The organism is Fodinicola feengrottensis (assembly GCF_039530045.1).
Lineage (GTDB): Bacteria > Actinomycetota > Actinomycetes > Mycobacteriales > HKI-0501 > Fodinicola > Fodinicola feengrottensis.
On the sequence record NZ_BAAANY010000018.1, the window covers coordinates 57672 to 114251 of the forward strand.

The following is a 56580-nucleotide window of genomic DNA, read 5'->3' on the forward strand; positions in this document are numbered from 1 at the left end:
GTACACGGCCTCCGCGAACTCCCCGTCCACCTCTAACGCTCTGTCACCCTGAGGTTGCCGCATCGACGCGATGCGTGCGCTGGACGCACGTATCGCGTCGATGAGGCAGACCGAGGGTTACAGAGCGTGGAGGGCGGCGAGTACGGGGGCAGCCGCGCTCAGGTGGGCGGCGAGATCGCCGGAGGGGACGAGTACGACGGAGTCGGCGCCGGCTTCGGAGAGCTCATCCAAGCGGCCCACGCAGTCGTCGACCGTCCCTACGACAGCGAGCGCGCGCAACCACTCGACCGGGAGCGCGGCGGTGAACTCCGCCGCTGAGCTCGTCGACCCGCGCAGGGAGCGGAGTTCGTCCGCGAACGGCTGGCCGGCGAGGTGGGCGTCCGCGGCGGGACCGGCCAGCGCGGAGCCGACCTTCGGTCGGACGGTTTCCAGCGCGACTGCCGGGTCGGCGTCGGTGGCGAACAGCGAGTAGGCCACCAGCTGGTGGGCGCCGACCGCGGCGATCTGCGACAGCGCGGTGCGTACGTACGCCGGTGGCGTCGGTTCGGCGAGGATCGTGCCGTCCGCGGCCCGCCCGGCCACCGCCAGCGACTTAGGCCCGCGAACGCCGGCCAGCACCGGCGGCGCGATCTCCGGCGGATGTACCAGTCGTACGTCCCGCACATTCACATAAGGACCCGAAGTGCTGACGCCCGAGCCGGCCAACACCTGCCGGACCGTGGTCAGATGCTCTTCCAGCAGCCCCAACGGCGACGCTGGCCACGCGCCCACCTGGCGCATCCAGTCCGGCACGCCGTGCCCGATCCCAGCGATCAGCCGGCCCGGATAAAGCTCGGCAAGGGTGCCCAGCTCCATCGCGGTGAAGGCGGCGTTTCGGGCCGCGGCCGGCAGGATACCGATGCCGACGGCGATCCGCTCAGTCGCGGCGAGAGCGGCGCCACCTGCGGCGATGCCACCGCCGAAGAAGCAGTCCTCGACCACCCACAGCTCGCCGAACCCGGCCCGCTCGGCGTCCTGCGCGTACGCCGGCAGCTCCCGCGGCGAGACGCCACAGGGAAACATTGTTCCTATGGTCACCATGGTTCCGGGATCCCTTCGGTACGTCCACCGGTCTGCACCGTACGCAGCACTCGCGGCCCGATCTGCACGTCCGAGCCGATGTGTACAGGTGCGCAGTCGATGATGAGAGCCTCGTTGTTGATAAAAGTCCGCGCGCCCACCCACAGCAGCGAGCCGTACTCGATCCGCAGCGGCGCCCGGATGAGGGTGTCCTCTTGCTCGCCCATGATCGGCCATCCTCGCACAGCGGTGATCGGTCACAACGGACTCGCGGAAAACCGTCGGTGGGTGAGAATGAGGCGCCGGTCACCACAGCTGAGGAGTCGCCGATGTCGGAGCAGCCCGAGATCCTCTGGTCGCCCGACCCGGAGCGGGCCGCGGGCAGCAAGCTCGCCGCGTTCACCGCCTGGGTGCGGGACAACCGTGGCGTCGAGCTGGCGGATCCGCTCGGCGGGTATGCCGCGCTGCACGACTGGTCGGTCACCGACCTGGAGGGATTTTGGGGCGCTGCCGCCCAATTCTTCGACGTACGGTTTCACCGTGCGGCCCAGCGGGTGCTGGCGGACGACTCGATGCCCGGTGCGCGCTGGTTTCCAGGTGCGCGGCTCAACTACGCCGAGCATGCGCTGCGTGCGCTGCCGGGGCGTACGGACACCGATGTCGCGGTCGTTTTTCGGCGCGAGGACGGCCTTTCCGCCGAACTGACGGTCGCCGAGCTGCGGTCGCAGGTGGCGTCCGCGCGGGCCGGTTTGCAAGGGCTCGGCGTGCGAAAAGGTGACCGAGTGGTCGCGCTCGCGCCGAACTGTCCGCAGACGCTGGTCGCTTTCCTGGCCGCGGCCAGCCTCGGCGCGATCTGGTCGTCGTGTTCACCGGATTTCGGGCCGCGGGCGATTTTCGACCGGTTCGCGCAAATCGAGCCGGTTGTCCTGGTAGCCGTGAACGGCTACTGCTATAACGGCAAAACCTTCGACGTCACGCCGACGGTTCAGCGCCTGCGGGACGAGATTCCGAGTCTACGGAACACTGTTCTCATCGACTACGTCGAAGGATCCGCCGAGCTGGCCGGAACCTTGGATTGGCAACGATTCCTCGACGAGAATGCGGGCGCGAACCCGGCGTACGAGCCGGTCGACTTCGACCACCCGCTGTGGGTGCTCTATTCCTCCGGCACCACCGGCCTGCCCAAGGGAATCGTCCAGGGCCAGGGCGGAATTCTGTTGGAGCACTTGAAGATTCTGGGCCTGCACGGCGATCTGGGCCCCAGTCAGCGGTTTTTCTGGTTCACCACGACCGGCTGGATGATGTGGAACTTCCTCATCTCCGGCTTGCTGGTGGGTGCCACGATTGTGTTGTACGACGGAAATCCGGCCTACCCCGATCTCGGCGTGTTGTGGCGCCTGGCCGCCGAGCAGAAGATCGACTATTTCGGTACGTCCGCGCCTTTCATCCAGGCCTGTCTGAAAAAGGGGCTGCGGCCACGCGACGAGGTGGATCTGACCGGCATCCGGGTGCTCGGGTCCACCGGATCACCGCTGTCCACCGAGGGTTTCCGCTGGATCGCGGAGGCCGTCGGCGAGCACGTACAGATCTCCAGCACGTCCGGTGGGACGGACCTGTGCACGGCCTTTGTCGGCTCCGCGCCGACGGTTCCGGTGTGGATGGGGGAGATGTCGTGCGCGGCGCTGGGTGCGGCGGCATACGCGTACGACGAATCCGGCCAGCCCGTCATCGGCGAGGTCGGCGAGCTGGTGGTCACCCGACCGATGCCGTCGATGCCGGTGTCCTTTTGGAACGATCCAGACGGTTCCCGCCTGCGCGCCGCGTATTTTGAGATGTACCCGGGAAAATGGCGGCACGGTGACTGGTTCATGCTGACCGAGCGCGGTTCGTGCGTGATCTTCGGTCGCAGCGACTCGACGCTCAACCGTGGTGGCGTACGCATGGGGACCGCCGAGTTCTACCGGGTGGTGGAGGGCTTCGATGAGGTTCTTGACTCGTTGGTGATCGACACCACCGCGCTGGGACCGTCCACATCAGACGGTGAGCTGTGGTGCTTTCTGGTGTTGGCGCCGCACTCGGATCTTGAAGCGTTGAAGCCGAAACTGAAGGCCGCGCTGCGTACTGAGCTGTCACCGCGGCATGTCCCGGACCGGTATTTCGTGGTCGCCGACATCCCGCGGACGCTGAGCGGGAAGAAGTGTGAGGTGCCGGTGAAGAGGATTCTCGCCGGAGTGGCGCCAGAAAAAGCGGTCAGCCGGGATGCGCTGGGCAACCCGGCCGCGCTGGACACTTTCGTCAGCCTGGCGGCCACCCTCTGAGACAGACCTTCGCGAACTCGACGTTCCGCTGGTCGCCGGTGCAGGCAACGTCGAGTTCGCGAAAGCGAGGTCCCGGTGATCAGGCGGATAGTTGCTTTTCCCGACGAGCTCCGCTCAGCACCAGCAGGGTGACTCCGGCGAAAATCAGTGCCAGCGCGCCGAAACCGGTCATCGGAACGCCGTCCACCGCCTCCGTACGCAGTGCCAGCAGTCCGGTCAGGCCGATCGGCGCCACCGCGAACATTCCGGCGGCGCTCAGCGCGGTGCCGCCAATCGCGGCCAGTTGCGCGGCTGTCCCTGGTCGGGAGGCCGGCGCGATCGCGATCCGTTCGAACCGGCGGAAAATCGCGACCAGACCGACCAGCGCGAGACCGCAGGCGACCAGCCACACCGGCAGCGCGAGCGTCCACCAGGCGAGGCCGCCGGCGGCCGGCACCACGATGTCGGTGAGCAGCCGAGCGCCCTCGGCCAGGAAGGTCGCGGTCAGGTGCCAGCAGAAAACCGTCATGATGACGCCATTTCCGATGATCACACCGGTCCATATGCGACGGTTGCGCAGTACCCGGTTAACCGCCGGCCGGAGCAGCATCGCCAACCCGACGAGCCAGCATCCGTGGGACAGCAGGGCCAGGTCGGCCGGGTTGGTGTTCGCCGCGCCGCTGCCGCCGAAACTCACCATCGTGACCGGGTACGCGTGAGTGACAAGCGTCAGGATGACCGTCACCGCGAGCGCCCCGAAAGTCATCGACGCCAGGAAGCGTTTTCCAGCCGCTACCAAGGAACCATCGGCGTAGCAGAAGCCGAGCTGGTGGATCGTCAACCAGACCAGCAACTCGGTCAGCAGTCCCATTTCGTTGACACCGCTGGAGATCCGGAGAATGTCGACAGCGGCCACCGCGACGGCGAGGAAAACGACCACTCGCGCGCCGAACCGCCGGTGCAGTCGGTCCATCACCGGAGCCAGCAGCGAAACCGCGAGGTAGACCCCGATGAACCAGAGCGGACCGGTGACCGTCTCGGCGGCCAGCGCGTACGGGCCGTCCGCCCACCCGACGATTTCCAGCACGATGGACAGCACCGCATAGCAGCCCACCATCAGCACCACCGGCGGCAGCAGCCGCAACACCCGCGACCGAAGGAAATCCGCGGTCGTACCGCCGCGCCGACGCATCGATCGCAGCGTCACCGCGTGCGAGAACCCGCCGACGAAGAAGAACAGCGGCATGACCTGCCAGAGCCATGTCACCAGCTGCGCCGGTAAGGTCTTCGCGATCGCGACTCCGTTGTGTGCCAACAAAAGTGCCATGAACCAGTGGCCGATCACCACCGCACCAATCGAGAACACCCGAAGAAAGTCGACGTACCTGTCGCGGTCGTTCCCGGTGGCGGCGGCCAGCGCGGCCGCGCTCGGAACAGTCGTTGTTGTCATGTCTTCAGGCTGCCGGCCGGGCCGTCGGATTCCATGAGCACAACCGCGATGATCGTCTAGGTACAACTACTCGATGCCCGTACGGGCGGAGATGGGGACAAGCCAACGGCCGCGGCGGCTGATTTTGGCGATCGCGAAATATCATCCCCTGATGAGAGTGGTCAGATGGCTGGTCCTGTTTTTTCTTGTTCAGGGCGCGGGTTGCTGCGCGCTGTATTGGTTTGCCTCGCCGGAATCGGGCATTCCCACCAAGGACACGGCCAACCTGACGACCGTGATCGGCGGCGCGATGATGGTCATTTTCGTACTCTTCGTTCCGGTGGCCATCCTTACCGCGCGGCGCGGCGGAGTGACCAAGTCTGGGCTGCGCAAGCTCGCCGGCAGGTGGGGGCTCGCCATTCGGCAGAGCGAGGATCTTCCCGGCATCGAACTGTGCGGCCAGATCGACGGGATGCGGGTGTCGATTGCACCGGCGCTCTCCGGCGTCGGTGGCACCTTTGGCCTGGTACGGATGACATCCTCGACGGAGTCGTCGTTCCGGCTGGACGTGCGCCGATACCGTCCTGTTGCCGGGCCGGATGAGCCACCGGACAACTGGACGATGATCAGTACCGGCGACCGGCGCTTCGACGGTCGTTTCCGGGTCAAGGCCGGATCGCTCGCGGACGGCAGCGTGCTCCTGACCGACCACAGCCAGGCGTTGATCTCGGCGGCCAGATTCGGTGTCATGCGATTCGAGTACGGCCACCTGGAGGTGGCGACCAGAGCTCATAGCCGGCATGTTGGCGCACTGGAATCAGCTCTGAAACTGGCGAAAACGATGGCACCGATGATCGCCGCCAACGCTCCGGCGGGCGTCCCCGGTTTCGCCCAACCACCGGCCGGGGTGGTCCGCTCGTCGCTCTGGAACACCGAGTATGTGCCGGACGTCCGGACACCCGTCGACACATTCCAGTCATCGCACAGCATTAACTATGTACGTCAAGGCACCAAAAACGGTAGCTAGTGTCGGTCAGCCCGCGAGACGGAGAGTGATCAGCAGGGCGATCAGGGCGGCCAGGCCGGCCAACAGCATCGCGGTCCTCGGATTGCCGAAGTTGAGTGTCCATCCGATGCCGAAGCGGCGCGGAACCATCAGCGCATGGTCGTCGCGATTGACGTACAACAGGCCGCCCCGCCAGTATTTGTCGTCGTCCCGATGGGTCAGGCCGGTGTCCGGTTCACCGTCGTCCCGCTGGCGGCTGTTTCTGGCCAGGACCACGATAGCCACCGTGACGCCGGCCAGGATCGGGATGACGACCACCAGCGAGGCCCACCGGGTGACCGTCCCGGTCCACATCAGCAGGGACGACCCCAGCATTCCCACGTCGATCATCGCGGCCAGCCCGAGCAGCGCCTTGGCTCCCAGCGACATGTAGTGGCGATGCCAGCGTGCCGAACCAACCGGGCGCGCCGGGTCGATGTCCGGCCTGCTGCGGAAAAAGATGGCAGCCGCTATCCCCACCAGCAGCGCGGTCACGCCGATTTGCACGAACACCAGCGAGAACGCGGTGGCCACCGACTTGGCGGCCAACCGGTTGGGAACGCCGTTCGCGCTGTAGTGCACGGCGAGTATGGCGGGCATCGATGGATAGCTGAGCACGCCGATTACCGCCGTCGCGACGATGACGATCACCGCCGGCGTCAGCCACAGCCAGGGAAACCGTGGTGGATCCGTACGCAGTCCGGTGTCCACCGCGATGCCTTGCCGCAGGTCGTCGTACCAGCCCCCGGCGGCTTTGGCGGCTCGAATCTCGTGGTGGGCCAGCGAAAAGCAGCCGTACCAGACGCCGACGAGCATCAGCACCGACAAGGGCAGCAGCAATGTTTCGCCAGTTAGGCCGTAGATAGCCGCGCTGACCGCGGCGACGACGATCCCGCCGCCGAGGACTCGCCAGCGGTAGAGACGAGTCTGCCCAGCCACCGCTGGATCGTCGGCCCGCTGGGCCGGCACCCGGACCCCGAACGGCACGGTGCGGCTGGCGGCCGACGGCAGCACCAGAGCCATGACGAGCACCAGTGCTGACAACCCGCAGCTCAGGGCGACGGCGGCAATGGTCATGGCGTGTCCTTTGGCTGGTTGGCACCGAATGAATCGAGCATGGACCGACAGGTCGCGAGAACCTCTTCGGGTGGCAGTCCCTTGGCGGCTGCCTCGGCCAGCAGGGTCCGTGCCCGTGCGGTCCAATCCGCCCGAAACGGCGGGTCCGCGACCGTGAGGGTCACCACCGCACCGGTGCCGCGGTTGAGCCGGATCAGGCCCTGTTGGCGGAGCAGGTCGTACGCCTTGTTGACGGTGTGGAAGTTGATCCCGAAGTCCGCGGCGAGCGCCCTGGTGGCCGGCAACAGACTGCCCTCGGTCAGCACCCCTTCCGCGATCGCTTCCACGATGCGGTCCCTGAGCTGCTGATAAATCGGCGTGTCGCTGGTCAGGTCGACGTTGAGGATCACCGGCCACCTCCTTCCTGCTCTATAAGTTATAGAACAAGCAAGCGGCGATGGCAAACGTCTCCCCAGTGGCCGAGCCTTCAAAACACGGTGTGGCGGTTAGTCGTGGCGGCCGGTGATGGCGAGGCTGACGCCGAGGCCGATCATGGTGACTCCGCCGGCGCCACCGAGCATCGTGAGTCGTTTTGGTGAGCCGGACAACCACGTCCGGGCCGCGCCGGCGGCGAGTGCCCACGCCGAGTCGGCGGCTAGGCCGATGATGGCCGCGATCAGGCCTAATACCAGCATCTGCAGCCACGCCTGGCCGGCCGTACGATCCACGAACTGCGGCAGGATGGCGCCGAAGAGGATGAACGTTTTCGGGTTCGAGAAGCCGACCCACACGCCGGCCCGGAACGCCTGCCGATCCGTACGCCTGACCTGCTCGGCAGGCATCGCCGCGGCGTTGGCCAAGGCCCGTCGGTCGCGGATCGCGCGGATGCCGAGGAACACCAGGTAACCGGCGCCGACCAGCTTCACGGCGGTGAACACCAGATCCGACGCCTGGATCAGCGCACCCAAACCGAGCGCGACCGCTCCCACCACGACATAGACGCCGACCGCGTTGCCCAGCACCGTGACCAACGCCGTCCGCCGTCCGTACGACACGGCCCGGCTCACCACGAACAGCACGCTCGGCCCGGGCACGACGATGATCAGGAACGCCGTCGCCGCGAACCCGAGAACGAGACTCAGACTGGTCACCCCGTCGACGCTACCCGACGTTGTTCGCGGGGCCCTGGCTCAGCCCGAATTGCGGGGAATGCCGTTTTCGGCGTTTGATGTTGGCGCGGTTCGGACCAGGCCTGGGGGATACGGATGACCAAACGTACGTGGCGGCGCAACCTGCTGGCGATGACGCCGTTGACCTTGTTGCTGGTGGCGGCCGCGCTGGTGCCGGTGACGGCGGTGATGTTCCGGGACATCGTGGCGGGGGAGCTGGCCGGCCGGTACGCGTCGATGGTGAACAGGGCGGATTTGCTGCCAGAGTCCGATACCAAGCCCGCGGACGTGACTGGTCCGATGACGATCCTGATGTTGGGATCGGACAACTACGACGGGACGCGCGGCTATCAGGGCGTCACCGGGCAGCGCTCGGACTCGGTCATCCTGGTGCACGCCGACCGCGACTTCCAGCACGTTTCGGCGGTGTCGATCCAACGGGACTCGTACGTCTACGTACCAGCGGCCGGGCCGTGGCACGGCGGCAACACCAAGATCAACGCGGCACTGGCGTACGGCGGCGCCACGCTGTCGGTGCAGGTGGTGGAGAAGCAGTTCGGCATCCACATCGACCACGTGATGGTGATGAGCTTTCGCGGTCTGCACACGGCCACCGACGCGGTTGGTGGGGTGGACGTGACCATCGACAAGGCGGTCTACGACACCGCGATGCGGGTGCATTGGCCGGCCGGCGTCAACCACCTCGATGGCAAGGCGGCCGAGATGTACGTCCGGGACCGCTACGGCCTGCCGCAGGGTGACTTCGACCGGATGAAGCGGCATCAGCAGTTCCTGCACGCACTTATGACCAAGGGCATCCAGCTCGGTATGGCCGGCGATCTGAAGCGGCTCGACCAGGCTGTGTCCGACGTGGCCAAGGCGACCACCGTCGATCCGGGGATGCCGGTGCAGGCGCTGGCCGAGGCGATGGTGAAGCTCAGCCCGTCGGCCGTCACGTACGGCTCGATGTTCAACGACGGTGGCATGACGATCGACGGGCACTCATTCCAGCGGGTGGATCCAAAGTGGTCGCAGGCGCTGGGCACGGCGATCAAGTCGGACGACTTCGGCCCGTACTGGAAGATCTATCCGCCCAATACACCCACTCACGGCGCTTAAGTCCGATTGTCGCAGCGCCACCGATTTCCGCAGGTCACGGGACACCAGTTGTGACAATCGGATTCCGATTGTGCAGGTCTACCTAGGGTGCGGCGTGAAACTGTCGTACCGTTGTGAAATTTTGAGCCCCCGCCCTTTCAGAAGGGTGGGGGGTGGGTGGCGGGTTTTTATTACGTAAGTTGTCGCGCGCGCGAGATAAGCGCGCGTTCAGGCGGTGAGGCGGCGGCCTTTCCCGTCCTCACGCGGGCGCCCCGCGGACCGCGGCGACACCTTGCCGGGTGACACAAAATGGGTGTTGTTCGGCGAGTGACACCACAATGGCGCCACTGGGCGCCGAACGACGCACTTTTGTGTCACTCGGCGAAAGTCGCGCTGCCACTGGACAGGCACCGGATCATCGACTGCAGTACAAAATCCCGCACTCGACATCGACTGCGGGACATTGTGCCGCACTCGGCAGCAGCGTCGCGAACTTTGCTACGTAAGTAGGCGCGCGCGAGACAAGCGCGCGTTCAAACCGGCCAGATTTGCACCATCGGAATGTGCACGCCAGCGGGAGCGGACTGTCGGTGGTGGTGGCACTATCGGCGGTGTGTACGCGGAACGTACGTCCCGGCTGCCCGGAGCGGCTATCTGGAAGCGGATCGATGCTGTTGACCAGACGGCTGAGCATCGGGTGCTGCCGGACGGTTGCCTGGACCTGATCTGGATCGACGGCGAGCTGGTGGTTGCTGGCCCGGACACCGTCGCGCACCTGAGTCCGGCGGCGCCCGGCCGGCAGTTCACCGGCATCCGGTTCCGGCCCGGGCTCGGCCCGGCGGTGCTTGGCCTACCGGCGTACGAGCTGCTGGACCGGCGAGTGCCGCTGGCCGACATCTGGCCGGCCGCTCGCGCCCGCAGACTCAGCGGGCTGGCGTTCGCCGACCGCGGCCAGCTGCTGGAACGGATCGCCGAGGAGTCGCTCGCCGGCCACGAGCCGGATCCGATAGCCCGCGCGATCGCCGCCCAGTTGCGTGCCGGCCGCCCGGTGGCGTCCATCGCCGCGGCCGCCGAGCTCAGCGAACGCCAGCTGCTGCGGCGCTGCCGGCACGCGTTCGGCTACGGCCCGAAGACGCTGACCCGCATCCTGCGCTTCGGCCGCGCGCTGGCCGCGGCTCGCGCCGGCACCCCCTTCGCCACGGTCGCCTTCGAAACCGGCTACTCCGACCAGCCCCACCTGGCCCGCGACGTCAAATCCCTCGCCGGCGTTCCGCTCGGCAGTCTCGTGTGACGCGAAGGGTTACGAGGTCTTCTTGGCGGAGGTGACCTGGAAGAGGATGCCCTGCATGCAGTGACTCATCAGGCCCTTCGGGCGATAGCCCTGAACGATCACCTTGGTGTTCGGCCGCAGGACTGCCTTGTCGCCGCCCAGCAGCTCGTACGAGCCGTCCGACGCCTTCAGGATCAGGCAGGACGGCTCCACGCCGTTGGTCACCGTGCCCTCGTGCGTCTCCAGCTGCTGGATCGGGGTCGGTGGCGTCGTACGCCCCGGCGGTCGGCGGCCCGGCTGGCCGGGCTGGTTGGACTGACTCGGTCCGGGGCTGGGCGTGCCGGTCGACGGTCCGCCGGACGGGCTGGTCACCGTGCCTGGGCTGACCGACGGGCTTGGATTGACCAGCGGGTGCGTCGGGCCGCAGCCCGCCACCAGTCCGGCGGCGAGCCCGCTCGCCAGCACAACCCCGGCGAGCCTGTACCTGTGGCGCTGTCCCATGTCCGTACTCATACCGCTTCGACGCGTCCGCGGGCCGAGCGGTTCCCGGCTCAGCCGGACAGGTTCGCGAAAAGGTCGATTCCGTAGCCGTCCGGGTCGAGCAGGCTCGCATAACGCATGCCCCAGAACGCGTCCCACGGCTTGCGCTCACCCACGGCTCCCGCCGCGACCAAGGTGTCGTACGAGTTGTCGACCTCGGCCGGCGAGTCGCACTCGAAGGCGAGCCCGATCCCGGACTCCTTCGGTCGGTGGTAGCCGGGTGTGAACGACTCGACGGTCGCCACGGTGTCCCAGGCGACCTTCAGGCCGCCAGCCAACTCGTACTCGACATGCGGTTCACCATCCGCCTTCGCCGGCAGGTCGAACCCGAGCCGCCGATAGAACGCCAGGCTCGTCGCCATGTCCTGGACGACGATCCCCACAACCCGAAACTTTGGTGTCATGCCGGCAACCGTACGAGCCGACCTGGCCGCCGGTCTTGAAGAAATCAGACGCCCTCAGATCGTGTAGTCGAGGTCCAGGGTGTGGCCGCCGTCGGCGGCGACGGTGATCTGCGCGGAACCGCTGATGCCGGTGAGGTCGCCGGTGCCGGAGTTCGCCAGCACGGTCAGGCTGAAGAAGCCCTTGTCCGGGTCGTCGCCGACCCTCGCCGCGTTGTGGTGCAGCATGAACGTCCCCTTCCGGCCCTGCAGGTCGGCGGTGACGATCTCGAACCCGGCATAGCCGGGGGAGTCCTCGGTGCCGGCACCGAACAGCAGTCGCGTCACGCTCGTACCGGTCAGCTCGCCGGAATACGTCTTCGTGACGGCGGCCTGGCCGATCGAGCCGCCGGCCTGCTCGACCACCGACTCCTGGTCCCAGCTGTCCAACGTGAAGGCGGCGGTCGCGTGCTTGCTCATGTGGGGCTCCCTCATTCGGTGAGACCCCAGCATGTCGTCCGTACCTGTCAGATCCTGTCAGGTACGCGGTGGAGATCAGTCAGCGATGGCCATCTGGACGGCGCTTCGGGTGGCGACGATCGGCTTGACCCGCGTTTCGACGACCCGTACATGCTCAGGGTGGTCCAAATACGCCCGAACGCCCTCTTCGTCGGCCAGCACCGCGACCACCGCGAAGTCCGCGTTGCCGTCTCGCAGCCGCAGGTCCGCGCCGAAATGGTACGAGCGCAGCGCCGGGATCAGCGACGGCAGCGTGCCGAGCTCCTTCGCGAGCGCCCGGACCTGCTCTGGAGTCGTGTCCGGCCGGAACGTGAAGGTCACCGCGTGCATGATCATGGGCGCTCCGGTCTCGACAGATGTGGCTGATTCCACAGCAGGCTAGTGCACGGAACGCGCTTTGTAGCGTATCCGGCTGGTAAGACAAGTAGGTGAGTGCAGACACAGTGGTGGTCGTCATGGGCGTCTCGTCGTCCGGCAAGTCGACCGTGGGCCGGCCGCTGGCCGAACGGCTGGGAGTGCCGTTCGCCGAGGCGGACGACTTCCATCCGGCCGCGAACATCACCAAGATGTCGCGCGGCGAACCACTCACCGACCACGACCGCTGGCCGTGGCTGGAGGCGATCGCCGGCTGGATTCACCAGCACCAGGTCGGCGGCGGGGTCGTCACCTGCTCGGCGCTGAAGCGGGCTTACCGAGATGTGTTGCGGGCCAACAATCCGGCGACCTGGTTTCTGCATTTGAGCGGCCGGCAGGAGCTGGTCACGGATCGTTCGGAGCACCGGCGGAACCATTTCATGCCGGCTTCCCTGGTGGCGTCCCAGTTCGCCGACCTCGAACCACTCGGGGCGGACGAGCCGGGGCTGGTGGTGTCGGTCGAGCTCCCGCTCGGGGAGATCGTCGATCGGGCCGTACAACGGGCCCGGGAGCAGGGAGAGGTGGTCCGGTGAGCGCGCTGACCGTACGCGAGGAGGGGGCCGAGTCCGACTGGACGCGGCCCGGGGTTTTTCGAGTGGCCGACGGGGTTTTCCGGATTCCGCTGCCGCTGCCCAACGACGGCCTGCGGGCGGTGAACGTCTATGCGATCGTCGACGACGGCGGGCTGACGATGATCGACTCGGGCTGGGCGTTGGCCGAATCGCAGGAGCTGCTAGGTCGGGCGATCGCCGCACTTGACTGCGGGTTCCCTGATATTCGCCGGTTTCTGGTCACTCACGTGCACCGCGACCACTACACGCAGGCGATCGCCATCCGGCAGACCTATGGAAATCAGGTCGCGCTGTCGATTGACGAGCGTACGTCCATCGACAACGCGAATGACCGCCAAGGTTTTCGCCGTCACCTCAATCAGCTCGTACGCTGCGACGCTGGCCCGGTCCTGGAGATGTTCCGGAAAATGGACCGGCCGCCACCGGAGCCGAACCTGTGGGAATATCCGGACGAGTGGATCGACGGCCGTACGGACATCAAGCTCGCCGAGCGGGCGCTGGTCGCGATCCCGACGCCCGGGCACACCCGCGGCCACCTGATTTTCCGTGATGACAGCAATGTCCTGACCTTCACTGGCGACCACGTGCTGCCACACATCACACCGTCCATCGGTTTCGAGGCCGCGCCGAGCGACATGCCGCTCGCTGACTACCTCGACTCACTCAAGCTCGTCCGGGAAATGCCGGACACGGCGATGCTGCCAGCCCACGGTCCCGCCGCCGCCAGCGTCCACGCCCGCGTCGACGAACTCCTGGACCACCATGACCGCCGACTCGGTTTGTCTTTCGAGGCCATAAAGTCCGGCGCCACCACCGCGTACCAGGCCGCCGGTATCCTCAAATGGACCCGCCGCGAACGCTCCCTCGTCGACATGGACCCTTTCAACCAAATGCTCGCTGTGCTGGAAACCGCCGCCCATCTGGACGTACTCGTCGCCCAGAGGCGGTTGACGTCTGTTGATACCGACGGGGTGCGGCACTACCAAATGGCTTGACGATCTTTTGTTCGTACGAGCGACAACCGTGCGGCGATGGGGCCTGGTCATTGAGGTGCGCCTGACTGATTGCTCGGCCTGCGGGTGGGTGGATGGATGGGGTTGTGAAACGGCCCGCAGGGTGTGGGTTTGGGGCTTGTGAAACGGCCCCGCAGGCCGTGGCGTCGGGTTGGTGCTACTTGAGTCTCGGTAAGAATTGATTGGCCGTCGCTCGTACCAACGTGTGGTCTTTGCGGAAGCGGCTGTCTTGGTTGAAGGCGGTGTGCGCTTGGGGAGTGATGGCCGTGGTTTGAGAGCGGTGTTACTGCGGAGATGAGCGCCCTGGTTGAAAGCGGTGTTTGCTGCGGAGATGGGCGCCCTGGTTAAGGGCGGTGGGCGGAACGGGACGGGTGCCCTGGTTAAGGGCGGTGTGTGCTGGGGAGATGAGCGCCCTGGTTAAGGGCGGTGTCTGTGAGGGTGCGGCGTCTCGTCTACCAGCCATCGGAAAATCCCGCCCCCGCCACCAAAGACCGGTGGCGGGGGCGGGATTTTCCGATGGTTACTGCCGATGCGCCCTGTGTTTCTGGCGCCTTCGGCGCGGGCGCCGTCGACTACGGCTACGAGAGTCGGTCTCTCAAGGCCCCGCAAAGACCGCGGGGCCTTGAGAGACCGACGCCCCTGCCGGAGGGGCGACAACATCGGCCTGGCGGCCGATGGCGCCGAACGGGGCTGGGTCCCGTCTAAGTTGACCAACTTGATGGTGAAGGTGACGGTCCCGCACGGGGTGGGGACGGCGGGGTTGGGTCCCGTACAAAGCCGAAGATCAACTTACCTAGGAAACTCAGGCTAGGTGTGGTAGATCTCGAATTCTGAGGTTTGGCCGGCGGGCCAGCCGGTGTTGGCTGTGAAGGTTAGGCGCAGGTATCGGATCGTTCTGGGGGTGAAGGTGATGGTCGCGGTGTTGCCGGCTGCCGGGTTGAAGGTGTAGCCGGCGGATCCGACGACTGTCCCAAAGTTTGAGCCGTCCGTGGATGAAGTGACGGTGATCGTCTGCGTACGAGTGCCCCAGGCGCTTGCTGGTGGGAGTTTCAGGACGATCCGGCCCACGCTGGTGGAGGTGCCAAGGTCGGACTGCAACCACTGCGGGAAGGCGTTGTTCTGGCTTTCCCAGTAGGTGTTGGCATTTCCGTCATTCGCGTTGCCGGAGGGATAAACGTCAGTGAAGCTGCTCGCGGTCATCGGGTGTCCGAGGGCCAGGTTCGCGTTTGGGTCCTGGGTGGGCGGCGGACTGGTCGGCGGGGCACTGGTAGGTGGCGCGCTGGTCGGGGGTGGCGGGGTGGTGCCGCCGCCCGGATAGGTGTAGACCGGCGCGGGCCACGGGCCGCAGTACGGGGTCGCGGTGTACCAGCCGGAGTTTCCGCTGCCCTGGTTGATCGTGAAGCCGTTCCCAAGGCAGCTGTAAATCGGGTTTGCATAGCCGATGTGCGCCGCGGTGACATTGGTGAAGGTCGCCGAGCCGTTGGTTTGCAGCTGCAGGGCGAAAGTCCCGGCACCGTCGATGGTGACGTTGGTGAACGACACGTTCGTGACCGAGCTGCCTTCGACCCACTGGATGCCCTCGTACGAGCTGTCCAGCAAATCGGTGTCAGTGACGTTGATGGTGCTGTTCATCGCGCCGTTGAGCGGGTCGAACCAGAGCGCGCCAACACCGAACTGCCAGTTCGGGTCGAGCACCCCGGCCCGCAAAGTGGTGTTCCGAGCCAAAGTCGTGGTGCCAGCCAACAGCACCGAGTTGAACCGGTTGGCTACGTGCAGTCCGCCGCCCTGCGTTTGGGTGTCGGACACGACATTGTCGGTGACGCTGTTGTCGTGGCCGCCGTAGATGGCGATGTTGTTCGCCAGAATCGGCAGCTCCACGGTGTTGAAGGAGAAGGTGTTGTTGTGGTCGGCGTTCTGGTCGGACCACATGGCCAGCCCGTCATCGCCGGTGTTGCGGAGGAAGTTCTGCGTGACGGTCGTGTTGGAGATGCCGTCATGCAGGTTCAGGCCGTCCGCGGTCATGTCCAGGATCCGGTTGTTCCGTACGGTAAGGCCGTCGAAGGGTCCGTCCAGCCAGAGCCCGACCTTGGTGTGCTGCATCCAGATGTCCTGCACGACCGAGCCGCCGCCCAGCGAGCCGCCGATCGCGTTCACCTGCGCGCCATCGTTGCGGTCAGTGGTCTCGCCGATAATCGCGAAATCCTGCAGATGGACGTTCGAGCTGGGATTGGGTGCGTAGTTTCCGTAGACCCCAACGCCATTGCCATGCAGCGTCGAATACCACGGTCCGGCACCCTGCAGTGTCACGTTGTTGACGATCACATGCTGGTTGATCGTGTACGTGCCCTGCGGGATATAGAGAACCTTTCCCTGCGAGGAGGCGGCGTTCACCGCATTGGTGAAGGCCTGACCGGAATCGGCCGCGCCACTGGGATCCGCGCCGTAAGAGGTGACCGACAATGCGCCGGCCGGCTGTCCGATCGCCGCCGCCACCTGTTCGAAGTCGGTGGTGTCCACGGTGATCGCCACCGAGCTCGCGTCCCGCTGGAACTTCACGTGGGTGCCGGCTGGCAAGGTGGACGAGAACATTGTCCTTACGTCATCGTACAAATGATGCTGCTTGCCGTCGCCGGGGTTGTTCGTGAACGGGTACGAGCCGTAATACCAGCTGTAGCGGTTCGTCAGCGTCAGGTCACGGTTTTTGCTGCCGTTGACGTAAACCGCGATTGGCGTGGTGTAGTCCGAGCCATTGCCCGAGTCCGGGACGCTGTATGTCAGGTCGACGGCGTTCGCGGCCGCGGTCAAGGTGAAATCGACATACTGCCCGTTGTTGTTCAGGGTGACGGCGGAGCGCCCGGATCCCTCCGAGGCCAGCGTTCCGGCGGTCCGACTGGAGGTCAGCACCGACCCGTTCGTCGACGCGTTTTCCGCTTCGTACTCGGTAAAGGGAACGGTCGCACCCCGGCCGGGGATGGCCAGTGCGGACTTGCCGGTGATCTTCGCCGACCGCGTCACCGCGGCCGCGCCGCTGGTGACCGCGGTCAGGCCGAGCGCGACCAATGCGACCGCGAGGCCGGCTGCCAGCAAAGTGACCATCAGGCTGGTACGGGACGCCGATCCCGGCGCTGGCCCGGATCTCTGGGACGTAGCTTGCTGGGATGCGTACTGCTCGGACACGGTGCTCCCCTTTCGACTGCGAGGCGCGATGCCTCGGACACGCCCGAGAGGTGGATCCCGGGGCTGTGCGATTTAGGCCGTGTTTCCCAAGTTCGCAAACACGGCCTAGCCGAGCCGGAGCCAGACGGTGGTGTCTGGCGGCAGCAAGGTGCCGGTCAGCGGGCCGCTGGCCAGCAGGAGGTGCCGGTGATCGGGAAGTGCGATGGGCTGGTCGCAAAGGTTGACTACACAGGCGAAATTCGGGTCACGGGTGAACGCCACCACGTCGGTGGGAAGGCCGTCCAACCACCGCAAATCGCCGTCGCCGAGCGCCTTTTCGGTGTGGCGCAAGCGAAGGGCTTGGCGATAGAGGTTGAGGATCGAATCCGGATCGGCGGCTTGGGCGGTCATCGTGTGATTCGCCCAGTCGGCCGGCTGGGGGAGCCAGCACGCGTCCGCGCCGGCGGGGCTGAATCCGTACGGTGGCGCCGATCCGCTCCACGGGATCGGCACCCGGCAGCCGTCCCGGCCGTGGTCAGTGTGCCCGGAGCGCTCCCAGACCGGGTCCTGGCGCAGCTCGTCGGGCAGGTTCTCGATCTCCCACAGCCCGAGTTCCTCGCCCTGGTAAACGTAAACACTGCCGGGCAGCGCCATTGTCAGCATGGCCGCCGCGCGAGCGCGCCGAGTCCCGAGCGCGCGATCGGTGGGTGCGCCGTGCTGGCGATCGGCGAAGTCGAAGCCGGTCTTTTCCCTGCCATAGCGGGTGACATGTCGCGTCACGTCGTGGTTGGACAGCACCCAGGTCGGCGCCGCGCTGACTGGTGCGTGGGTGCCGAGCGTGTTGTCGATGACCTGACGCAAGGCGCTCGCATCCCATTGGCAGGACAGAAAGTCGAAGTTGAAAGCTGAGTGCAGCTCATCGGGTCGCAGGTAACGGGCGAACCTTTCCGGGTCCGGGAGCCACATTTCCCCGACAAAGGCACGACTTCCGTCGTACGTGTCGGCGATCTTGCGCCACGACCGGTAAATCTCGTGGACGCCGTCCTGGTCGAAGTAGGGTGTGACCGCGCCGTACGGGTCTGCCGCGTCTGGCAGGCCTTCGGCCTTGACCAGTCCGTCCGCCACATCGATGCGGAGCCCGTCGACGCCGCGTTCCAGCCAGAACCGCAGAATATCCTCGAATTCCTTGCGTACCCGCTGATTGTCCCAGTTGAGGTCGGGCTGTTCGGGGCTGAAGATGTGCAGAAACCACTGGCCGGGCTGGCCGTCCGGCTCAGTGACCCGGGTCCACGCTGGGCCGCCGAATCGGGACGCCCAGTTGTTCGGCGGCAGCTCGCCGCTCTTGCCGCGCCCGTTCCGGAACCAGAACAACTCGCGGGCCGGCGCCCCAGGTCCGCCGGCGAGCGCGTCGACGAACCAGGGGTGGGCGTCCGAGCAGTGGTTGGGGACGAGGTCCAGGATGACTCGGATGTTTTTCTCATGCGCCTCGGCGATAACCGTCTCGGCCTCCGCCAGCGTCCCGAAAACCGGCTCTATTGAACGATAGTCTGAGACGTCGTAACCCGCGTCCGCCATCGGCGACGGATACCACGGACTGATCCAGATCGCGTCGATGCCCAGGTCGGCCAGATAGGGCAGCCGTTGCCGCAGCCCGGTGAGATCACCGGTGCCGTCGCCGTCGCTGTCCGCGAAACTTCGCAGATAGACCTGGTAGATTGCGGCGCTTCGCCACCAGTGCATGGTGGATCGCCGGTCGTCCTGAGCCATCGGGACGCCTTTCTTTGGGGTTATATGCCAACCCGCGAGTCAGCCCTTGATGCTGCCGGCAGTCAGACCGGCGAGGATGTGGCGTTGGAAAACCAGGAAAAGCGCGATAGTCGGCACGCAGGTCAGCACCAGACCGGCCAGCAGCAGGTTGATGGGGGTGTCGGAGGCGACCCTTTGCAAGGCTACGCTGAGCGTTTGGCTGTTCGGGTCGGGGAAGACCAGCAACGGCCAGATGAAGTCCTTCCAGGCCGCCACCACCGAGAAGATCGAGACCACCGCGAGGATGGGCCTGGCCAGCGGCAGGACGATCCGGACGAGCGTGGTGACCGGCCCGGCGCCGTCAATCTTGGCCGCGTCGATCAGCTCATCGGGGATCTGATCGAAAAACCTCTTCAGCAAATAGATGTTGAAGGCGTTGGCGGCCGCTGGCAGCCAAATGGCGGCGGGCGTGTTCACCAGATTCAGATGCAGCAGCGGCACGTCCGTGACGACGAGGTACGTCGGCACCAGCACCGCCGAGGCGGGCAGCATCAACGTAGCCAACATCAGTCCCAGCACCACGTTGCCGAGTTTTGGCCGCAGCTTGGACAACGCGTAGGAAGCCGGCACCGCGACCGCCAGCTGTACGAGCCAAGCGCCCACTGTGACGACGATGGTGTTGACGAAATATCGGCCCAGCTCCAGGAAATCCCAGGCCTGCGGGTAGGTCTGCGGTTGCCACGAGTGCGGCAGGATGGTCGGCGGCACCTGAGCCAGCTCCGGAGCCGGCTTCATGGCGCCGATCAACATCCACACCATGGGCAGCAGGAAAGCGACTGTGAAGACCACGAAAACCAGGACGAGGACGAGCCAGTACGCGGCTCGGCCGCGGCGGCTGCGCAGGACTCCCGGCGACAAGAGCGTCCGGCCGGGCCGGTTGGTGGCGGTGACAGTCATGGTCCCTCAGCTCGCGTTCCGGGTCAGCCGCAGGTAGAGGCCGGAGAAACCGGCCAGCACCACGAAAAGCACCAGGCTGAGCGCGCTCGCGGTGCCGAAATCGTTGTAGACGAAGGCATAGCGATAGAGCAGCAGCAGGACCGTCACGGTGGAGTCCTGCGGACCGCCGCCGGTGAGAATGTACGGCTCGGTGAAAACCTGCATGGTGGCCACGATTTGGAGCAGCAGCAGGATCAACAGCACGAATCTGGTCTGCGGGATCGTCACGTGCCGCAGCCGCTGCCAGAGGCTCGCGCCGTCCAGCTCGGCGGCCTCGTACAGGTCACTGGGGATGGTTTGCAGCGCAGCCAGGTAAATCAGCGTCGCCGAGCCCATGTTGGCCCACGTCGAGACCAGCACCAGCGACAGCATCGAGGTGGTAGTCGAGTCCAACCAGCTCAGCGTCGGTAGCCCGAGCAGCCGCAGCGCGCTGTTGAAAAGGCCCGGACCTGGGTCATAGAGCCATTTCCACAGCAGCGCCGCGACCACCGGCGGCAGCATCACCGGAAGGTAGACGACCAGCCGAAAGTACGCTTTCAGATGCCGCAGCTCGTTGAGAACAACCGCGGTGACGAACGGGACCGCGAAGCCCAGGACCAGTGCCATCACGGTGAAAAGCAGGGTGTTGCGCCAGGCCGTGAGAAACAGTGGATCGCCGAAGAGCCGGCGGAAGTTGTCGAATCCCACCCAGGCCGGCGGGTTGACGAAGTCGACCTGCTGGAAGCTGAGCAGCACGCCACGGACGATCGGATACCACGAGAAAGTCGCGAAGACGAGCAGCGCCGCGCACAGGAATCCGTAGGCGGTCAGGTTGTCGGTGACGACCCGACGTACCTTTGCAGGGCGGCGGGACGCGGGTTTCGGGGCTCTCACGGGCTGTTCGGTCGTGGCGGGCTTGCTCAGCAACGTCATCTCAGGGTCACCGGTCCTGCGCGAAGATCGCGTCGACCTTGGTTTCGGCGTCCGCCAACAACTTGTTCGGGTCCGCGTTCCTGTCAGTCAGTACGGCCTGCATGACGTTGTCCAACACGGCATAGACCTGCTGCGCGTCCGGCGGCTCGACGTTCTGTTTCAGCGCGGCCGCGCCGTCGATGTACGGCTGGTAGTTCTGCACCGGAATGGTCGCGTACTGCTTTTTGAGCTGTTCCTGCTTGTCCCGTACGGATCCCGTCCAGATGTCCGCCACTGGGGAAGCAGGGAGTCCGACCGGTTGCTTGTCCGCCACGTACCGTTTGAGGTTCGTCTCGATGCGGTCCGGGTTTAGGAATTTCCACTGCAGCCACTGGAGTCCGGCCTTGATCTTGGCGGGAGTGGCCTTCGGGTTGAGCATGTAGCCCTCGCCGCCGACCAGGGTGCCCTGCGCACCGGGCATCGGCGCGAGGCCGTAGTCCTGGTATTGGCCCTTGAACTGGTTGACCAGCGTTGGCACGTTGTCCGGCGCCGACAGGTACATGCCGAGCTGGCCGGCGCCCATCATCCGTTGCACGTCCTCGATTTGCAGCAGTTGCCGGCTGCCCATCGAATTGTCGTCCCAACGCATCTGGTGCAGGTAGTTCAGCGCCGCGCGGCCCTTGTCGTTGTTGAAGTCGGCCTTCCAGGCGTCGCCGGCCTTGCTAGCGATATCACCACCCATCGAGTACATCCAGGCGGTGAAGTGCCAGCCGCCCTGGTTGTTCTTGCTGTAGTCGGCATATCCAACGGTGTTGTTGCCCAGCGCGCTGATCTTCTTGGCGGCGGCCCGTACGTCATCCCAGGTTTTGGGTGGATTGTTGGGATCCAGCCCGGCCTTGGTGAACAGCGTTCGGTTGTAGAGCAGGCCCATCGTGTAGTTGGCGGTTGGTACGCCGTAATACTTCCCTTTCCCGTCACTGAAAACGTCCCGCAGCTGTGGCTGGATGTCCTGGTAGTGCGGCACTGACGGCAAGTAGCTGGTGATGTCGGCGGCCTGGTGCCGGGCGATCAGCTGAGCCGGATCGGTGAGATAGACGTAGAAAACGTCCTCGAGCTTCCCGCTCGCGAGTTTCGCGCTGAAGGTCTTCGGATCCATGAAGCCTTCGTGCGGCTGGATGTCGATGTTCGGATGCGAGGCCTCGAAAGTGGCCACGTCCTGGTCGAAGATCTTCCGATCGAAAGGCTGCGTTTTCGGTGGTTGGCCGTTGATGCTGATGACGATCTTGCCGCCGGCCTGATCGCCGGACGCACCGCAGGCAGCGGCACCAAGGCACAGCGCGGCGACGCTCAACAACGCCGCTGTTTTGCCGAATCTGAACGGTTTCATCGGTGGAGCGCCTTTCCTGCGCGGGCGAGCAGACCGTCGGCGCGCAGCGTCGGATCGCTGGTGCCGGCGGGCGGTGAAGGGGTCGGTGGGTGTTCGGCGTCACCGAGGGTTCGGCGGGCCGTCGTGTGACAGGCACCATAATCAGCAAGGACACCCGAGCGCAATATCACGACGAAAATTCGCAAAATCAAGACAGTCGCAAGAACAGGCAATTCTTGCAACGGTCAAACATCGATTAAGCGGTCATAAAACGGCGATTGGGAGAAACCATCCAGACCTGGACGGTCAGGCAGTCGTACGAGTGACTGGTGCAGTGGAGCCACGGACGACCAACTCCGGTTCGTACAACAGTTCTTCGGTCGGTACGTGCCCGCCGGCCAGTTGGGTGGCGAGCAGTTCGACGGCCGCGTAGCCCATCGCTTCGATGGGCTGCCGGATGGTGGTCAGCGGCGGGTCGACGCAGGTCATCAGCGACGAATCGTCATAGCCGATCACCGAAACCCCGGTCGGGCAGCGCATGCCGGCCCGCCGGACGGCCCGGATCGCGCCGAGCGCGAGCGGGTCGCTGGCGCAGATCACCGCGGTGACCCCCGACCGCAGCAGCCGGGTGGCCGCGGCCTGGCCGCCTTCCAGCGAGAACATCGCGTGTTCGACCAGCGCCGGGATGCCGGCCTCGGCCGTACGCTCCCGGAACGCGGCGAGTTTTCGTTGCGACGGCACGTGATCGGGCGGTCCGAGGAGCAGACCCACCCGGCGGTGACCGAGCGCGAGCAAATGCCCGAGGGCCTGCTCCGCGGCGACCGCGTCATCACACGACACGCGCGGGAAGTCGAGCCCGTCAACGGCCGCGTTGACCAGCACCGTGGGCAGCCGCCGGTCCAGCAATGTGCGGTAGTGCTGGTGCGGGGCGCAGGCCTGGGTGTAGAGGCCACCAGCGAAAACCACCCCGGAAACGTGCTGTTGGAGCAGCAGGTCGACATGGTCGGCCTCGGACACGCCGCCGGCCGTACCGGTGCACAGGACCGGGGTGAAACCGCGCTGGGCCAGCGCGTTTCCCATCACGTCGGCGAAAGCCGGGAAGATCGGGTTCTGCAGCTCCGGCACGACCAGGCCGACCAGCTTGGCTCGCTCGCCGCGCAATTGCGTCGGTCGCTCGTATCCGAGCACGTCCAGCGCTGTCAGCACCGCGACCCGAGTGGCCTCGGCGACCCCCGGCCGTCCATTGAGGACACGGCTGACCGTCGCCTCGCTGACCCCCACCTTGTCGGCGACCTCGGCCAGCCTCTTACCTGCCATGGTGGAATCTTACGACAGATCGACGGAAGTTCTTGCGGAAACTTGCGACGGCTTTCAGGCTACCTGCGGGCACGATCGTGGGCTGGCGTGGCGGCGACGTACCAAGGGGCGAGAAGGGCGGCGGTCTCGGCGAGCCGCGGGGTGAGGGCGAGCAGATCCTGCGAGGTCACCAGGAAAGTCACCGTGGAGATGCTGAGCCCACCGATGGGCCGGCCCTGCCGGTCCAACAGGGCCGCCGCGACACACCGGATCGTCGGCTCGTTCTCCTCGTCGTCGACGGCATAGCCGCGGTCGCGGACCTCGGCCAGGTTGGCCTCCAACTTGTCCAGGTCGGTGAGTGTCGCGGGCGTACGGGCCGGCATCCCCACCTCGGCCAGCAGCTGCGCACGCTCGCTCGCCGGCAGGTACGCGAGGATCGCCTTCCCGATCGCGGTGCTGTGCAACGGCAGTTGCATGCCGACGTGCGAGGCCATCCGATATGGCTGGTTGCCCTCGATCTTGTTGACGTAAACGGCCTGATTTCCGCTGCGCAGCCCCACGTGCACGGTGTTGTCCACATCGGACTGGAACTGCCGCAGGATGGACTCCGCGCCGACGCCGTGGGCACCGGAAAGGCGGGCGGCCAGCGCGTACGACCGCGGTCCCGGCGCGTACCGGCCGAAGCCGTCCGCGCTGACGAAGCCGGCTTCGCCGAGCTGCGCGAGGATCCTGTGCACACTCGGTTTGCTGACGCCGGTCTCGGCGGCGATGTGGCCGAGCCGGTGCGGGCCGACGCCGGTCGCCACCGCCTCCAGGATCCGTAGCGCTCGGAGCGCGGCGCCGTCCGCCGAAGCGCTCGCCGCGGGTTCGGTTGGGGTCGCGTTTTCGATGGTCACATTGACACCTCACCGGCTGCGTCCATAGGCTCGCGTTCGTGTTAATGGAACCACGTTCCGCCCACCAAAACCGATAATCGACTGCACAAGGTGGGCGAAAAGCCGGTTTTAATGGTTTTTGTCGAGTTAATGCGGGCAGTCTGTGCCTGATGAGGCGATATTTTGCCAGCGGTTGGCGGAAGGAAAGCGTGGATGAGTGCCGAGATCGTCGAGCGGATCGGGGCGGCGAGGGTGCTGCCGGTGGTGCGCGCTCCTGACCGGCAAACCGCTCGTACGTACGCCAAAGCCGTCCTCGACGCCGGCCTCGGCGCGATCGAGCTGACCACCACGATTCCGGGCTGGGCCGACCTGCTGCCCGAGGTGGTGGCCAACGCCGGCGACACGCTGATCGGCATGGGAACGGTGACCTCCGCGGCGGACGCGGCCTTGGCCGTCGCACTCGGCGCACATTTCCTGGTCAGCCCGTATCCCGTCGAGGATGTCCGCACTTTCGCACGAGAGCACGGAATCCTGTTCATCGAAGGCGGCATGACGCCAGCTGAGCTGGCGGTGACCGTACCAGCCGGAATCGGCAAGCTGTTCCCAGCACACGTCGGCGGGTTGGCCTATCTGAAGTCGGTGAGCGCGATCCTGCCCGGCCTCAAAATCATCCCGACCGGTGGGATCCCGGTCGCGGACGTACCGGATTGGTTGGCCGGCGGGGCTTTCGCGGTCGGGGTGGGCAGTGATCTCTATGCTGGCGGGGATATTTCGGCGAAGCTTGCGACCCTGAAGGTGGATGATTGACAGAGGTAGTCACGTATGTGGAAATGACCGCACGCGACCAGTTGCTGCCTTCGGCGGCCGTTGAAGGTGTCGGGCTTTCGCTGGAACCACCAGGCGATCCCGTTATCCGGCCGCTGCTGGCGCGAGTCGCCGCACCGCATGCCTGGCCGAGTCTCATGTGGACGGACGAGCAATGGACAGCGTGGTTTGCCGAGCCGCGCCGGCGGCTGTGGAGCGTACGGGTCGACGGCGCGCCGGTCGGCGTGGCCGAATTGGAGGCCCAGCAGGGGCCAGCGGTAGAGATCGCCAGTTTTGGCTTGGTGCCGGAGTTTGTCGGCCGGGGGATCGGTGGATACGCGCTGACACTGGCGATCGAGCAGGCCTGGCGTTTCGATCCGACCGGGGACGGGCCAGCCAACCGGGTGTGGCTGCACACCTCCACGTTGGATCATCCGCACGCGCTCCAGAACTACCAGCGACGTGGATTTCGCCCGTACCACACCGAAACCCGCTGACTTCTACGGCCACTCGGACAGTGCGTGACGAGATTGCTGGGCTGCGGCAGCAGGTCGTCCAACTGACCCAGCAGCTGGGGGCGACCAAGGACGCGGGCGTACAGGCGAAAAAAAAGTCACGGCAGTCACAGCTGGATGCTCGAGAGCGGAACAAAGTCCCACACTCGACACCCAGAGCGGGACAAAGTCCGACAGTCAACACCCCGACCCCCCACCGGGCCCAGGTACCTACAAATCTGACGCATACCCTCGGCTGGTCCTTCCAGCAGTTCGGCTGTCGGCCGATGGTGGTTATCTGAGCTGGCGGCTGGCGCCGGAGAAGGCGCGTCTGGTCGTTTCGTCGGCGGGGAAAAACGACTCGATGGCGAGTTCGGTGAGGGTGATGTCCATTGGCGTACCGAAAGTGGCGATAGTGCTGAAGAAAGACAGCTCAACCTCGCCCAGCCGGATCCGCAGCGGGATCACCAAATCGGCGGCGGTCGGCTGTTCCGGATGCGTGACGGGGGAGCCGTAAGCGACCACCTCGTCGTAGAGCTCCTGCAGTTCCGCGCTGCCGCCGGCGGTGATCTGCCGATAAAGCCGAGCGAGCAGGTGTTCGCGCCATTGCGCGAGATTGGAGATCCGCGAAGAAGCGCCGTCCGGGTGCAGCGCGAGCCGCATGACGTTGATAGGCGGCGCCAGCAGCTCGGGGGAGATGCCGTCCAGCAGCGCGGTCATGCCGGTGTTGCTGGCCACCAGGTTCCAGGCGTCGTCTATCACCAGCGCCGGGTACGGCTCGTGGCCGGCCAGGATGGTGTCGATGGCGGCGCGTACGTCCTGCATCTGCGGAGCGTTCAACGGAGTTTCCGTGTAGGCGGGCGCGTGGCCGGCCGCGACCAGCAGCGTGTTGCGCGCTCGTACGGGCACCTCGAGGTGCTCGGCGAGGCGCAGCACCATCTCACGGCTGGGCTGGGCCCGGCCGGTTTCGATGAAGCTGACGTGCCGGGCCGAGGAGTTCGCGGCCAACGCCAGCTCCAGCTGGCTGAGCCGGCGACGCTGGCGCCAGTCGCGAAGCAGCGGGCCGATGCGCAGTTCCTGCCGAGGTGCTACCACGTTCGGCACTCTACGGCGGAGCCCGTGTGCAAGCCCATTACCTCCGAGGTAATCGACACCGTCCCGGCCCGCCACTGACGATGTATTCATGCACATTGGCATCATGCTTCCCAGCCGCGAGACCGCGATGACGGGTCACCACGACGCGGCCGCACTCATAAGTTTCGCCCAGGCGGCCGAGCAGGCCGGCTTCGACTCGGTGTGGGCCGGCGACTCGCTCCTTGCTCGTACGCGCGTCGAACCTCTTTCCCTGCTTTCCGCGGTCGCCGCCGTGACGTCTCGCGTACGGCTCGGGACCGCTGCACTTATAGCCCCGCTTCGCCATCCACGACTGCTGGCGTACCAAGCCGCGTCCCTCGACCAGCTGTCCGCCGGCCGGCTCGTTCTCGGGCTCGGGTCCGGTGCGCCGGGGCCGACCAGTGAGAGCGAGTTCGCCGCTGTCGACATCCCGTTCGCCAAAAGGGCCACGCGGCTGGACGACGCGGTCGACATTCTCCGTCGTACGTGGCAGACCGAGGGCCCGTTGCCGCCGGTCCAACCGGGTGGGCCGGCGCTGTGGCTGGCCAGTGGCGACAGTCCGCGGGTGATCGCCCGGGTCGCCGATCACTACGACGGGTGGCTGCCCTACCTGCCAGACGTCGACGCTTACGCGCGCGCTTGGGAACAGATCGTCGGCCGGACGGATCGGACCATCGCCGCGGGTCTCTACGCGACGCTGGTCGTCGACGCGGACGAGAATCGCGCCCAGCGGACTCTCGACAGCTATGCGCAGTCTTACTATCGCCAGCCGCTGGACGTTATGAGCACGATCCAGGCGTACAAAGGCGGCTCCGCGGAGGCGTGTGTGGACTGGCTCGGCCGGTACGTGGAGGCCGGCGCCCAGCATCTGATCCTGCGGATCGGGTCGCTCGCAGCCCGTGAGCAGCTCGACGTACTCGCCGAGCGCGTCCTCCCGAAGATCCGGTAAAAGGTGACCTTATGGACGCAAACGAAATAATCGCGCTGATCCCGTTCGCCGCTGGGCTGGGCATCCAGCTCGACGAGGCGACGGCGGCCCGGGTCGTGGGCCGGATGAGCTGGTCGGAGCAGGTGTGTACGACCGGCGGCATCGTCCACGGCGGTGCACTTATGGCATTCGCTGACACGATCGGTGCGCTGTGTGCCGCAGTCAATCTGCCGCCCGGAGCCGGCACCGCGACGATCGAGTCGAAGACGAACTTCTTCCGAGCCGTACGCGCCGGTGAGGTGACCGCGACCTGCGTACCGCTGCATGTCGGCCGCAGCACCATCGTCGCCCAGACGAACCTGACCGACGACCAGGGTCGGCTGGTCGCCCAGACCACCCAAACCCAGGCCGTCCTGCCCGCTGGCGACTGATCAGACGCTGTTTTGCGGACCTCGGTAGGGCAGCGTCTGGCTGTAGACGACGTTCGTCGTGGTGCTGCCGAAGGAGGCGAGTTCGTTGACGATCTGCTCCAGATGCGGCATGGAGGTCGCGGCCACTTTCAGCGCATAGCAGTCATCCCCGGTGGTACGCAGGCATTCCAGGATTTCCAGCCGTTCCTTGAGCAGCTGGTGCAGCGGCTCGTGGTGGCTGCCGGGATATTTGAGGCGTACGACGGCAAGAACGGGAAAACCGGCCTTCTCGAGATCGATCTCGGCGCGATAGCCGGTGATCACTCCGGTTGCCTCCAGCCGCTTCAGTCGCTCGGTGGTCGCCGAGGCGCTGAGGTTCACCCGGCGGCCCAGCTCGGTCAGTGGGATGCGGCCGTCCCGCTGCACCTCGGCGAGGATGTTCCAGTCGGTCGCATCAAGACTCTCGGTCATCGCCTCAGAATACCGGGAGATCCACGGCCGATGAAGTTGTACGCCGGGAGAAGTCTCTTTCGGTCGGCGATCCACCTTGGATAGCCTTGACCTGTGCGAATGGGCGTGAACGTGCCGAACTTCGGCCCCGGAACCGATCCTGGCGTGCTGCGTGACTGGGCGCGGACGGTCGAGGGTCTCGGTTTTGACCTTCTGATGCTGTCCGACCATCTGGCGGTGACTCCTGATGTCGCCGAGCAATACCCGGCGCCTTTCTACGAGCCCTTCACCGCCCTTTCCTGGCTGGCTGGCGTGACCCAGCGGGTACGGCTCGGGACCTCGGTTCTCATTGTCCCGTACAGGCATCCGCTGCAGATGGCGCGAATGGTCGCCAACCTGAACCAGTTGAGCGGTGGACGGCTGGTGTTGGGCGTTGGCGTCGGGTGGGCGAAACAGGAGTTCGCGGCGCTGGGCGTGTCGTACGAACGGCGTGGGGCACTGACCGACGCACATCTGGCTGCCATGAAAGCGGCCTGGGACAACAAAGACGACTATCGCGGTGGCCAGATTCCGATCTGGGTGGGCGGTGGCAGTGATGCCGCGATGCGCCGGGCCGTCCGCCTCGGCGACGCCTGGCATCCGTTGCGATTCTCGGCAGGCTGGCTGGACGAGCGGCTTCCCAGATTGAGATCTCTTGCGTACGAGCAAAAACGCCCGGTGCCGGCGCTGGCGCCGCGGATTGTCTTGCGGTTGACCGAAAAACCTGTCACCGTCGCCGGCCGGCTGGTCGGTGAAGGGACCATTGATCAGGTCATGGAAGACCTGGACCGCTTGCGGATTCTCGGCGCGGACACGGTCATTCTGGATCCGGTTGGCGACGATCCCGAGGAAACCCGTCATCCACAACAAGCTTGGCAGGCGATCGCCACCGTGGCGGCCCGCTGGAACTGGGAGAAGAAATGAAGCCAGAAGAGGAAAACTTCCTTCGCCGCGCGGTGGACCAGGCCGCCAAGGCTCGGGCCACCGGCGACGCGCCGTTCGGATCGCTTTTGGTGGGACCCAACGGTGACGTGCTCGCCGAGGACCGCAACACCGTACTGACCGACAACGACATCAGCGCGCATCCCGAGCTCAAGCTGGCCCGCTGGGCGGCTCGCGAGCTGGATGCCGAGACCGCGGCCGGGACGACCCTCTACACCAGCTGCGAGCCCTGCGGCATGTGCGCCGGCGCGCTCGCCCGCTCCGGTGTCGGGCGAGTCGTTTTCGCGCTGTCCAACGCGCAGCTGGCCGAGCTGAAACCCGGTGGCGGTTTTCCGGCGGTGCCCTCGGAAGGGCCGTCGTCGCTGGAGGAGGCACGTGCGGTGATCGCCGGCTACTACAGCTGATCTCGGGCGCCATGAGTGAAATTGGCGCGCTTTTGAGCGCCGGATCGGGAATGATCGGCGATCGTGCTACTGACCATCGCCACCACTCACCAGCCGGCCACCGATCTCGGGTTCCTGCTGCACAAGCATCCCGACCGGGTGCAGACCTTCGACGTCACCGCCGGGCACGCGCATGTCTTCTACCCGGCGGCGTCTGAGCATCAGTGCACCGCGGCGCTGATGCTGGAAATCGACCCGATCGCGCTGGTTCGTGGTCGCGGTCGAAAAGACGAGGGTTTCGCGCTGGGGCAGTATGTCAATGATCGGCCGTACGCGGCGTCCAGCATGCTCGCGGTCGCGCTCGGCAAGGTCTTTCGCACGGCGATGGCCGGCCGCTGCGACCACCGCCCGGAGCTCGTCGACGTGGCGATGCCGTTGGTGATCCAGGTGCCGACGCTGCCCTGCAAGGGCGGCGCGGACCTCGCGGCCCGGCTGTTCGAACCGCTGGGCTGGCAGGTCGAGGCGACCGAGGTCCCGTTGGACGAAACGATTCCGGAGTGGGGATCCTCGCGCTATGTCGCCTTGACCTTGACCGGCACGATGCGGCTCGCCGACGCGCTAAACCATTTGTACGTGCTGATGCCAGTTCTGGACGACGCCAAGCACTACTGGGTGAGCCCGGACGAGGTGGACAAGCTGGTCCGGGCCGGCGATGGCTGGTTGTCCAGTCACCCGGCCAAAGAGCTGATCAGCCGGCGCTATCTCGCGCACCGCGGCCGGTTCGTACGATCGGCGCTGGCGCGGCTCGCCGAGGTCGACGACACCGAGCCCGAAGAAATGGACAACGCGGTCACCGAAACGCAGGACGAGCGACCGATTCCGCTGGTCCAGCACCGCCATGGCGCGGTGCTCGCGGCGCTGCGCTCCAGTGGCGCCCGCCGGGTCGCCGATCTGGGCTGCGGTGAAGGTGCGCTGGTGGGGGAGTTGCTGGCCGAGCCGGCCTTCACCGAGGTGCTGGCCACGGACGTGTCCGTACGAGCGCTGGAAATCGCGGCCCGCCGGTTGCACCTGGAGACCATGCCGGAGCGCAAGAAGGCGCGCCTGCGGCTTTTCCAGTCCTCGTTGAACTACCGCGACGAGCGACTGTCCAATCTGGACGCTGCTGTCTTGATGGAGGTCATCGAGCATGTCGACCCGCCTCGGCTGTCCGCGTTGGAGCGAACCGTCTTCGGTGAGGCGAAGCCGAAAACCGTGCTGGTGACCACGCCGAACGGGGAATACAACGTGCGTTACGAGACGCTGCCGGCCGGCCGGTTCCGGCATCGCGACCACCGGTTTGAGTGGAGCCGCGGCGAATTCCAGTCCTGGGCCGGTGAAACTGCCCGAACCTGGGGTTACCAGGTCCGTTATCTACCGGTGGGAACCGACGATCCCGAGGTTGGTTCGCCCACTCAAATGGCTGTTTTCACCCGTGTGGAGGTGACCGCATGACCAAGGAACTCACCGTTCCGGAGCTGAGCCTGGTGGTGCTGATCGGCGTCACCGGTTCCGGCAAGTCAACCTTTGGGCGCGCTCACTTTCTTCCCACCGAAGTGATTTCCAGCGACTTTTGTCGGGCATTGGTGGCGGACGACGAAAACGACCAGGCGGCGACCCCGGATGCGTTCGCGGTGCTGGACTTCATCGCTGGCAAGCGGCTGGCCGCTGGACGGCTGACCGTCGTCGACGCGACGAATGTGCAGCCCGAAGCACGCAAGAAGCTGGTCGCGCTGGCCCGCGAGCACGACGTGCTGCCGGTGGCGATCGTGCTCGACCTGCCCGAGCGGCTCTGTGCGGATCGCAACGCGTCCCGGCCGGACCGCCAGTTCGGGCCGCACGTGCTGCGCCGGCAGCGAGACCAGTTGCGGCGCAGCCTGCGAGGCCTGGGCAAGGAAGGTTTCCGCAATGTCCACCTGCTGCGCAGCGAGGAGGAGATCGCGGACGTTCAGATCGTCCGTACGAAGCTCTTCAACGACCTTCGCGACCAGACCGGTCCTTTCGATGTCATCGGTGACGTGCACGGCTGCCGCGCCGAATTGGAGTCGTTGCTGGAAAAACTCGGATACACGCTCGCGTACGACGACGGCCGCGCGGTGGGCGCGCACCACCCGGCCGGCCGCCGCGCCGTCTTCGTCGGTGACCTCGTCGACCGCGGACCGGACACCCCGGGCGTGTTGCGGCTGGTGATGGGCATGGTGGCGGCCGGCGACGCGTACTGCGTCAGCGGCAACCACGAGGCCAAGCTGGTGCGCGCGTTGCGCGGGAAGAACGTACGAGTGACGCATGGGCTCGCCGAGTCGCTCGAACAGTTGGCCGCCGAGCCCGAGGATTTCCGTGCCGCGGTGGAGAAGTTCACCGACGGCCTGATCTCGCACTATGTCCTTGACGACGGCCGGTTGGTCGTCTCGCACGCCGGACTTGTCGAGCGCTACCAGGGCCGGGCATCCGGCCGGGTCCGTTCTTTCTGCCTGTACGGGGAAACCACCGGCGAGACGGACGAGTTCGGGCTGCCGGTGCGGTATCCGTGGGCGAACGACTACCGCGGCAGGGCCATGGTGTTGTACGGGCACACCCCGGTGCCGAACGCGGAGTGGGTCAACAACACCATGTGCCTGGACACCGGCTGCGTTTTCGGCGGCCGGTTGACAGCTTTGCGTTACCCGGAAAAGGAAGTCGTCTCGGTGCCGGCCGACAAGGTCCACTACGAGCCGGCCAGGCCGTTCCCGAAGGACCCGGCTGCCGCACCGGCCGAGCCCGGCCGGCGGGACCCGGGTGTGCTGGATATCAAGGATGTCCTGACAAACGGTGGCATCGAGACCCGGCTGCAGGGCCGGGTGACCGTGCGGGAAGGCCACGCGGCCGCCGCGCTGGAGGTGATGAGCCGGTTCGCGGTCGATCCGCGCTGGCTGCTCTACCTCCCACCGACGATGTCGCCGGTGGCCACCTCGTCGCTGCCGGACCTGTTGGAACACCCGCGACAGGCGTTCGACGCGTACCGTACCGAAGGCGTGGATGCGGTGGTCTGCGAGGAAAAGCACATGGGCTCGCGGGCGGTTGCCTTGGTGTGCCGCGATCTCGCCACGGCCGAAGGCCGGTTCGGGATGACCGAAGGCAGCGCCGGCGCGGTGTGGACGCGGACCGGGCGGCCGTTCTTCGAGCCGCCGATGATGGCGCCGTTCGTCGACCGGTTGCGAGAAGCCGTGACCGCGGCCGGACTTTTCGAGGAGCTGAACACTTCCTGGGTGCTGCTGGACACCGAACTGTTGCCGTGGAGCGCGAAAGCCGAAGGGCTGCTGCGGAATCAGTACGCGGCAGTGGGCGCGGCGGCGCGCAGGGCGCTGCCAGCGGTGGCCGACGTGCTCGGCCAGGCTGCCGGTCGTGGCCTGGAAGTCGACGAGTTGCTGAGCCGCACCCAAACGCGGGCCGCCAACGCGATCGCCTTCACCGAGGCGTATAGGCGCTATTGTTGGCCGACCCGCGATTTGGACGGCATCCGGATCGCGCCTTTCCAGTTGCTGGCAACCGAAGGCGTGACCTACCACGATCGCCCGCACGTCGACCACCTGGCGTGGGCGGACCGGCTGGTCGCGGCGAACCCTGACCTGGTCACCAAAACTCGACGGTCTTATGTGGACACTACGGACCCGCAGGCGGTGGAAGCTGGAATCGCGTGGTGGCAGGAGCTGACCGCGGCCGGCGGGGAGGGCATGGTCGTCAAACCAGCGGCCAATCTCGTACGCGGAAGTCGTGGTTTGGTGCAGCCAGGGCTGAAGGTGCGTGGCCGGGAATACCTGCGCATCATTTACGGCCCGGACTACACCGAGCACCTCCCGCAGCTGCGTTCGCGCGGCCTCGGGCACAAGCGGTCGATGGCTGCCCGCGAGTACGCGTTGGGCTTGGAGGCACTGGAAAGGGTGGCTCGCGGCGAACCGCTCTGGCGCGTACACGAGTGTGTTTTCGCAGTGCTGGCACTGGAATCCGAGCCCGTCGACCCCCGCCTGTAAGGGTCAGCTGGCGGCCAGCCAGCGGGCGATGCCGGCGATGACCACCGGATCCACGTGTTGCGGCGATTCGTAACTGGCCGGTGTTGACGGGCCTTTCCCAGGGAAAAACAGGTGATCGTCGGCGTCATAGACGCGGATCGTGACGTTTGGTCGGCCGGCGAGTCCGGCTCGCCAGCGTACGAGATCATCGGCGACGGTCACCTGGTAGTCGCGGCCGCCCTGCAGAATGAGCAGTGGTTTGTCCAGTGCGGCGGCGGTCCCGACCCGGTCGTATCCGCGCAGGTCCAGCCAGTACGAGGCGGGCCAACCAAAAGGCAGGTCCGCGGCCGGAGTCGCGGGGGACAGGTCAGGGCTCTCGACGAGTGCGGCCTGCCGGGTGATGGTGTCGATCACCGCTTGCATCTCGGGGCCTGGAGTCAGCTCGGCGATATAGCGGGCGACCCGTACGACAGCCTGACTGAGCGGCAGGGCATCGGCGGCGAGGGTCACCAGACCGGCGACCGACGGCTCGGCGGTCGCGACCCGGGGTGCGGCGCTGCCGCCCATGCTGTGGCCGAGGACGAAAACCCGTTCGGGATCGACCGTTGGCTGCGACTGGAGCAAGCGGACCGCGGCGACCGCGTGCGGCACGTACTCATCCGCCATGGTGAAACCCGGCTCGGACCCGACCTCACTGTGGACGTGCGTCACCTTGTCGAACCGGGCCACCGCCACGCCGCGGCTGGCGAGCCCCCAAGCCAGGTCCTTGAACGGCTTGTTCGCGCCACTGGTCTCGTCTCGGTCGAAGGTTCCGCCGCCGCTGAGCATGACCACGCCAGGAAACTTGCCGCGCCCGCGGGGCACGGTCAGGGTGCCTGGCACGGCGAAGGGGCCGTCGCCGATGGTGACCTCGTGCTCGGCGAACCGCTTCGGGTTGGCATAACCCGGCGGCTCCCAAGCGCCCCCGGCCGGCGGCGCGAGCCGCATGCCTTGCACCATGCCGTCGTCATCGACACCCAGGACCACCGTCAGCCCGCCACGCTCACAGGTCACCGGGATGCTCACGCGTACGAGCCCTGGTTTGGCTGGCTCCGATAGTGGCTCCCCGACGGCCAAAACCGGCCCGATTCGGGCGAGTTCACCTTCCCAACCGATCCGCAGGGTGTCGGCGGACGCAGCCGCTCGCAGTCGTGGCCCGAACAGCTCCTCGACCTCGGCGAAGCGCCCGTTCCGGGTCATCTCGACGACCGCCGTACCGACCGCCGCCGCATCTCTATCCACCATGGGACAACCTTTCTCGCGTTTTGCGAACGGTATCACCGCGTGAGATTGTTGGGTAGTGGACACCTTGGAACTGCTGGCGCACCCGGCCCGGCTGCGGATCGTGCACGCCATGCGCGGCGGTCGTACGCTCACCACCGCCCAGCTCAGCGAGCGGCTGCCGGACGTGTCGAAGGCGATGGTCTACCGGCACGTCGACCTGCTCGCGGCCGGCGGCATCCTGGAAGTGGTCGAGGAACGGCGCGTACGCGGTGCGGTCGAGCGCCACTATCGGTTGCGCCAGGACCGGGCGTCCGTCGACGCCGACGCGGTCGCGGCACTGTCGCCCGAGGATCATCGGCGTGCATTCGCGGCGGTGGTGGCCGTGTTGGTCGCCGAGTTCAACGCGTACCTCGACCGCCAGAACGCCAACCCGGCGGCCGATCCGGTCGGCTACCAACAACACGGGATTTGGCTCAATCACGAGGAACTCGTCGCCATGGTTGAAGAACTCCGGGCCGCGATCCTGCCGCGGCTGGCCAACCCGGCCACCCCCGACCGCGCCCGGTATCTGCTCACTCCGATCCTGTTTCCGAGCGAGGAACCCGCCGCCGGCTGAGGCCACTGTCGGCCCACCTCCTTGACCGTCGTCTGGGTCGTCGTTACGTTCATCGGAAATCGATTTCACATCCTTTATGTCGCCTTATGTGGGAGCGCCGATGACTGATGACACTGCGAGAAAGCTGTGCGGCGGCGGGGTCAATCGGCGAGTCTTCCTGAGCCCCGGGGCCATCGGGATCGGAGCGATGTCGCTGCCCGAGCGGGCTGCCGCGTCCATGGGCATCAGCTCGCAGAACCTTGTCGAGGTGCCGGCGGACAAGCACCTGTCCGCCGAGTTCGTGGCGGAGCTGACCGCTCGCGGGATGCCCACCGAGGTCACCGGCGCCGCGCTGGGAACGGTGGGAATGCCGGTCGGCGGAGCCTGTGCGGGGCAGGTCTATCTGTCTGGTGACGGTCGGTTGTGGCTCTGGGATGTGGACAACCCGCGGAATTTCCGGCAGGGCGGCGCGATTTGCAACGGGCCGCATTACGTGGACCCGCTGCAGGTCAGTTCGCCATTTCGAAACGGCTTCGCCGTACGGGTCGGCGGCGATGGCCCGGCTCGGACGAAATCGTTGGACAGCAAGGGTTTTGAGAAGGTGTCGTTCGTCGGGCGATATCCGGTAGGGCGGGTCGAGTACGCCGACCACCATGGTTCACTGGCGGTCTCACTGGAAGCCAGCTCGACATTCGTACCGACCTCGGTGGCTGACTCCACCCTTCCCGCGGTGTGCCTGTCCTACACCATGCGCAACACCGGAAACCACCCGATCACCGCGACCATCGCCGGGTGGACGGACTCGCCGATCAACCTGGACAGCCGTGGGACCCAGCCGATCATCTTGCGCAGCAAGACATTCCAGACCGGTGAAGCGCGCGGCGTGGAGTTTTCCGGCGCGCCCGGCCAACTCGGAGCGCCGCGCGAGGACATTCTGTTCGAGGACTGGGAACGCGGCACGTACGCGCCGTGGACGGTAGAGGGGACCGCGTTCGGGCCTGGGCCGCTCACCAGGGCCGAGATGTCGGCGTACATGAAAGGCTCAGGTGACATGCACATCACCGGCGACCGATTCGTCACGTCGCAGAACTTTCGGGGCCCGGCCGGTGATACTCAGAAAGCCGACGACGAGACCGGCAAACTCACCAGCCCACCCTTCATCGTTTCCCGCCGGTACGTCGCGGCCGCGGTCGGCGGCGGCGCGTGGATCGGTGAAGCCTGCCTCAACGTGATTGTCAGCGGTCAGGTGGTCGCGAGTTTCACCGGCGCGAATGCTGAGCCGATGCTCACTCAGTGGTACGACGTCAGCGCGTACGAAGGAAAGACGGCCACTATCGAGATCGTGGACAGCCGGATTGGCGGCTGGGGTCATGTCAACTGCGACCGGATCTGGTTCACCGACAAGCCGGCCGAGGTGATCGCGTACGAAGATCTACCTGATCACGGCACTTTCGCGCTGGCGGCCTTGGAATCCGACGCGACCGTGAAGCCTTCCATCGCGAATGCCGACTCGCTGGATGCCATTTTCGACGGCATCGCTGGACCTACCGAAGTCGCGCCGGGCGATGGCACCATCACGGCCGCCGTCAGTGTGCCTGTCCACCTGCGTCCGGGTCAGACTCGTACGGTCCGGTTCGCCGTGTCGTGGTTCTTTCCCAAGCCGTCGCCGTTTTTCTCCGCGGTGCAGGACTATTCGAGCGTACGAAAGCACTACCAGAACGACTTTTCCAGTGCCAGCAAGGTGATCGCCCGGGTCGCCGGCAGCGCTGGCGCCGCCGCACTGGCCGCGACTCGCCTGTGGGAAACAACCTGGTATGCCGATTCGACACTGCCGCACTGGTTCCTGGAACGCACTCTCGCCCCCGCGTCCACGCTCGCGACGATGACCTGTCAGTACTTCGCCAACGGTCGGTTTTACGCCGAGGAGGGAATCTATTCCTGCGACGGCACCTGCCAGCACGTGTGGGGTTATGCGCAGTCGGTGGCGAGGCTTTTTCCCGAGTTGGAGCGCTCGGCCCGGGAGATCGGTGACCTCGGCACCGGATTCGATCCGGCCACCGGCCAAATGGGTTTTCGGCAGGAGGCCGACCGTACGTGGGCCGCGGACGGACAGTCCGGCACGATCCTGCGGATTTATCGCGAGCACCTGATGTCGGTTGACGACAGTTTTCTGCGCCGGGTCTGGCCGAGGACGAAGCTGGCGATCCAGTTCCTCATCAATCAGGATGCGGCCGACGGTCATGGCGCCGATGGCGTCCTGGAGGGGCGCCAGCACAACACCCTCGATCAGGACTGGTACGGCGAAATTCCATGGCTGACCGGGCTTTACGTGGCGATGTTGCGAGCCGCCGTGGCGATGGCCGGCGAGGTCGGCGACAGCGCTTTCGCGGCTACCTGTCAGGCGTTGGCCGACAGGGGAAGCGGATACCTGAACGACAGCCTGTGGAATGGCACGTACGGCTATTTCGAGCAGAAACTCGACCGGGCACACCTGTCGGCGACGAACTCCAACCGCGGCTGTTTCATCGACCAGCTTTTCGGTCAGAACTATGCCCTTCAGCTAGGGCTGCCGAGGGTTTTCGACAAAACCAAGACCGACACCGCCCTGGCCAATATCTACCGGAACAACTTCCTGCCCGACCCGGCGGCGTACGCGAGAACCAAAGGAATCAAGGGCCCGCGCCGGATCTACAACGAGGACGGCGAGCCCGGCACGATCATGTGCACGTGGCCGTACGGTGGGAATGACATCGCGCCAGGTGCCGGCGTTCCCGGGCTGGTGGGCTATTTCGACGAGGTCTGGACCGGGCAGGAATACCAGCTTGCTGCGCACCTGATCGGGGAGGGGATGATCACCCAGGGGCTGGCCGTGATCCGAGCCATCCACGACCGATACTCGGCCAGTAAACGCAACCCGTACAACGAAATTGAGTGCTCCGATCATTACAGCGCGCGATGATGAGCCACGGCGTCTATCTCGCCGCGTGCGGCTACAGCTATCACGGCCCGGCCGGTCGTCTCGGCTTCGCACCGAAAATCAGTCCAGACAACTTCGCCGCGGCATTCACGGTCGCCGCTGGCTGGGGAAGCTACCGGCAGACCCGGCGGACCCACCAACAGGTCAGTTCCATCGACCTTCGCTACGGCACCCTCACGCTGCGGTCTTTCAGCACGGAACTACCAAAATCCTGTCGTTCCGTGGAGGTCAGCCTGCTCCGGCACGGCAGCCACCTGCGGGTAGTGGATGGTCGTCTCAGCACCGATGGCGATCAGGTAGTCGTGACCTTCGACAGGGCAGTGGAACTGGTGGCCGGTGACGAACTCAGCCTCGTGTACGTCACGTCGTGACCTTCGCGAGGGTGAGGTTGAACCCAAGAGGCATATTGACCCCAGAACGTCACCTTCGGCGTTGAGTTAGTCGACGGCGGCGGGTTCGCGGTGGTGGTCGGCAGGGGAGGGGTTGGCTGGTGGAGAGGGCAGGTGTGGGTCGGCGATGCCGCGGCGCACCTCGCCGGGGCTGTGTTGCGGGCGGCGGCGGTGCGGGCCGATGCTGGATTCCAGCTGCCACGGCACACTGGTCACCATCACGCCCGGTTCGAACAGCAGCCGGCCCTTCAGCCGCAGCGCGCTTTGGTTGTGCAGCAGGTGTTCCCACCAGTGCCCGACGACGTATTCCGGGATATAGACGCAAACCACATCCCGGGTGCTGACCCGTCGGATGTTCTTCACGTACTCGACCAGTGGCCGGGTGATCTCCCGGTACGGTGACTCGACGACGGTCAGCGGCACCGGAATGTTGTGTTCTTCCCATTCCGTACGAAGAGCCTGCGTTTCCTTGTCGTCCACGTTCACGGTGATCGCGGTCAGCGTGTCCGGTTTGCTGGCCCGCGCGAAAGCGATCGCCCGTAGCGTTGGCTTGTGCAATGTGGACACTGGTACGACGGCGTGTACGCGGCTGGGCAGGATGTCGCTGGTGGCGTCCGGCCGGAGCTGCTCGCGGACTCGGCTGTAATGTCGGTGAATACTGCGCATCATCACGTAAAGCACCGGAATCGCGATCACCACGAGATAGGCGCCGTTGATGAATTTCGTAGCCATCACGACCACCAGGACCACACCAGTGATGCACGCACCGAATGCGTTGATGAACCGAGAGCGGTGGATCCGCAGCCGCTCGGCCGTGCTCGTCGCATGCGGCAGCGCCCTGTTCCAGTGCCGCACCATGCCGGCCTGGCAGAGTGTGAAGGACGTGAAAACGCCGACAATGTAGAGCTGGATCAACCGGGTCGTCGAGCCGTCGAACACCACGATGAGGACGCCCGCCACGCCGGCCAGCGCGATGATGCCGTTCGAGAAGGTCAGCCGGTCGCCACGGGTGTGCAGCTGCCGAGGCATATAACGGTCCTGCGCAAGAATCGAGCCCAGCAACGGAAAGCCGTTGAACGCGGTGTTCGCCGCGAGGATCAGGATCAGCGCGGTGGTCGCTTGGATGTAATAGAAGAAGACGTTATGGTCACCGCCGAAAACGGCAGCCGCGATCTGTGCGATCACCGTTCGCTGCGGAGTTGTCGCGCAGGCCGCGAATCCGGTCAGGTCACACGAGTTCTCCGCGATCCTGACCTTGGTGATCAGCGCCAACACGGTGATCCCGGCGAACATCGCGATGGAGAGCACTCCCATCGCGGTCATCGTACGGGCCGCGTTCAGGCTCTTGGGTTTGCGGAAAGCCGGCACCCCGTTGGAGATCGCCTCGACCCCTGTCAGTGCCGTACAACCTGAGGAAAACGCCCTCAGGACAAGGAAAACCACCGCGATGGTAGTCAGGTTCACCGACTCCGGATGAATTCCGTAGCCGGCGCTCTCGGCCACCGGCGGGTGCCCGCTCGCGGTCCGGACCAGGCCGATCACAATGGTGACCAGCACGCCGACCACGAACGCGTACGTCGGCACCGCGAACGCGCGGCCCGACTCGCGGACGCCCCGAAGATTCATGGCTGTCAGCACCACGATAAAGCCGAGGTTCAGGCCAAGTCGATACGGATTCAGTTCCGGGATCGCCGAAATAATGTTGTCCACGCCGGCGGCCACCGAGACCGCCACCGTCATGATGTAGTCGACCAGCAGCGCCGCCGCGACCACCAGCCCGGCCGAGCGGCCCAGGTTGCGGCTGGCCACCTCGTACGAGCCGCCGCCGGTCGGATAGGCGCGGACGACCTGCCGGTACGAGATCACCACCACGGTCAGCAGGCCGATGACGGCAAGGCCGACCCACGGTGCCAGGTGAAAGAAGGTCAGCCCGGCGAGACTGAGGATCAGCAGGATTTCCTGGGTCGCATAGGCAACCGAGGACAGCGGGTCGCTGGCGAAGATCGGCAGCGCGACCCGCTTGGGCAGCAAAGTCTCGCCCAACTTGTCGCTGCGGAACGGCCGACCGACCACCAGCCGCTTTAACCACGAGGTGGGAGACGGCACGTCCGGAGCATAAGGAGCCACGACCTACCGGCGGCAGATCCAGCCGTGTATGGATCCCGTTAAGATTGATCCGCGGGCCGTTCGAGCTGCGTCAAGACTGTGCCGGTCGACACAGCTCCCGGTCTAGAATCCGCTGCTTTCATCACCCATGTTTTGTGGCTGGGACGACGTAAACGGCGGGTTCAGCAGACTATTTTCTGTCGGAATCGGCGCCACCACGGCGCAGGCCGTATCGATCGGAATGTCGATCGGAACGTCGATCGGAAGACCATCGGCGGGCCGATCGTGATCAGGTCGGCCGCTGGCCGCGGAAGTTCGATGCCACCGGGTGGCAGGGGCAACCGGACCGGCGACAGTCGAGTGCCCGAACTCCGGAGATCCATGGGATAGCTCCCTCGCATTTCCACGCCCACTTCGTTGTGGCCGCGCGGGTGAACCAGCATGGCACTCGCGCCGTGTAGGTGCTTGCCGTCGCTCTTTCGCTCCTATGTTTCACCTGTGAATTGAAGAAAAGACGCCGTCTGGACACGCAAAAAGTATTTGGCATCCTGCATACCGTGAGGAGTTTGTCCGAACAGTCCGATTTTTGTCGTAGAATGCCAGGTGTTGCTGTCGTGTGGTCTGCCTCACAATGGCGACGAGCGTGACAGTCATATTTCTTATGCGTACGGGCAGTTGCGCGCACCCGGCACAGGTGCCGTGGTCGGCTGGACCGTAAGGGTGCCGGGGTGGGGTGGACATCGCATAATGGTCGGATGCAGCAGGCGACCGCGATCCAGATGCTCGGTGCCGGCGCGTTCGGCTTCCTGATCGGCTGGTTTGTCTACTACATCAACCGGCACCGCTCCTCGCCGGTCCGGTTCGCCGACATCGCCGGCCTGGTTGGTGCGGTCGGCGGCGGCGCGGTGCTGGCGCTGTTCCCGGCTGGGACCGACTTGTTCGGCGCGTACGGCATTGGCCTGTTCCTGGGCTTCTTCGGCTATCTGGGGATCCTCGCGGTGCTGGTGATCTCGTCGCGGAACTTCGGCGTCGACTACTTCATCGACGGGCGACGCAAAGGACCGGCGCCGGACGAGAAGGTCCCGGACGGTCCAGGTGGTGGTGGCGCGATGGGCGAGACCGCGGAATCGGGCCCGCGGCGCTGATGACCGAACCGCTTGTCTTCAGTTTCGGTGCTATCGCGCCTCTTGTCCCGCGCTACGGCGACACCACGATGCACGTCATGCTGTCGATTCGGGCCGAGCCAAACGACAACGGCCGCTGGGTGACCGATGCCGACCTGGTCATCCACGGCGTCGGCGGCAGCAAGATCACCGATCTTCGGGAGTCCGGTGGGCTGGCGCTGGCGCCTCCGGAGCAGGACGGGGTACGGGTTCGGCTGACCGGTTGGCTCGCGGGTACGCGATATCTCTACCTGGTGCTGCGACTGCCGTGGTCAGGTCCTGGCGGGGGCCTCTGCGCGCAGGTTTGGCTGCTGGACCCGGCGGCCCCGGACGGTGCGAATATATTGGCCAGTACCGAAATCCGGGTGAGTTCAGCGCCTCCCTATTCGCCGCCCGCGTTCGGGAGCCAGCAAGGACAGCAACCTGGCCCGCCACTGGGATCCCACGATCCGCAGGCCTGGATGGGGGAGGAGCAATACCGGAGGCGGCAGATCAGCGCAGCGCCCTACCCCCATCCCGCCGAGCCGGCCGAAGAATCTGAGCCGGCGCAGGAATGGGAGCTGCTTCGCCCACGTCCGGTGCCACTGTCGCCGGCGGTGGTGAACACCGGTTTCGCGCTGCCCCGGTCGCCGGCCACCCCGCTCAGCCCGGACTATGCGCTGGCCACTGGCGGCCGTTACCTCTTCTGGCTGGACATTGGCCGGCTGGTCGCCGAGTCGATCGAGCGTACGCCCATGATGCTGCCGCCCGGGTTGCCCACCGGTGCGGTGCTCACCGTCGCGCTTTTTGGTGTGCCAGAAGGAATTGGCATCGATCCGGACCGTGCCGTCGGGCGGCTCACGTTGCGTACGAACGGAACGGCCTTCGTGTCGTACCAACCGTCCCCTGTGGACAGTGAGGTCGGCGCCGAGCGGTTGTTCTTCCCCGTCGATACGCCGGCGAAATCCGGCACGGCCCGGCTGTGGTGCCATATTTACTGGCGGCAGGTGTTGTTGCAGTCCAGGCTCATCCAGGCCGAGGTGGCGAGCTCGTCGATTCTGGCGCCGCACGCGATCACGTCCACTGTGGACTATCGGCTCGCGGATCCAGATGACGCGATTTACCAGCCACGGCAACCAGAACACGCAGCGAGCGTCACTATCGGCCAGGAAGGCGGCACACACGTGCTGCGGGTGATGGCCACCGACGGGCGAGACCTGCTTCGCGCGGAGGCGACCCTGGGCGAAGGTCAGCTCGGCAACCAGATCCAGCTGGCCAGGAGCGCACTGCGCAGGGTGGCGTGGGGCAGTGAGGAGCCGTGGCAGCCCGGCCAGGACTATCGGTACGAGCGGCCGCCGTCGTTGGAGCAGGTCACCAGCGACCTGATCTTGTTGGCTGTGAACGGTTATCGGCTGCATCACCTGCTGCTGCAGGCGCTCGGCCGCGGCGTCGGCGCGGACCCGTACGACGTCGCGGACCGGGTCGGGAAAGCGTTGCGCAGCCCGGGTTTCGTGCAGATCGCGCTGACTCGATCGGCCGGGCATGTGGTGCCGGCCGCGATGCTTTACGACCTGCCGCTGGACAGCAACGCTGCGAACCTCAGCCTGTGTGCCGATTTTGTGGCTTCCGCTGAGAAAGGCGAACTCTTCGGCAGCGCATGCCTGACTGGTACGTGCAAACAGGCCAGCGAGCCGGATCCGCGGCTAGTCTGCCCCGGCGGCTTCTGGGGGTTCCGGCACGCGCTGGGAATCCCGTTGTCCATCGGGGGTGGGCCGGCGGTGCCGATGACGCTCCCGTACCGCGACGGGGTCGCGTTGGCGGGCGGTGTCTATCAGGATTTTCCCTCTGCTCAAGGACATGTTGAGGCCTTGCGTGGACTCGTGCGGTGGCGGGACTACCGGATGGGCCGGGATCGCCTGGGCACCCTGGAAGCGCTCGGCGAGCAGGCGCAGATCGTTTATTTCTACTGCCACGGCGGAGTCGAGGGCGACGTGCCGTACTTGCGGGTCGGCCACGACGGTGATCCGGTGATCACGCCCGACAACCTCTATCAGCGACGGATCCGCTGGTCGCTCAGCCGGCCGCTGGTTTTTCTCAACGGTTGCAGGACAACCGAGCTGAGCCCGGAGCGGGCGATCGAGTTCGTCAGCTTCTTCGTCCAGGACGCGTGGGCGAGCGGGGTGATCGGCACCGAGATCACCGTGTTCGAGCCGATGGCGGCCGCTTTCGCGCAGGACTGCCTGCACGCTTTTCTCGTTGAGGGCCACCCGATCGGCGCGGCGGTCACCCGCGCCCGTATTTCGCTGCTGGCGGCCGGAAACCCGCTCGGCCTCGCGTACATCCCGTACGTACTGCCCTCGATTCGGATGGAAAAACAGGGTTTGTGACCGTTTGGGTGGGTGAGGCTCCCAAGATCAACTACCGATAGGGTGCGTTTGTGCCTGAACGGCTGGGGTTCCGGATGGAGATCATGGTGCTGCCCGGAGCGACCGAGGTGCATGCCCTCGTGTCGGTCACGGCCGCCGGGCCAGCGCCCGCGGAGCCCGAGACAGCACTGTTGGTGCAGCTGGTTTCGGGCGCAACAGTCCGGTTTTTGCGGCAAAGCAGGCCAGGTCGCGAGGAGCTCGTCCGACGCGACGGCGAGCCCGGCTACCGCACCGGCGGGTGGGCGGCTGCGCAGGCCCGCGAGTTCCACCTCTGCGTCGCCGTGCCGGCCTTCGCGGACGGCCAGAAACGCGTGGTGGCCCGCGTCCTGCTCGTACGCCTGGGCACCGACCCGGCCACCCTCGCCGAGGGCACCGTGCTGGCGGGCCGCTCCGAGGGCTTCATCGCCCCGCCGCCACCCCTCCCACCCCGCCAGCGATAGGCCCGACGTCGAGTGCGGGACTTTAACCCGCACTCGACGCCGAGAGCGGGATAAAGTCCCACACTCGAAGAAAATCTCGCCCTCGCTCCCGGAGACCCGACCACCCAAGGACCACGCTCTTCGCGCGAGTCGGTGGATGCAGGCCAGCCGCACGGATCGCGTCGATGCGGACAACGCAGCGGAGGGGAGGAAACGGCGGGTGAGGGTCAGCTCCAGGTCCAGAAGTAGCGGCCGTCGGCGTTCCAGGTGACGGGCACGGTCGTACGGATCGCGAACGCCATCCCCTTGCCCTTGGCGATGTACTGCGTACGGTCGATCTGCAGCCCGTACGCGTGCGCGTTGTCGTCCCACCACTGCTCGTGCTGCGTAATGCAGCGCTGGCCGGAGAAGTAGGCGTTCGAGCACCCGGTCGGCGCGCCCCACACCTGCCGGTGCCGGAAATGCACGACCGACCCGTTCACTGTCGACGTGATCGTGCCGGTCGCGTCCAGGCAGTAGCCGGCGGCCGGGATCGTCCACTTCGCATAGTGTTGGCGGCCGCCGTCCGATGGCACCACGGTCATGCCGGTGCAGCTGGCGGTGCCGAGCGTCTCGGAGGTGACCCGCTGGACTTCGGTCACCGGCTTGCCGGCGCCGCCGGAGTAGCCGTCCAGCTCAACCCAGTCACCGCTGCGCAGGAAATGCTCAGCGGAGGCCGGCGGCCACTGCGCTGGGTCGCCCCAGGAGATGTCGCTGGTGGTGGCGCTCTGGGGGTTCCACGCCCACTGCCCGCCGACCTGGCCGCCGGCCCAGTACTGTCCGGCCGTACGACCGAACATCAGCGAATAGTCACCGTACGTCTCGGTGGCGGCGCTGGCCGGCGCTGGAATGACCGTAATGAGACCAAGGGCAGCGGCCATTAGCGCTAAACGCTTTCGCACTGAGAACTCCCGAGATAGGGCGGACGGAACCGCCGCCATTGTGCCCCATCGCGTCGACCGCACGGCCGCCGAACCTTGGGCTCCTTCCACGTGGGCTCGGCTCTCGCCGCCGAGGGTGGAGAGGTACGGCCTAGGTTGCTCTGGTGGACCAGCAAGCGGAATACCACTCCTTGGCCAAGGCCGCTCGACACTCCGGCGCTCTCCAGCGGGCAGTCGTCCTCGCCGGTTGGGTTGGTACGGGCAAACCCGTCACAGCCACCGGTCTCCCTCGTCTGGCCGACGTTGCGAGCGTACGACAGCGGCGGCCGAGGGTGAACCTCGACCGCCGCTGAATCGTACGGATTAAACGTCGTAATAAAGGGCGAACTCGTGCGGGGTCGGGCGGAGGCGGATCGGGTCGATCTCGTTTTCCCGCTTGTAGTCCACCCAGGTCTCGATCACGTCAGGGGTGAACACGTCGCCGGCGAGCAGGTATTCGTTGTCGGCTTCCAGAGCGTCCAGCACCTCCGGCAGCGAGCCAGGCACCTGGGCCATGCCGGCGAGTTCCTCCGGGGGCAGCTCGTAGAGGTCCTTGTCGACCGGCGCTGGCGGCTCGATTTTGTTCTTGATGCCGTCCAGGCCCGCCATCATCATCGCGGAGAAAGCGAGATACGGGTTCGAGGACGGGTCCGGCACCCGGAATTCCAGCCGCTTGGCCTTGGGGTTGCTGCCGGTGATCGGGATACGCGTACAAGCCGACCGGTTGCGCTGCGAGTAGACCAGGTTGACCGGTGCCTCGAAGCCTGGCACCAGCCGCCGGTACGAGTTCACCGTCGGGTTGGTGAAGGCGAGCAGCGACGGCGCGTGCGAGAGCAGGCCGCCGATATACCAGCGGGCCAGGTCCGACAGACCCGCGTAGCCGGTCTCGTCGTAGAACAGCGGCACGCCCTCTTTCCACAGCGACTGGTGGCAGTGCATGCCGGAGCCGTTGTCACCGAACAGCGGCTTGGGCATGAACGTCGCGGTCTTGCCAGCCGCCCAGGCGGTGTTCTTCACGATGTACTTGAACAGCTGCAGGTTGTCCGCCGAGTGCAGCAGCGTGGAGAACCGGTAGTTGATCTCCGCTTGGCCGGCCGTACCGACCTCGTGGTGCGCACGCTCGACCAGCAGGTCGACACCCATCAGCTGGGTGGTGATCTGGTCGCGTAGGTCGGCGTAGTGGTCGACCGGCGGGACCGGGAAGTAGCCGCCCTTGTAGCGGGTCTTGTAGCCGAGGTTCTTGCCGCCCTCCTCAGCGCCGGTGTTCCACTGACCCTCGATCGAGTCGATGTAGTGGTACGCGCTGTTGGCGGTCTGGTCGTACCGCACCGAGTCGAAGATGTAGAACTCCGCCTCAGCGCCGAAGTACGCGGTGTCCGCGACGCCGGAGGCGGCCAGGTATTCCTCGGCTTTCTTGGCGATGGTGCGCGGGTCGCGGCTGTACGGCTCGCGGGTGAACGGGTCGGCGATGAAGAAGTTCAGCGCGACGGTCTTCTGCTCCCGGAACGGGTCGAGAAACGCGGTCGTCTCGTCCGGCACCAGCAGCATGTCGGACTCGTGGATCTGCTGGAATCCGCGGATCGACGAGCCGTCGAAGGCAAGCCCGTCGGCGAGGGTGTCCTCGGTGAACGACTCGACCGGCACGTTGAAGTGCTGCATCACGCCGGGCAGGTCGCAGAAGCGGACGTCGACGAACCTGACGTCCTCCTTCTTCAGGTATGCCAGAAGCTCGTCTTGGCTGGAAAACATCCGTCCTCCGTCGCGGTTCGGGTGATGCGTCCAAGCTACGAACGCGGCGTTGCCCGTCCGTATCCCCATTGTTTCGAGCAGGTTACGGCCGACGTGACGATCACCATGGTCGGGCGCCTGGTGACCGGCTCGCTACGCTGGCAGCTGTGGGCAGTCAGGCGAGTAACGAGATGACCGGTGATCATACGGCCGAGCACCGGGGTGCGCTCCTCGGACTGCCGGCATCGGGGCCAGGGGCGTTGGCTGGCTTCGGGCGTCGGCTCGCGGCCCTCGTTGTCGACGGCCTGCTGTCGGTGCTGGTCGCCCTCGCGGTGGTGAGCCTGGTGACCGGCCACCCGCAACCGCCAGGCACGTGGTCGGCGGTCGCCCTCTTCGTGGAATACACGTTCTTCGTGGGGTTTTTCGCTCAAACGCCGGGCATGCGAGTGCTGGGTATCGCGTGCGTACGGCTGCCCGACGGTGGCCCGCTGGGGCTGTGGCGGGCAGCCGTACGAGCGGCCCTGCTGCAACTGTTCGTACCAGCCGTCATCACCGACGAAAACGGCCGCGGCTGGCACGACCGCGCCGTCCAGTCGGTCATGGTTCGTACGAAATAAGCCCGCTCTAGGTCCGGGGGGAGCGGGCGCTCTTGGGCATCCGGGCGCCCTTGGGCATCGGGCCCTTCGGGATCGGCATGTTCGGGCCGGAAATGGCGACCATCCGCTTCTGCAGGGCGGTGACCTGTTTCCCGGTGAGGTTCCGCGGCAGCTTCAGGAAATGTCGCTGCAACTTGTCCAGCGGGACCTGCCCCTCCTCGGAGCCGACCACCACGCGGTAGATCTCGATCCCGCCAGTGACGCGCGAGACCCGCTTCATCTCCTGGCTGAACAGGTGCTTCAGCCGGTTCGTGTTGCCCTCGCCGACCAGCACCACACCGGGCTTGCCGAGCACCCGGTGAATCATGTCCTGGTGGGCGTTGAACTGGACGGGCGTCTCCGACGAGATCCAGCCGCCGCGCATTTGCTGGATGACCCCGAGCGCGGCGCCGGGCTGCCCGGCCATCGAGTCATACTGCGCCTTGGTGGCCCGCCGGGTGAAGATGACCATGCCGGCCAGCGCGCCGAGCGCGACGCCCAGCGGCATGCTCTGACCCCAGTAGCCGATGAACAGGCTGACGATCGCCGCGATCAGGATCGGCGCCAGGAAGGCGCCGAGCATCAGCGGCACCAGCAGCTTGTCCCGCTTGCGGGTGATGGTGAAAACCTGCCAGATCATCCCCGCGCGCTCGCGGAAGGTGTTGATGCGCGCGCGGATAGTCGGCTTGTCGGGATCCCTTGCCATGCGGCCAGTCTAGTAACAACGGGTCTTCCGAGCGTCAGGCGGCCAGGCCGCTAGTCGGCGGCCTGACCGGCGCGCTTGCGGGCACGCTCGTCGGCTTCGTCGGCGTCGAGTTTGGTGGCGACTTCCAGCGTTGGGGCAGTGCCGCCGAGGCGGGCGGGCAGCCACCACTTGTCGTCCTCATCGCGCGGTTTGTCCGGATATGAGTCCTGAACTTGGTGCAGCAACTCGGTCATCCGACGGCGCAGCTCGTCGTTGATGACTTCCGGATCGACGCCTTTCGGTACATCCATCGGCTCGCCGATCGCGACAGTCAACGCATACTTGTGGCGGCCGAAGTCGCGTTTGCGGCCCTTGGTCCAGACCCGCTGTGAGCCCCAGATGACGGTCGGCAGGATCGGCACCTTGGCCGAGCGGGCCATTCGTACGGTGCCGGACTTGAAGTCCTTCAGCTCAAACGACTGGGAGATCGTCGCTTCCGGGAAGACACCGACGATCTCGCCGGCCTTCAGCGCGGTCAACGCAGCCCGGAAGGAGGCGGCGCCGGCTTCGCGATCGACCGGGATGTGTTTCATGCCGCGCATCAACGGTCCGGACACCCGGTGCCGGAAAACCGAGTCCTTGGCCATGAACCGAACCAGCCGTTTGGACGGCAGGGCGGCGAGGCCCGCGAAGGTGAAGTCGAGGTAGCCGACGTGGTTGATGGCCATCACCGCGCCGCCGCTGGCTGGCACGTTCTCGGTGCCCTGCAGGTCGAACCGCAGACCCAGATAGCGGAAAAACGTACGCCCGAGGGCGATTACCGGTGGGTAGACAACCTCAGCCATACGGCGAGGTTAAAGGAGCTGTCGCCCCGCGTCTGCACCGGCCGATGTGAAGGCGGTCTCGGCCTCCCGGCGTTGCCGGGCCCTGGCGGCTCCCTCGCTCATGGCAACCCAGGCATTACGCCGTGCCGTCCGCTGCCCGCCGTGCGGGAGCAGTCGACCGATTGACCACAAGAGGACGTCGCCGAGTGCAGATGCCATGCCGGACTCCGAGCGGTTGGTGGCGCCTTATCTACCTGGACATGCTGCCAGCCTGGCCTGCCAGTGTTGCAGGCGGGTGACGCCGCCGTAACCGTTCGTGACTCGTCTCATGAAGTCGTACGCGTCACCAGGCCACTGATCAGCAGGTCCAGTGCGGCCTCCAGATCGCGTTCGGGGTCGGCGTTCTCGATCGCGTCGAAGAGCCGGCTGAAGTTCGGGATGAGGGTCCTGTCGACCTTGGTGCGGTACGGCTTGAGCTGCTCGGCCTCGGCTCGCGTGCTGAACTCCCGGTCGAAGCCGGCGGTCGCCAACATCAGTGACCCGAACACGAGGCCGTTCAGCGCCGACAGCACCTGCCTGGCCTGCACTTCGTCGAGGCCGGCCTCAAAGAGCGCGCCGACCATGTCGTCCAGTGGCAGCAGGGCCGCCGTCGAGGTCGGGTTGGCCCGGTCTTTGGCCACCGCCATTGGCACGATGGGATGTTTCTTGAGCGTCTTGTACATGGCCAGTGCCGTCACCTTGAGTCGCTCAGGCCACGGCAGCGACGGGTCCGCGCGCTCGATGCTGGTGTACGCGCGCTCAGCGATGCCGTCGAGGATGTCGGTCTTGTTGGCGACGTGGTTGTAGAGCGACATCGCCTCGACGCCGAGTTTCTTCGCGAGTTTGCGCATGGAAAGACCGTCGAGACCTTCCTCGCTGGCCAACTCCAGGGCTGCGTCAAGGACCTTCTCGCGGTTCAGCTCGCGCCTGGGCATCGCATCTTCTCCGCTCTTGACCTTGACGTAACTTACACCGTATGTGTAATACTTACGTCGTAAGCATACAGCGTAAGTAAGTAGTGGGACAATGACTGACATATTGGTGATTGGTGGCGGACCGACCGGGTTGTTGCTGGCCAGCGAGCTGAAGCTGGCCGGGGCGGAACCTTTGGTGCTGGAGGCGGCCGCGGATGGCGCGGCACGGAGGCGGCGCAGTTTCGGGATGCGTGGCATCAACGGACGCAGTGGGCAGTCGCTGGCCCTGCGCGGGCTGGATGGGCCGGTGGGGGACGCGCAGCGGGCGATGTTCGGCCGGCTGGCGGTGTCCCGCGGCAGCGATGATGAGGATGTCGTCGATGGCCTGCTGAAGATGATGGAGGAAGGCAAAGCAAGAGGGCATTTCGCTGGTTTGCCGCTGGTGAGCGACACCCCAGCCGTCGGCCGAGGGTTCTTGCTGCAGCAGCATTTGCTGGAACAGGTGCTGGCTGAGCGGGCGGAGCAGTTGGGCGTACGCATCTGGTCGGGTTGTGAGGTCGTCGACGTGATCGACGACGGCACTTCGGTGACGGCGATGCTGGCTGATGGTCGATCCGTACGAGCGTCTTATCTGGTCGGATGCGATGGCGGCCGCAGTGTGGTGCGCAAGAGCGCTGGCATTGACTTTGTTGGGACGGACGCGACCATGACCGGGCGTACGGCAGCGGCAACCCTCGCGGATCCCAGCATGATCAAGTCGAGCCTGCGTAGTCCCGGCGGTCTGGTGAACCTGTCGATGGTGCCAGGGGAGATCGCGACCATCGAGTTCACCGGCGGGCCCGCGGACCGGCACGCGCCGCTGACGGCCGCAGAGATGCAGGACAGCATCCGCCGGGCGAGCGGGAACCCGGGCGTGGTGTTGACCAGCTTCGATGGCGGGGTTCGCTACAGCGACAACACGCGGCAGGCAGCGACTTACCGCCTCGGCCGGATTCTGCTGGCCGGCGACGCGGCACACGTGCATTCGCCGATTGGCGGGCAGGGCCTCAACCTCGGGCTGCAGGACGCGATGAACCTCGGTTGGAAACTTGGTCTCGTCGTACGAGGCATGGCTTCTGATGCGCTGCTCGACACGTACACGACCGAGCGGCACCGGGTCGGGGAGTGGGTGCTGCGGAACACTCGTGCGCAGGTTGCCTTGATGCGTCCCGGCCCGCAGGTCGACGCGCTGCGTGACGTGCTTTCCGAAGTTTTCCCGACCCCTGGGGTTAAGCGGCATTTCATCGCGCTGGCCAACGGCACCGAGATCGACTATTCGCCTTCCGATGACTCGCTGGTGGGGCGCTTCGCCCCTTCGCGGTCTCTCACGTCCGGCAGGGGCTTGCTGGTTGGCCCGTTTTCGTTGTCTGGCTACGAAGATCGGGTCGAGACGTGCTTCGGCGCTGCCGGAATGCTCGTACGCCCGGATGGCTATGTCGCGTGGGTATCTCCGGACGGCGGCTCGACGGGGCTCGCCGAAGCCCTCGACAGCTGGTTCGGCGTACCCGCCGCCCGCGCCGCCTGAATTCGTCCCGCCCGAACGGCCCGCGCGGCCCGAGGTAGGTCGTTCTGCTGACTACATACCCGGCATGGGGACATGCTGATCGCCCAGAATGGAGGCCTCGTCGCCTTCGTCCGCGCTGGGCGGAAGTGGGCGATCTCGCACCGGGCTGCTGTACGCGAGGTTGCTCGTCACCTGTCCGAACGTGAGGAACTTTGCGGTGACACGCTCAAGGTCAGGCATCGACCGGGCGATCAGCTTCAGCAGGAAGCAGTCCTCGCCGGTGATGTAATGCGCCTCCAGGACCTGCGGAGTGCCGTTCAACAGGTCGTAGAAAGCCTTGCCGGCCGGGTTGGTCATCCGGAGGCGAATGAACGCGGTCAGTGGGTATCCAAGGGCGACGGAGTCGACGACGGCCCGGTAGCCCTGAATGACGCCCTGGTCGGTCAGGCGCCGCACCCGGTCCGCGGTGGAGGAGGCGGACATGGAGATCGCCCGCGCCAGCTCCGCGGTGGTCATCCGCCCGTCGTGCTGCAGGAGCTGGAGGATGGCATTGTCGGTCACATCGAGCACTGGTCGTTGATTCACAGGCACAGGGATAATTATAGCCTCGATCCCAAGCCTAAAGTGGCGGGATGCCGCTGGATTCCCATTCCGTTGGGCAGCGAATGCGGCGACGATCTTTGCCATGACCGCTCCCTCTCGTATCCGGAACGGGATGGCACTTACCGCCATCTGTCTTGCCGGGCTCATGTTTGGCCTGGAGATCTCCAGCGTCCCGGTGATCCTGCCGACCCTTGGCAGCGTGTTGCACGGTGGCTTCGCCGACCTGCAATGGATCATGAACTCGTACACCATCGCGTGCGTCACCGTCCTGGTGGCGACCGGTGTCCTCGCGGACCGGTACGGCCGCAAACGGGTGTTCGCGATCACCGTCGCCGCGTTCGGCGTCACGTCACTGCTCTGCGGGTTCGCCCCGAACATCGCTGTGCTGATCCTGGGCCGGTCGCTGCAGGGCCTGAGCGGCGGCGCCATGCTCATCTGCCATGTGGCGATCCTCTCGCACCAGTTCCGGGAGGGGCGGCAGCGCTCCCGGGCCTTCGGGACGTGGGGTCTGGTGTTCGGCTTCGGACTCGGCTTCGGGCCGGTCGTAGGCGGCGGCCTCGTCGCGGTGTTGAACTGGCGCTGGGTCTTCCTCGTCCCCGTGTTCGTTGCCGCGGTCACGCTCGTACTGCTCGCGCTCGGCGTCCGCGAGTCCCGTGACCCCGAGGCCAGGCGGCTGGACATCCGCGGGATCGGCACACTCAGCCTCGCGGTCCTAGGACTGACCTTCTACATCACCCAGGGGGCCGACCTCGGTTTTGTCAGCCCGGTGGAACTGGCGGTCCTTGGGCTGTCCGTCGCGTTTTTCGTCGCCTTCGTCATCGTGGAGACGACCGGCAAGCAGGCAATGTTCCAGTTCTCGCTGTTCCGGATTCGCGCGTTCTCCGGCGCTCTGCTGGGGTGCGTGGGCATGAACTTCAGTTTCTGGCCACTGATCATCTATCTGCCGATCTACCTACAACACGGCCTCGGCTACGACGTAGGCACAGCGGCCGTGGTGTTGCTCGCGTTCACACTTCCCACCCTGGTGCTGCCGCCTATCGCTGAGCGGCTGGCGCTGAAGTATCGGCCGTCAGTGATCATCCCGCTGGGTCTGTACGTCATCGGCGGCGGATTTCTCCTGCTCAACCTCGGCAGTGGTATCGACCATCCAAGCTGGCTGACGATCCTGCCCGGCCTGCTGCTGAGCGGCATCGGGCTCGGGCTGACCTCCACTCCGGTCACCAACACCACCACAGCCTCGGTGCCCAGCAACCGGTCGGGCATGGCGTCCGGGATCGACATGAGCGCCCGATTGGTGACGCTGGCCGTGAACATCTCCGTGATGGGGCTCCTGTTGTCGGTGGGGATCCTGGACAGTCTGCGGGAACGGCTGGCCGGAAAACTGCCTGGACAGCAGGTTCGGGCGTTGGCCACCCACGTGGCGAACGGCGACGATCCAGTGGCGTTGCACCACACGTTCCCGCAACTGACACTCCTGGACCCGACTGGAGGCCTGGTGCCTTCGGCGCTCGCCCGAGGATTCGGCATGGTCACGCTGTACGGCGGGATGGGCGTGTGGGTGCTCGCCACCGCCAGCCTCATCACGTTCGGCCTTTTCCGCAGGTCTGTGTCGACGAGCAGAGTCGTCGAATCCGCGTCCGGGCCCGTCGATGATCATCAACAACGGGAACCCATCAACGACTGACAGACAACCAGGAGATCATCGATGCGTATCGCAGCAGCGCGGGACTCGAACCCGCTGACCCCCACACTGCCAGAACGGGGGTCAGCGGGACAGTAGGGAGCTGGCCTCCTGGGCGGCGGGGCCGGCGGCGCTCGCGGCGGCGAGGTGGGCCAGGTTTGCTGGCAGGGAGTCGCCGCGTTTGGTGACGGCCTGCGCGTACAAGCGGCCCGCGCGGTAAGAAGACCGGACCAACGGCCCGGACATGACGCCGGCGAAGCCGATCTTCTCGGCCTCGTCGCGCAGCGACACGAACTCCTCCGGCTTCACCCAGCGGTCGACCGGGTGGTGACGCACGGACGGACGCAGATATTGGGTGATCGTCAGCAGTTCGCAGCCGGCGTCGTGCAGGTCCTGCATGGCCTCGACGACCTCGTCATATTCCTCGCCCATGCCCAGGATCAGGTTCGACTTGGTGACCAGGCCATCGGCGCGGGCGTTGGTGATCACGTCGAGCGAACGCTGATAGCGAAAGCCCGGCCGGATCCGCTTGAAGATCCGCGGCACCGTCTCGATGTTGTGCGCGAGCACCTCCGGCCGCGAGCCGAAGACCTCGGCCAACTGGTCGGGGTCGTTGTTGAAGTCGGGGATCAGCAGCTCGACGCCGGTGCCCGGGTTGACCTCGTGGATCAGCCGTACGGTCTCGGCGTAGAGCCACGCGCCGCCGTCTTCCAGGTCGTCACGCGCGACACCGGTGACGGTCGCATACCGAAGGCCCATCGCCTGTACGCTCGCGGCCACCCGACGCGGCTCGTCCCGGTCCAGCGCGGCCGGCTTGCCGGTGTCGATCTGGCAGAAGTCGCAGCGCCGGGTGCACTGGTCGCCGCCGATCAGAAAGGTCGCCTCGCGATCTTCCCAACACTCGAAGATGTTCGGGCAGCCGGCCTCTTCGCAGACCGTGTGCAGCCCTTCCCGTTTCACCAGGCCCTTCAGCTCGGTGTATTCCGGACCCATCTTGGCCTTGATCTTGATCCATGGCGGCTTGCGTTCGATCGGGGTCTGCGCGTTGCGCACTTCCAGTCGAAGCATCTTGCGCCCATCAGGCTGCACACTCGTCACCCCAGCACTCTACGTCGCCCGTCAGCCCCGTCGCGAACCCGACGTTTTCGTCGTCAAGACGCCGCTGTCCACGACGAAAACGTCGAGTTCGCGCAGGCTGGCAGGACTCCGTCGTACGGTGCCGGGGTCAGTGCAGTTGGTTAGCCTTCACCGCGGTGAGGAAGTCGGTGAAGGTCGTACGACTGACGGCCAGCACGCCACCGTCCGGGTCTTTCGAATCCCGCAGCCCGATCACGTGTAGTGCTTGGGCGACCTCCACACACTGACCTCCGTTGCCTTGACTTCGAGCGGACTTTCGCCACGCAGCGCCGGAGAAATCCGTGGTCATCATCGAGAAGGCCTCTTCGCGCATCGACTACATGTGTGCGGCCTTCATTCTATCGATCAACGCACGTGAGTCGCCGCTCGTAAGGGCTGCGAACCGTAGACGGTCGAATATGACGCTATAGCGGGTGTATTGCTCCGGTTCCCATAAGTACGTCGCACCGAAGGTCTTCGAGGTAGACGGTCGAGAGCCGCTGTTCGGCCAGATGCATCAACGTAACTGTCGAGGACACCGTGATCCCGCTCGGGTTGGCGAACGGAAGGACCTGCAGGAAGACGTTCGGCAGGTGCGAGATCTGGATGAGATGTTCTAGCTGTTCGCGCATGATTTCGGGACTGCCGAGCACGCGGTGAAGTGCCGCCTCGCTCAACACGACATGCAGTTGAATCGGGTCAGGCTCGCGAGTAAGAACCTCCTGGCGTCGCATCCGTGTTTCGACCTGCCGATCGACCAATCG

At 65.9% G+C, this 56580-nt stretch carries 54 protein-coding genes (2 of these 54 running past the window's edge); 24 read left to right on the forward strand and 30 right to left on the reverse strand.

Annotation, left to right across the window (positions count from 1 at the left end; all coding sequences use genetic code 11):
* Window positions 1-36 carry the end of a cytochrome P450 family protein gene (locus ABD301_RS22635; RefSeq protein ID WP_344312400.1) on the forward strand. It extends 1170 nt beyond the left edge of the window, so only the last 36 of its 1206 coding nucleotides appear in the window; its start codon lies off the left edge, out of view; the stop codon is at window positions 34-36.
* Between the two features lie 81 nt (window positions 37-117).
* Here the strand turns inward: ABD301_RS22635 and ABD301_RS22640 are convergent, their stop codons facing one another.
* Both ABD301_RS22640 and ABD301_RS22645 read right to left on the reverse strand, forming a co-directional pair.
* Entirely contained in the window at window positions 118-1062 is a 945-nt protein-coding gene (locus ABD301_RS22640; RefSeq protein WP_163567996.1) for an LLM class flavin-dependent oxidoreductase, read from the reverse strand.
* Between the two features lie 11 nt (window positions 1063-1073).
* Window positions 1074-1286: an LbetaH domain-containing protein gene (locus tag ABD301_RS22645; RefSeq protein ID WP_163567995.1), complete on the reverse strand. Its 213-nt coding sequence runs from the start codon at window positions 1284-1286 to the stop codon at window positions 1074-1076.
* 102 nt (window positions 1287-1388) lie between these two features.
* Here ABD301_RS22645 and ABD301_RS22650 point away from each other — a divergent pair, with 102 nt between their 5' ends.
* Entirely contained in the window at window positions 1389-3377 is a 1989-nt protein-coding gene (locus ABD301_RS22650; RefSeq protein ID WP_344312405.1) for an acetoacetate--CoA ligase, read from the forward strand.
* A 79-nt stretch (window positions 3378-3456) separates the two neighbouring features.
* On the opposite strand, the gene ABD301_RS22655 is transcribed toward ABD301_RS22650, so the two are convergent.
* A complete protein-coding gene (locus ABD301_RS22655; protein ID WP_344312406.1) occupies window positions 3457-4806 on the reverse strand; it encodes an acyltransferase family protein in 1350 nt (449 codons plus the stop codon).
* A gap of 151 nt (window positions 4807-4957) precedes the next feature.
* On the opposite strand from ABD301_RS22655, the gene ABD301_RS22660 reads away from it, so the two are divergent.
* The gene (locus ABD301_RS22660; RefSeq protein ID WP_344312407.1) at window positions 4958-5812 is read left to right on the forward strand and encodes a hypothetical protein; all 855 of its coding nucleotides are present in this window, start codon (window positions 4958-4960) and stop codon (window positions 5810-5812) included.
* Between the two features lie 6 nt (window positions 5813-5818).
* Here the strand turns inward: ABD301_RS22660 and ABD301_RS22665 are convergent, their stop codons facing one another.
* From ABD301_RS22665 to ABD301_RS22675, 3 genes are all read right to left on the reverse strand, one after another.
* Window positions 5819-6907 carry a DUF1648 domain-containing protein gene (locus ABD301_RS22665; protein ID WP_344312409.1) on the reverse strand — a complete coding sequence of 363 codons (1089 nt, stop codon included), beginning with the start codon at window positions 6905-6907 and terminating at the stop codon, window positions 5819-5821.
* Window positions 6904-7296 (reverse strand): GntR family transcriptional regulator, encoded by a 393-nt coding sequence (locus tag ABD301_RS22670; RefSeq protein ID WP_163567987.1) that lies wholly within the window; start codon window positions 7294-7296, stop codon window positions 6904-6906. The genes ABD301_RS22665 and ABD301_RS22670 overlap by 4 nt, the downstream gene beginning before the upstream one ends.
* Before the next feature lie 96 nt (window positions 7297-7392).
* Window positions 7393-8037 carry a LysE family translocator gene (locus tag ABD301_RS22675; RefSeq protein WP_163567986.1) on the reverse strand — a complete coding sequence of 215 codons (645 nt, stop codon included), beginning with the start codon at window positions 8035-8037 and terminating at the stop codon, window positions 7393-7395.
* A 114-nt stretch (window positions 8038-8151) separates the two neighbouring features.
* Here ABD301_RS22675 and ABD301_RS22680 point away from each other — a divergent pair, with 114 nt between their 5' ends.
* Window positions 8152-9174 (forward strand): LCP family protein, encoded by a 1023-nt coding sequence (locus ABD301_RS22680; protein ID WP_344312412.1) that lies wholly within the window; start codon window positions 8152-8154, stop codon window positions 9172-9174.
* 592 nt (window positions 9175-9766) lie between these two features.
* Window positions 9767-10444 (forward strand): helix-turn-helix domain-containing protein, encoded by a 678-nt coding sequence (locus ABD301_RS22685; protein ID WP_344312413.1) that lies wholly within the window; start codon window positions 9767-9769, stop codon window positions 10442-10444.
* A 9-nt stretch (window positions 10445-10453) separates the two neighbouring features.
* On the opposite strand, the gene ABD301_RS22690 is transcribed toward ABD301_RS22685, so the two are convergent.
* The 4 genes from ABD301_RS22690 to ABD301_RS22705 form a co-directional block, all read right to left on the reverse strand.
* Entirely contained in the window at window positions 10454-10888 is a 435-nt protein-coding gene (locus ABD301_RS22690; RefSeq protein ID WP_163567984.1) for a hypothetical protein, read from the reverse strand.
* An 86-nt stretch (window positions 10889-10974) separates the two neighbouring features.
* Window positions 10975-11367 (reverse strand): VOC family protein, encoded by a 393-nt coding sequence (locus ABD301_RS22695; protein ID WP_163567983.1) that lies wholly within the window; start codon window positions 11365-11367, stop codon window positions 10975-10977.
* 54 nt (window positions 11368-11421) lie between these two features.
* Window positions 11422-11823, reverse strand: coding sequence for a DUF3224 domain-containing protein (locus ABD301_RS22700; protein ID WP_163567982.1), 402 nt, complete (start codon window positions 11821-11823; stop codon window positions 11422-11424).
* A gap of 75 nt (window positions 11824-11898) precedes the next feature.
* The gene (locus tag ABD301_RS22705) at window positions 11899-12198 is read right to left on the reverse strand and encodes a Dabb family protein (protein ID WP_344312415.1); all 300 of its coding nucleotides are present in this window, start codon (window positions 12196-12198) and stop codon (window positions 11899-11901) included.
* A gap of 119 nt (window positions 12199-12317) precedes the next feature.
* Here ABD301_RS22705 and ABD301_RS22710 point away from each other — a divergent pair, with 119 nt between their 5' ends.
* On the forward strand, window positions 12318-12809 hold the full coding sequence (locus ABD301_RS22710) for a gluconokinase (RefSeq protein ID WP_163568053.1): 492 nt from the start codon (window positions 12318-12320) through the stop codon (window positions 12807-12809).
* Entirely contained in the window at window positions 12806-13843 is a 1038-nt protein-coding gene (locus ABD301_RS22715; RefSeq protein WP_344312418.1) for an MBL fold metallo-hydrolase, read from the forward strand. Before ABD301_RS22710 ends, ABD301_RS22715 begins: the two co-directional genes overlap by 4 nt.
* 825 nt (window positions 13844-14668) lie before the next feature.
* Here the strand turns inward: ABD301_RS22715 and ABD301_RS22720 are convergent.
* The 7 genes from ABD301_RS22720 to ABD301_RS22750 all read right to left on the reverse strand — a co-directional run bounded on the left by ABD301_RS22720 (window position 14669) and on the right by ABD301_RS22750 (window position 24208).
* Window positions 14669-17038: a galactose-binding domain-containing protein gene (locus ABD301_RS22720; protein WP_344312419.1), complete on the reverse strand. Its 2370-nt coding sequence runs from the start codon at window positions 17036-17038 to the stop codon at window positions 14669-14671.
* 105 nt (window positions 17039-17143) lie between these two features.
* On the reverse strand, window positions 17144-18784 hold the full coding sequence (locus ABD301_RS22725; protein ID WP_344312423.1) for a glycoside hydrolase family 13 protein: 1641 nt from the start codon (window positions 18782-18784) through the stop codon (window positions 17144-17146).
* 39 nt (window positions 18785-18823) lie between these two features.
* Window positions 18824-19720, reverse strand: coding sequence for a carbohydrate ABC transporter permease (locus ABD301_RS22730; protein WP_344312425.1), 897 nt, complete (start codon window positions 19718-19720; stop codon window positions 18824-18826).
* Window positions 19721-19726: 6 nt separating this feature from the next.
* Entirely contained in the window at window positions 19727-20671 is a 945-nt protein-coding gene (locus tag ABD301_RS22735) for a carbohydrate ABC transporter permease (protein ID WP_163567980.1), read from the reverse strand.
* A gap of 7 nt (window positions 20672-20678) precedes the next feature.
* Window positions 20679-22037 (reverse strand): ABC transporter substrate-binding protein, encoded by a 1359-nt coding sequence (locus tag ABD301_RS22740; protein WP_344312427.1) that lies wholly within the window; start codon window positions 22035-22037, stop codon window positions 20679-20681.
* 285 nt (window positions 22038-22322) lie between these two features.
* Window positions 22323-23333, reverse strand: a complete 1011-nt coding sequence (locus ABD301_RS22745; RefSeq protein ID WP_344312428.1) for a LacI family DNA-binding transcriptional regulator — start codon at window positions 23331-23333, stop codon at window positions 22323-22325.
* A gap of 59 nt (window positions 23334-23392) precedes the next feature.
* Complete coding sequence (locus ABD301_RS22750; RefSeq protein ID WP_163567979.1) at window positions 23393-24208, reverse strand: IclR family transcriptional regulator; 816 nt, start codon at window positions 24206-24208, stop codon at window positions 23393-23395.
* A 192-nt stretch (window positions 24209-24400) separates the two neighbouring features.
* Here ABD301_RS22750 and ABD301_RS22755 point away from each other — a divergent pair, with 192 nt between their 5' ends.
* Together ABD301_RS22755 and ABD301_RS22760 are read left to right on the forward strand one after the other, a co-directional pair.
* The gene (locus ABD301_RS22755; protein ID WP_163567978.1) at window positions 24401-24994 is read left to right on the forward strand and encodes a bifunctional 4-hydroxy-2-oxoglutarate aldolase/2-dehydro-3-deoxy-phosphogluconate aldolase; all 594 of its coding nucleotides are present in this window, start codon (window positions 24401-24403) and stop codon (window positions 24992-24994) included.
* Window positions 24991-25488 (forward strand): GNAT family N-acetyltransferase, encoded by a 498-nt coding sequence (locus ABD301_RS22760; protein ID WP_344312433.1) that lies wholly within the window; start codon window positions 24991-24993, stop codon window positions 25486-25488. Before ABD301_RS22755 ends, ABD301_RS22760 begins: the two co-directional genes overlap by 4 nt.
* A 291-nt stretch (window positions 25489-25779) precedes the next feature.
* Here the strand turns inward: ABD301_RS22760 and ABD301_RS22765 are convergent, their stop codons facing one another.
* Complete coding sequence (locus ABD301_RS22765) at window positions 25780-26580, reverse strand: helix-turn-helix domain-containing protein (protein WP_344312436.1); 801 nt, start codon at window positions 26578-26580, stop codon at window positions 25780-25782.
* 88 nt (window positions 26581-26668) lie between these two features.
* Between ABD301_RS22765 and ABD301_RS22770 the strand changes: the two genes are divergently transcribed.
* Window positions 26669-27547: an LLM class flavin-dependent oxidoreductase gene (locus ABD301_RS22770; RefSeq protein WP_344312437.1), complete on the forward strand. Its 879-nt coding sequence runs from the start codon at window positions 26669-26671 to the stop codon at window positions 27545-27547.
* 11 nt (window positions 27548-27558) lie between these two features.
* On the forward strand, window positions 27559-27957 hold the full coding sequence (locus tag ABD301_RS22775; protein WP_344312439.1) for a PaaI family thioesterase: 399 nt from the start codon (window positions 27559-27561) through the stop codon (window positions 27955-27957).
* On the opposite strand, the gene ABD301_RS22780 is transcribed toward ABD301_RS22775, so the two are convergent.
* Complete coding sequence (locus ABD301_RS22780; protein WP_163567977.1) at window positions 27958-28407, reverse strand: Lrp/AsnC family transcriptional regulator; 450 nt, start codon at window positions 28405-28407, stop codon at window positions 27958-27960.
* Window positions 28408-28506: 99 nt separating this feature from the next.
* Between ABD301_RS22780 and ABD301_RS22785 the strand changes: the two genes are divergently transcribed.
* The 4 genes from ABD301_RS22785 to ABD301_RS22800 all read left to right on the forward strand — a co-directional run bounded on the left by ABD301_RS22785 (window position 28507) and on the right by ABD301_RS22800 (window position 33793).
* A complete protein-coding gene (locus ABD301_RS22785) occupies window positions 28507-29349 on the forward strand; it encodes a TIGR03619 family F420-dependent LLM class oxidoreductase (RefSeq protein WP_344312475.1) in 843 nt (280 codons plus the stop codon).
* A complete protein-coding gene (locus ABD301_RS22790) occupies window positions 29346-29771 on the forward strand; it encodes a nucleoside deaminase (protein WP_344312441.1) in 426 nt (141 codons plus the stop codon). Before ABD301_RS22785 ends, ABD301_RS22790 begins: the two co-directional genes overlap by 4 nt.
* A gap of 63 nt (window positions 29772-29834) precedes the next feature.
* Window positions 29835-31241, forward strand: coding sequence for a 3' terminal RNA ribose 2'-O-methyltransferase Hen1 (locus ABD301_RS22795; protein WP_344312443.1), 1407 nt, complete (start codon window positions 29835-29837; stop codon window positions 31239-31241).
* Window positions 31238-33793, forward strand: coding sequence for a polynucleotide kinase-phosphatase (locus tag ABD301_RS22800; RefSeq protein ID WP_344312445.1), 2556 nt, complete (start codon window positions 31238-31240; stop codon window positions 33791-33793). Before ABD301_RS22795 ends, ABD301_RS22800 begins: the two co-directional genes overlap by 4 nt.
* A gap of 3 nt (window positions 33794-33796) precedes the next feature.
* On the opposite strand, the gene ABD301_RS22805 is transcribed toward ABD301_RS22800, so the two are convergent.
* Complete coding sequence (locus tag ABD301_RS22805; protein ID WP_344312447.1) at window positions 33797-35056, reverse strand: alpha/beta hydrolase; 1260 nt, start codon at window positions 35054-35056, stop codon at window positions 33797-33799.
* A gap of 55 nt (window positions 35057-35111) precedes the next feature.
* Between ABD301_RS22805 and ABD301_RS22810 the strand changes: the two genes are divergently transcribed.
* From ABD301_RS22810 to ABD301_RS22820, 3 genes are all read left to right on the forward strand, one after another.
* Window positions 35112-35651 carry a helix-turn-helix domain-containing protein gene (locus ABD301_RS22810; RefSeq protein WP_163567975.1) on the forward strand — a complete coding sequence of 180 codons (540 nt, stop codon included), beginning with the start codon at window positions 35112-35114 and terminating at the stop codon, window positions 35649-35651.
* 100 nt (window positions 35652-35751) lie between these two features.
* Window positions 35752-38589 carry a GH116 family glycosyl hydrolase gene (locus ABD301_RS22815; protein WP_344312449.1) on the forward strand — a complete coding sequence of 946 codons (2838 nt, stop codon included), beginning with the start codon at window positions 35752-35754 and terminating at the stop codon, window positions 38587-38589.
* Window positions 38562-38978, forward strand: a complete 417-nt coding sequence (locus ABD301_RS22820) for a hypothetical protein (protein ID WP_163567971.1) — start codon at window positions 38562-38564, stop codon at window positions 38976-38978. The genes ABD301_RS22815 and ABD301_RS22820 overlap by 28 nt, the downstream gene beginning before the upstream one ends.
* A gap of 66 nt (window positions 38979-39044) precedes the next feature.
* Here the strand turns inward: ABD301_RS22820 and ABD301_RS22825 are convergent, their stop codons facing one another.
* A complete protein-coding gene (locus ABD301_RS22825; protein ID WP_344312450.1) occupies window positions 39045-41102 on the reverse strand; it encodes an APC family permease in 2058 nt (685 codons plus the stop codon).
* 755 nt (window positions 41103-41857) lie between these two features.
* On the opposite strand from ABD301_RS22825, the gene ABD301_RS22830 reads away from it, so the two are divergent.
* Genes ABD301_RS22830 through ABD301_RS22840 form a run of 3 tightly spaced genes read left to right on the forward strand, consistent with a single transcriptional unit; the run spans window position 41858 to window position 45110 of the window.
* Window positions 41858-42247, forward strand: coding sequence for a hypothetical protein (locus tag ABD301_RS22830; protein ID WP_163567970.1), 390 nt, complete (start codon window positions 41858-41860; stop codon window positions 42245-42247).
* On the forward strand, window positions 42247-44631 hold the full coding sequence (locus tag ABD301_RS22835; RefSeq protein WP_344312452.1) for a CHAT domain-containing protein: 2385 nt from the start codon (window positions 42247-42249) through the stop codon (window positions 44629-44631). The genes ABD301_RS22830 and ABD301_RS22835 overlap by 1 nt, the downstream gene beginning before the upstream one ends.
* Before the next feature lie 50 nt (window positions 44632-44681).
* Window positions 44682-45110: a hypothetical protein gene (locus tag ABD301_RS22840; protein ID WP_344312453.1), complete on the forward strand. Its 429-nt coding sequence runs from the start codon at window positions 44682-44684 to the stop codon at window positions 45108-45110.
* Between the two features lie 206 nt (window positions 45111-45316).
* Here the strand turns inward: ABD301_RS22840 and ABD301_RS22845 are convergent, their stop codons facing one another.
* Both ABD301_RS22845 and glnA read right to left on the reverse strand, forming a co-directional pair.
* On the reverse strand, window positions 45317-46030 hold the full coding sequence (locus ABD301_RS22845; protein ID WP_344312454.1) for a hypothetical protein: 714 nt from the start codon (window positions 46028-46030) through the stop codon (window positions 45317-45319).
* A 342-nt stretch (window positions 46031-46372) separates the two neighbouring features.
* Window positions 46373-47797, reverse strand: coding sequence for a type I glutamate--ammonia ligase (gene glnA, locus ABD301_RS22850; RefSeq protein WP_163567963.1), 1425 nt, complete (start codon window positions 47795-47797; stop codon window positions 46373-46375).
* 170 nt (window positions 47798-47967) lie between these two features.
* Between glnA and ABD301_RS22855 the strand changes: the two genes are divergently transcribed.
* Window positions 47968-48393: an RDD family protein gene (locus ABD301_RS22855; protein WP_163567962.1), complete on the forward strand. Its 426-nt coding sequence runs from the start codon at window positions 47968-47970 to the stop codon at window positions 48391-48393.
* Between the two features lie 7 nt (window positions 48394-48400).
* Here ABD301_RS22855 and ABD301_RS22860 read toward each other — a convergent pair whose 3' ends face one another.
* The 3 genes from ABD301_RS22860 to ABD301_RS22870 form a co-directional block, all read right to left on the reverse strand.
* Complete coding sequence (locus ABD301_RS22860; RefSeq protein WP_163567961.1) at window positions 48401-49117, reverse strand: DUF4191 domain-containing protein; 717 nt, start codon at window positions 49115-49117, stop codon at window positions 48401-48403.
* Window positions 49118-49167: 50 nt separating this feature from the next.
* Window positions 49168-49941 carry a lysophospholipid acyltransferase family protein gene (locus ABD301_RS22865; RefSeq protein WP_344312455.1) on the reverse strand — a complete coding sequence of 258 codons (774 nt, stop codon included), beginning with the start codon at window positions 49939-49941 and terminating at the stop codon, window positions 49168-49170.
* A gap of 305 nt (window positions 49942-50246) precedes the next feature.
* Window positions 50247-50894: a TetR family transcriptional regulator gene (locus tag ABD301_RS22870; protein WP_344312457.1), complete on the reverse strand. Its 648-nt coding sequence runs from the start codon at window positions 50892-50894 to the stop codon at window positions 50247-50249.
* A 91-nt stretch (window positions 50895-50985) separates the two neighbouring features.
* On the opposite strand from ABD301_RS22870, the gene ABD301_RS22875 reads away from it, so the two are divergent.
* Window positions 50986-52437 carry an FAD-dependent monooxygenase gene (locus tag ABD301_RS22875; RefSeq protein WP_344312459.1) on the forward strand — a complete coding sequence of 484 codons (1452 nt, stop codon included), beginning with the start codon at window positions 50986-50988 and terminating at the stop codon, window positions 52435-52437.
* Window positions 52438-52488: 51 nt separating this feature from the next.
* On the opposite strand, the gene ABD301_RS22880 is transcribed toward ABD301_RS22875, so the two are convergent.
* On the reverse strand, window positions 52489-53007 hold the full coding sequence (locus ABD301_RS22880; RefSeq protein ID WP_344312460.1) for an Lrp/AsnC family transcriptional regulator: 519 nt from the start codon (window positions 53005-53007) through the stop codon (window positions 52489-52491).
* A 94-nt stretch (window positions 53008-53101) separates the two neighbouring features.
* Between ABD301_RS22880 and ABD301_RS22885 the strand changes: the two genes are divergently transcribed.
* The gene (locus ABD301_RS22885) at window positions 53102-54703 is read left to right on the forward strand and encodes an MFS transporter (protein WP_163567956.1); all 1602 of its coding nucleotides are present in this window, start codon (window positions 53102-53104) and stop codon (window positions 54701-54703) included.
* A gap of 81 nt (window positions 54704-54784) precedes the next feature.
* On the opposite strand, the gene lipA is transcribed toward ABD301_RS22885, so the two are convergent.
* The 3 genes from lipA to ABD301_RS22900 form a co-directional block, all read right to left on the reverse strand.
* Entirely contained in the window at window positions 54785-55768 is a 984-nt protein-coding gene (gene lipA / locus ABD301_RS22890; protein WP_344312476.1) for a lipoyl synthase, read from the reverse strand.
* 157 nt (window positions 55769-55925) lie between these two features.
* Entirely contained in the window at window positions 55926-56150 is a 225-nt protein-coding gene (locus ABD301_RS22895) for a DUF397 domain-containing protein (protein WP_279579964.1), read from the reverse strand.
* 91 nt (window positions 56151-56241) lie between these two features.
* On the reverse strand, window positions 56242-56580 hold the 3' portion of the coding sequence (locus ABD301_RS22900) for a helix-turn-helix domain-containing protein (RefSeq protein ID WP_344312462.1). It continues 441 nt past the right edge of the window; the window shows 339 of its 780 coding nt (coding positions 442-780); the start codon falls outside the window, past its right edge; the stop codon is at window positions 56242-56244.

Bases quoted from the DNA above. Each gene is read 5' to 3' on its own strand.
- ABD301_RS22640 (WP_163567996.1), bottom strand. From the start codon at position 1,062: ATGTTTCCCTGTGGCGTCTCGCCGCGGGAGCTGCCGGCGTACGCGCAG.
- ABD301_RS22645 (WP_163567995.1), bottom strand. From the start codon at position 1,286: ATGGGCGAGCAAGAGGACACCCTCATCCGGGCGCCGCTGCGGATCGAG.
- ABD301_RS22650 (WP_344312405.1), top strand. From the start codon at position 1,389: ATGTCGGAGCAGCCCGAGATCCTCTGGTCGCCCGACCCGGAGCGGGCC.
- ABD301_RS22655 (WP_344312406.1), bottom strand. From the start codon at position 4,806: ATGACAACAACGACTGTTCCGAGCGCGGCCGCGCTGGCCGCCGCCACC.
- ABD301_RS22660 (WP_344312407.1), top strand. From the start codon at position 4,958: ATGAGAGTGGTCAGATGGCTGGTCCTGTTTTTTCTTGTTCAGGGCGCG.
- ABD301_RS22665 (WP_344312409.1), bottom strand. From the start codon at position 6,907: ATGACCATTGCCGCCGTCGCCCTGAGCTGCGGGTTGTCAGCACTGGTG.
- ABD301_RS22680 (WP_344312412.1), top strand. From the start codon at position 8,152: ATGACCAAACGTACGTGGCGGCGCAACCTGCTGGCGATGACGCCGTTG.
- ABD301_RS22695 (WP_163567983.1), bottom strand. From the start codon at position 11,367: ATGACACCAAAGTTTCGGGTTGTGGGGATCGTCGTCCAGGACATGGCG.
- ABD301_RS22700 (WP_163567982.1), bottom strand. From the start codon at position 11,823: ATGAGCAAGCACGCGACCGCCGCCTTCACGTTGGACAGCTGGGACCAG.
- ABD301_RS22705 (WP_344312415.1), bottom strand. From the start codon at position 12,198: ATGATCATGCACGCGGTGACCTTCACGTTCCGGCCGGACACGACTCCA.
- ABD301_RS22710 (WP_163568053.1), top strand. From the start codon at position 12,318: ATGGGCGTCTCGTCGTCCGGCAAGTCGACCGTGGGCCGGCCGCTGGCC.
- ABD301_RS22725 (WP_344312423.1), bottom strand. From the start codon at position 18,784: ATGGCTCAGGACGACCGGCGATCCACCATGCACTGGTGGCGAAGCGCC.
- ABD301_RS22730 (WP_344312425.1), bottom strand. From the start codon at position 19,720: ATGACTGTCACCGCCACCAACCGGCCCGGCCGGACGCTCTTGTCGCCG.
- ABD301_RS22735 (WP_163567980.1), bottom strand. From the start codon at position 20,671: ATGACGTTGCTGAGCAAGCCCGCCACGACCGAACAGCCCGTGAGAGCC.
- ABD301_RS22740 (WP_344312427.1), bottom strand. From the start codon at position 22,037: ATGAAACCGTTCAGATTCGGCAAAACAGCGGCGTTGTTGAGCGTCGCC.
- ABD301_RS22745 (WP_344312428.1), bottom strand. From the start codon at position 23,333: ATGGCAGGTAAGAGGCTGGCCGAGGTCGCCGACAAGGTGGGGGTCAGC.
- ABD301_RS22755 (WP_163567978.1), top strand. From the start codon at position 24,401: ATGAGTGCCGAGATCGTCGAGCGGATCGGGGCGGCGAGGGTGCTGCCG.
- ABD301_RS22770 (WP_344312437.1), top strand. From the start codon at position 26,669: ATGCACATTGGCATCATGCTTCCCAGCCGCGAGACCGCGATGACGGGT.
- ABD301_RS22775 (WP_344312439.1), top strand. From the start codon at position 27,559: ATGGACGCAAACGAAATAATCGCGCTGATCCCGTTCGCCGCTGGGCTG.
- ABD301_RS22780 (WP_163567977.1), bottom strand. From the start codon at position 28,407: ATGACCGAGAGTCTTGATGCGACCGACTGGAACATCCTCGCCGAGGTG.
- ABD301_RS22785 (WP_344312475.1), top strand. From the start codon at position 28,507: ATGGGCGTGAACGTGCCGAACTTCGGCCCCGGAACCGATCCTGGCGTG.
- ABD301_RS22790 (WP_344312441.1), top strand. From the start codon at position 29,346: ATGAAGCCAGAAGAGGAAAACTTCCTTCGCCGCGCGGTGGACCAGGCC.
- ABD301_RS22800 (WP_344312445.1), top strand. From the start codon at position 31,238: ATGACCAAGGAACTCACCGTTCCGGAGCTGAGCCTGGTGGTGCTGATC.
- ABD301_RS22805 (WP_344312447.1), bottom strand. From the start codon at position 35,056: ATGGTGGATAGAGATGCGGCGGCGGTCGGTACGGCGGTCGTCGAGATG.
- ABD301_RS22815 (WP_344312449.1), top strand. From the start codon at position 35,752: ATGACTGATGACACTGCGAGAAAGCTGTGCGGCGGCGGGGTCAATCGG.
- ABD301_RS22830 (WP_163567970.1), top strand. From the start codon at position 41,858: ATGCAGCAGGCGACCGCGATCCAGATGCTCGGTGCCGGCGCGTTCGGC.
- ABD301_RS22835 (WP_344312452.1), top strand. From the start codon at position 42,247: ATGACCGAACCGCTTGTCTTCAGTTTCGGTGCTATCGCGCCTCTTGTC.
- glnA (WP_163567963.1), bottom strand. From the start codon at position 47,797: ATGTTTTCCAGCCAAGACGAGCTTCTGGCATACCTGAAGAAGGAGGAC.
- ABD301_RS22855 (WP_163567962.1), top strand. From the start codon at position 47,968: ATGACCGGTGATCATACGGCCGAGCACCGGGGTGCGCTCCTCGGACTG.
- ABD301_RS22860 (WP_163567961.1), bottom strand. From the start codon at position 49,117: ATGGCAAGGGATCCCGACAAGCCGACTATCCGCGCGCGCATCAACACC.
- ABD301_RS22865 (WP_344312455.1), bottom strand. From the start codon at position 49,941: ATGGCTGAGGTTGTCTACCCACCGGTAATCGCCCTCGGGCGTACGTTT.
- ABD301_RS22870 (WP_344312457.1), bottom strand. From the start codon at position 50,894: ATGCCCAGGCGCGAGCTGAACCGCGAGAAGGTCCTTGACGCAGCCCTG.
- ABD301_RS22875 (WP_344312459.1), top strand. From the start codon at position 50,986: ATGACTGACATATTGGTGATTGGTGGCGGACCGACCGGGTTGTTGCTG.
- ABD301_RS22885 (WP_163567956.1), top strand. From the start codon at position 53,102: ATGACCGCTCCCTCTCGTATCCGGAACGGGATGGCACTTACCGCCATC.
- lipA (WP_344312476.1), bottom strand. From the start codon at position 55,768: ATGCTTCGACTGGAAGTGCGCAACGCGCAGACCCCGATCGAACGCAAG.
- ABD301_RS22895 (WP_279579964.1), bottom strand. From the start codon at position 56,150: ATGCGCGAAGAGGCCTTCTCGATGATGACCACGGATTTCTCCGGCGCT.